This window comes from Stenotrophomonas sp. 21LCFQ19 (genome assembly GCF_056861425.1).
Window position 1 is genome coordinate 102,883 of record NZ_JBSPUF010000008.1, and the last position, 57,216, is coordinate 160,098.

Annotated in this window: 50 protein-coding genes (1 of these 50 only partly in view); 39 read left to right on the forward strand and 11 right to left on the reverse strand. The window is 64.9% G+C overall.

Translation table 11 applies throughout. From position 1 onward, the window contains the following. A partial coding sequence (locus AC13FW_RS10605) for a MurL-like N-terminal domain-containing (protein ID WP_482989029.1) occupies positions 1-540 on the reverse strand: 540 nt, incomplete at its 3' end. A gap of 76 nt (positions 541-616) precedes the next feature. Beyond that, on the reverse strand, positions 617-3,226 hold the full coding sequence (locus AC13FW_RS10610) for a bifunctional aspartate kinase/diaminopimelate decarboxylase (protein ID WP_482989030.1): 2,610 nt from the start codon (positions 3,224-3,226) through the stop codon (positions 617-619). Between the two features lie 456 nt (positions 3,227-3,682). On the opposite strand from AC13FW_RS10610, the gene AC13FW_RS10615 reads away from it, so the two are divergent. The 6 genes from AC13FW_RS10615 (at position 3,683) to AC13FW_RS10640 (ending at position 8,391) form a co-directional block, all read left to right on the forward strand. After that, positions 3,683-4,552, forward strand: coding sequence for a PhzF family phenazine biosynthesis protein (locus AC13FW_RS10615; RefSeq protein WP_482989031.1), 870 nt, complete (start codon positions 3,683-3,685; stop codon positions 4,550-4,552). 32 nt (positions 4,553-4,584) lie between these two features. Continuing rightward, complete coding sequence (locus AC13FW_RS10620) at positions 4,585-5,445, forward strand: PhzF family phenazine biosynthesis protein (RefSeq protein ID WP_296253147.1); 861 nt, start codon at positions 4,585-4,587, stop codon at positions 5,443-5,445. A gap of 338 nt (positions 5,446-5,783) precedes the next feature. Further along, on the forward strand, positions 5,784-6,659 hold the full coding sequence (locus AC13FW_RS10625; protein ID WP_482989032.1) for a PhzF family phenazine biosynthesis protein: 876 nt from the start codon (positions 5,784-5,786) through the stop codon (positions 6,657-6,659). 46 nt (positions 6,660-6,705) lie between these two features. Next, on the forward strand, positions 6,706-7,497 hold the full coding sequence (locus tag AC13FW_RS10630; protein ID WP_482989033.1) for a hypothetical protein: 792 nt from the start codon (positions 6,706-6,708) through the stop codon (positions 7,495-7,497). Positions 7,498-7,510: 13 nt separating this feature from the next. After that, positions 7,511-7,867, forward strand: coding sequence for a 5-carboxymethyl-2-hydroxymuconate Delta-isomerase (locus AC13FW_RS10635; RefSeq protein ID WP_482989034.1), 357 nt, complete (start codon positions 7,511-7,513; stop codon positions 7,865-7,867). A 131-nt stretch (positions 7,868-7,998) separates the two neighbouring features. Beyond that, positions 7,999-8,391 (forward strand): bleomycin resistance protein, encoded by a 393-nt coding sequence (locus AC13FW_RS10640; RefSeq protein ID WP_482989035.1) that lies wholly within the window; start codon positions 7,999-8,001, stop codon positions 8,389-8,391. A gap of 103 nt (positions 8,392-8,494) precedes the next feature. On the opposite strand, the gene AC13FW_RS10645 is transcribed toward AC13FW_RS10640, so the two are convergent. Then, a complete protein-coding gene (locus AC13FW_RS10645; protein WP_482989036.1) occupies positions 8,495-8,908 on the reverse strand; it encodes a hypothetical protein in 414 nt (137 codons plus the stop codon). An 82-nt stretch (positions 8,909-8,990) separates the two neighbouring features. On the opposite strand from AC13FW_RS10645, the gene AC13FW_RS10650 reads away from it, so the two are divergent. Beyond that, positions 8,991-9,353 carry a GFA family protein gene (locus tag AC13FW_RS10650; RefSeq protein WP_296253568.1) on the forward strand — a complete coding sequence of 121 codons (363 nt, stop codon included), beginning with the start codon at positions 8,991-8,993 and terminating at the stop codon, positions 9,351-9,353. A gap of 334 nt (positions 9,354-9,687) precedes the next feature. Here the strand turns inward: AC13FW_RS10650 and AC13FW_RS10655 are convergent, their stop codons facing one another. The 3 genes from AC13FW_RS10655 to AC13FW_RS10665 form a co-directional block, all read right to left on the reverse strand. Further along, positions 9,688-12,033, reverse strand: coding sequence for a TonB-dependent receptor (locus tag AC13FW_RS10655; protein ID WP_482989037.1), 2,346 nt, complete (start codon positions 12,031-12,033; stop codon positions 9,688-9,690). 207 nt (positions 12,034-12,240) lie between these two features. Beyond that, positions 12,241-13,242 carry an extracellular catalytic domain type 1 short-chain-length polyhydroxyalkanoate depolymerase gene (locus AC13FW_RS10660; protein ID WP_482989038.1) on the reverse strand — a complete coding sequence of 334 codons (1,002 nt, stop codon included), beginning with the start codon at positions 13,240-13,242 and terminating at the stop codon, positions 12,241-12,243. A gap of 84 nt (positions 13,243-13,326) precedes the next feature. Then, positions 13,327-14,730: a GntP family permease gene (locus AC13FW_RS10665; RefSeq protein ID WP_481539565.1), complete on the reverse strand. Its 1,404-nt coding sequence runs from the start codon at positions 14,728-14,730 to the stop codon at positions 13,327-13,329. A gap of 155 nt (positions 14,731-14,885) precedes the next feature. Here AC13FW_RS10665 and AC13FW_RS10670 point away from each other — a divergent pair, with 155 nt between their 5' ends. The 4 genes from AC13FW_RS10670 (at position 14,886) to AC13FW_RS10685 (ending at position 21,868) form a co-directional block, all read left to right on the forward strand. After that, positions 14,886-17,084: a TonB-dependent receptor gene (locus AC13FW_RS10670; protein WP_482989039.1), complete on the forward strand. Its 2,199-nt coding sequence runs from the start codon at positions 14,886-14,888 to the stop codon at positions 17,082-17,084. Between the two features lie 11 nt (positions 17,085-17,095). Then, complete coding sequence (locus tag AC13FW_RS10675; protein ID WP_482989040.1) at positions 17,096-17,974, forward strand: alpha/beta fold hydrolase; 879 nt, start codon at positions 17,096-17,098, stop codon at positions 17,972-17,974. After that, complete coding sequence (locus AC13FW_RS10680) at positions 17,971-18,456, forward strand: MaoC family dehydratase (RefSeq protein WP_482989041.1); 486 nt, start codon at positions 17,971-17,973, stop codon at positions 18,454-18,456. The genes AC13FW_RS10675 and AC13FW_RS10680 overlap by 4 nt, the downstream gene beginning before the upstream one ends. A gap of 70 nt (positions 18,457-18,526) precedes the next feature. Beyond that, complete coding sequence (locus tag AC13FW_RS10685) at positions 18,527-21,868, forward strand: hybrid sensor histidine kinase/response regulator (RefSeq protein ID WP_482989042.1); 3,342 nt, start codon at positions 18,527-18,529, stop codon at positions 21,866-21,868. A 52-nt stretch (positions 21,869-21,920) separates the two neighbouring features. On the opposite strand, the gene AC13FW_RS10690 is transcribed toward AC13FW_RS10685, so the two are convergent. Further along, a complete protein-coding gene (locus AC13FW_RS10690; RefSeq protein WP_296251694.1) occupies positions 21,921-22,595 on the reverse strand; it encodes a response regulator transcription factor in 675 nt (224 codons plus the stop codon). An 89-nt stretch (positions 22,596-22,684) separates the two neighbouring features. Here AC13FW_RS10690 and AC13FW_RS10695 point away from each other — a divergent pair, with 89 nt between their 5' ends. Both AC13FW_RS10695 and AC13FW_RS10700 read left to right on the forward strand, forming a co-directional pair. Next, the gene (locus AC13FW_RS10695; protein ID WP_482989043.1) at positions 22,685-24,526 is read left to right on the forward strand and encodes a 3-hydroxybutyrate oligomer hydrolase family protein; all 1,842 of its coding nucleotides are present in this window, start codon (positions 22,685-22,687) and stop codon (positions 24,524-24,526) included. 24 nt (positions 24,527-24,550) lie between these two features. Beyond that, on the forward strand, positions 24,551-26,212 hold the full coding sequence (locus AC13FW_RS10700) for a fatty acid--CoA ligase (protein WP_482989044.1): 1,662 nt from the start codon (positions 24,551-24,553) through the stop codon (positions 26,210-26,212). A 212-nt stretch (positions 26,213-26,424) separates the two neighbouring features. Here AC13FW_RS10700 and AC13FW_RS10705 read toward each other — a convergent pair whose 3' ends face one another. The 3 genes from AC13FW_RS10705 to AC13FW_RS10715 all read right to left on the reverse strand — a co-directional run bounded on the left by AC13FW_RS10705 (position 26,425) and on the right by AC13FW_RS10715 (position 29,503). Then, complete coding sequence (locus AC13FW_RS10705) at positions 26,425-28,107, reverse strand: amidohydrolase (RefSeq protein ID WP_482989045.1); 1,683 nt, start codon at positions 28,105-28,107, stop codon at positions 26,425-26,427. 99 nt (positions 28,108-28,206) lie between these two features. Continuing rightward, positions 28,207-28,950 carry a glycine zipper 2TM domain-containing protein gene (locus AC13FW_RS10710; RefSeq protein ID WP_482989046.1) on the reverse strand — a complete coding sequence of 248 codons (744 nt, stop codon included), beginning with the start codon at positions 28,948-28,950 and terminating at the stop codon, positions 28,207-28,209. A gap of 118 nt (positions 28,951-29,068) precedes the next feature. Beyond that, a complete protein-coding gene (locus tag AC13FW_RS10715) occupies positions 29,069-29,503 on the reverse strand; it encodes an OsmC family protein (protein WP_282272712.1) in 435 nt (144 codons plus the stop codon). Between the two features lie 302 nt (positions 29,504-29,805). On the opposite strand from AC13FW_RS10715, the gene AC13FW_RS10720 reads away from it, so the two are divergent. The 3 genes from AC13FW_RS10720 to AC13FW_RS10730 all read left to right on the forward strand — a co-directional run bounded on the left by AC13FW_RS10720 (position 29,806) and on the right by AC13FW_RS10730 (position 31,566). Next, a complete protein-coding gene (locus AC13FW_RS10720; RefSeq protein ID WP_282272710.1) occupies positions 29,806-30,216 on the forward strand; it encodes an HU family DNA-binding protein in 411 nt (136 codons plus the stop codon). Positions 30,217-30,351: 135 nt separating this feature from the next. Next, a complete protein-coding gene (locus tag AC13FW_RS10725; protein WP_296251708.1) occupies positions 30,352-30,735 on the forward strand; it encodes a DUF3861 family protein in 384 nt (127 codons plus the stop codon). Between the two features lie 246 nt (positions 30,736-30,981). Continuing rightward, positions 30,982-31,566 carry a YceB family lipoprotein gene (locus AC13FW_RS10730; protein WP_282272706.1) on the forward strand — a complete coding sequence of 195 codons (585 nt, stop codon included), beginning with the start codon at positions 30,982-30,984 and terminating at the stop codon, positions 31,564-31,566. Between the two features lie 211 nt (positions 31,567-31,777). Here the strand turns inward: AC13FW_RS10730 and AC13FW_RS10735 are convergent, their stop codons facing one another. Next, positions 31,778-32,245 (reverse strand): SET domain-containing protein, encoded by a 468-nt coding sequence (locus tag AC13FW_RS10735; RefSeq protein ID WP_482989047.1) that lies wholly within the window; start codon positions 32,243-32,245, stop codon positions 31,778-31,780. Between the two features lie 342 nt (positions 32,246-32,587). Here AC13FW_RS10735 and AC13FW_RS10740 point away from each other — a divergent pair, with 342 nt between their 5' ends. The 23 genes from AC13FW_RS10740 to AC13FW_RS10850 form a co-directional block, all read left to right on the forward strand. After that, positions 32,588-33,034, forward strand: a complete 447-nt coding sequence (locus AC13FW_RS10740) for an SUF system Fe-S cluster assembly regulator (protein ID WP_057627263.1) — start codon at positions 32,588-32,590, stop codon at positions 33,032-33,034. 19 nt (positions 33,035-33,053) lie between these two features. Further along, entirely contained in the window at positions 33,054-34,529 is a 1,476-nt protein-coding gene (gene sufB, locus AC13FW_RS10745; RefSeq protein WP_482989048.1) for a Fe-S cluster assembly protein SufB, read from the forward strand. Next, positions 34,526-34,936 (forward strand): lysozyme inhibitor LprI family protein, encoded by a 411-nt coding sequence (locus tag AC13FW_RS10750; RefSeq protein ID WP_481614961.1) that lies wholly within the window; start codon positions 34,526-34,528, stop codon positions 34,934-34,936. Before sufB ends, AC13FW_RS10750 begins: the two co-directional genes overlap by 4 nt. Positions 34,937-34,972: 36 nt before the next feature. Continuing rightward, positions 34,973-35,737 carry a Fe-S cluster assembly ATPase SufC gene (gene sufC, locus AC13FW_RS10755; RefSeq protein WP_282271346.1) on the forward strand — a complete coding sequence of 255 codons (765 nt, stop codon included), beginning with the start codon at positions 34,973-34,975 and terminating at the stop codon, positions 35,735-35,737. Beyond that, the gene (gene sufD, locus AC13FW_RS10760) at positions 35,737-36,999 is read left to right on the forward strand and encodes a Fe-S cluster assembly protein SufD (RefSeq protein ID WP_482989049.1); all 1,263 of its coding nucleotides are present in this window, start codon (positions 35,737-35,739) and stop codon (positions 36,997-36,999) included. The genes sufC and sufD overlap by 1 nt, the downstream gene beginning before the upstream one ends. After that, positions 36,996-38,252: a cysteine desulfurase gene (locus tag AC13FW_RS10765; RefSeq protein WP_482989050.1), complete on the forward strand. Its 1,257-nt coding sequence runs from the start codon at positions 36,996-36,998 to the stop codon at positions 38,250-38,252. The genes sufD and AC13FW_RS10765 overlap by 4 nt, the downstream gene beginning before the upstream one ends. 446 nt (positions 38,253-38,698) lie before the next feature. Beyond that, positions 38,699-39,217 (forward strand): sigma-70 family RNA polymerase sigma factor, encoded by a 519-nt coding sequence (locus AC13FW_RS10770; protein ID WP_296250674.1) that lies wholly within the window; start codon positions 38,699-38,701, stop codon positions 39,215-39,217. Continuing rightward, on the forward strand, positions 39,214-40,161 hold the full coding sequence (locus AC13FW_RS10775; protein WP_482989051.1) for a FecR family protein: 948 nt from the start codon (positions 39,214-39,216) through the stop codon (positions 40,159-40,161). Before AC13FW_RS10770 ends, AC13FW_RS10775 begins: the two co-directional genes overlap by 4 nt. 70 nt (positions 40,162-40,231) lie before the next feature. Then, complete coding sequence (locus tag AC13FW_RS10780) at positions 40,232-42,934, forward strand: TonB-dependent receptor (protein WP_482989052.1); 2,703 nt, start codon at positions 40,232-40,234, stop codon at positions 42,932-42,934. 10 nt (positions 42,935-42,944) lie between these two features. After that, positions 42,945-43,538, forward strand: coding sequence for a biliverdin-producing heme oxygenase (locus AC13FW_RS10785; RefSeq protein ID WP_482989053.1), 594 nt, complete (start codon positions 42,945-42,947; stop codon positions 43,536-43,538). 1 nt (position 43,539) lies between these two features. Beyond that, entirely contained in the window at positions 43,540-44,667 is a 1,128-nt protein-coding gene (locus AC13FW_RS10790; RefSeq protein WP_482989054.1) for a TonB family protein, read from the forward strand. 338 nt (positions 44,668-45,005) lie between these two features. Beyond that, on the forward strand, positions 45,006-45,542 hold the full coding sequence (locus tag AC13FW_RS10795; protein WP_482989055.1) for a GNAT family N-acetyltransferase: 537 nt from the start codon (positions 45,006-45,008) through the stop codon (positions 45,540-45,542). After that, a complete protein-coding gene (locus AC13FW_RS10800) occupies positions 45,539-45,871 on the forward strand; it encodes a non-heme iron oxygenase ferredoxin subunit (RefSeq protein ID WP_282272227.1) in 333 nt (110 codons plus the stop codon). Before AC13FW_RS10795 ends, AC13FW_RS10800 begins: the two co-directional genes overlap by 4 nt. 307 nt (positions 45,872-46,178) lie before the next feature. Next, positions 46,179-46,619: a hypothetical protein gene (locus tag AC13FW_RS10805; RefSeq protein WP_482989056.1), complete on the forward strand. Its 441-nt coding sequence runs from the start codon at positions 46,179-46,181 to the stop codon at positions 46,617-46,619. 125 nt (positions 46,620-46,744) lie between these two features. After that, positions 46,745-49,054, forward strand: coding sequence for a TonB-dependent receptor (locus AC13FW_RS10810; RefSeq protein WP_482989057.1), 2,310 nt, complete (start codon positions 46,745-46,747; stop codon positions 49,052-49,054). Between the two features lie 144 nt (positions 49,055-49,198). Beyond that, positions 49,199-49,906, forward strand: coding sequence for a tetratricopeptide repeat protein (locus AC13FW_RS10815; RefSeq protein ID WP_482989058.1), 708 nt, complete (start codon positions 49,199-49,201; stop codon positions 49,904-49,906). Positions 49,907-49,927: 21 nt separating this feature from the next. Next, complete coding sequence (locus tag AC13FW_RS10820; protein WP_482989059.1) at positions 49,928-50,605, forward strand: Fe2+-dependent dioxygenase; 678 nt, start codon at positions 49,928-49,930, stop codon at positions 50,603-50,605. 289 nt (positions 50,606-50,894) lie between these two features. Then, positions 50,895-51,308 carry a hypothetical protein gene (locus AC13FW_RS10825; RefSeq protein WP_482989060.1) on the forward strand — a complete coding sequence of 138 codons (414 nt, stop codon included), beginning with the start codon at positions 50,895-50,897 and terminating at the stop codon, positions 51,306-51,308. Between the two features lie 117 nt (positions 51,309-51,425). Next, the gene (locus AC13FW_RS10830; RefSeq protein WP_482989061.1) at positions 51,426-53,849 is read left to right on the forward strand and encodes a TonB-dependent receptor domain-containing protein; all 2,424 of its coding nucleotides are present in this window, start codon (positions 51,426-51,428) and stop codon (positions 53,847-53,849) included. A gap of 339 nt (positions 53,850-54,188) precedes the next feature. Continuing rightward, positions 54,189-54,833, forward strand: coding sequence for a PepSY-associated TM helix domain-containing protein (locus AC13FW_RS10835; protein WP_282272918.1), 645 nt, complete (start codon positions 54,189-54,191; stop codon positions 54,831-54,833). A gap of 25 nt (positions 54,834-54,858) precedes the next feature. After that, positions 54,859-55,380 carry a DUF2271 domain-containing protein gene (locus AC13FW_RS10840; RefSeq protein ID WP_282272916.1) on the forward strand — a complete coding sequence of 174 codons (522 nt, stop codon included), beginning with the start codon at positions 54,859-54,861 and terminating at the stop codon, positions 55,378-55,380. Between the two features lie 25 nt (positions 55,381-55,405). Next, entirely contained in the window at positions 55,406-56,212 is an 807-nt protein-coding gene (locus tag AC13FW_RS10845) for a DUF4198 domain-containing protein (RefSeq protein ID WP_482989062.1), read from the forward strand. Positions 56,213-56,384: 172 nt separating this feature from the next. Further along, positions 56,385-57,216: the 5' portion of an FAD:protein FMN transferase gene (locus AC13FW_RS10850; protein WP_482989100.1), read on the forward strand. It continues 149 nt past the right edge of the window; the window shows 832 of its 981 coding nt (coding positions 1-832); it begins with the start codon at positions 56,385-56,387; its stop codon lies beyond the right edge, outside the window.

The following is a 57,216-nucleotide window of genomic DNA, read 5'->3' on the forward strand; positions in this document are numbered from 1 at the left end:
GGGCGGCGGCGCGGCGCGGGCGCCGGCCCCCCCCCCCCCCCCCCCGCGCCCCCCCCCCCCCCCCCCCCCCCCCCCCCCCCCCCCCCCCCCCCCGGCTGCGGAGGAAGCTGCGTCGGCTGACGTACCCTCTCCCCAACCCCTCTCCCGGCGGGAGAGGGGCTCATTGACCGGCAGCTTGAACCTGTCGCGCAGGTTCAGGCCGTTGCGGTAGGCGAATTCGCCCAGGCCGTTGAAGTACACCGTTTCCACCAACGCGGCCGTGGCCGCATCGATGGCGTAGCTGTCGATGCTTACCTGTGCCGGCACCGCTGCCTTGTAGTAGCTGACACCTGCAATCAGGTGCAGCAGCTGCAGGGCGCGTTGCACCGCGGCCGTGCGTTCGTCGTCCAACTGGAACGGCGCGCCCGGCACGGTGACGGTCTCGGTCAACTCCGGACCGTCGTCGAAGGCGTATACCAGCCGTGCCACACCGGTGTCCGCGGCGAAATCACAGCGGACGAAGCGGAAACGGGAAACCTGGTCTTTATCAAAAGCTGTCATGGCGTATCCGGAAATCAAACTGGCCGTTGCGCGTCAGCGCGCAACGGACGACAAAGGTTTTCGCAGCAAACAGACGTCATTGCACTTCATCAATGACGTCCTCGCGCGGCAAGGCGCGTTGGTTATAGGTACTGGCCATGCTGAAACCATAGGCGCCAGCATCGGCGATGACCATCACATCGCCCGGTGCGGTCGCCGCCGGCAGCTTCACCCGCTCGGCAAACACATCGCTGGATTCGCAGATCGGGCCGACCACGCTGAAATCAACATCGCGCTCGGCATCCAGCCGCGACAGGTTGGCGATGTCGTGCCAGGCGTCGTACAGCGCCGGGCGCAGCAGGGCGTTCATGCCGGCATCCAGGCCAACGCGGCGCACGCCATCCTTCTCCACTACCTGCGAGGCGTGGGTCAGCAGCACGCCAGACTCGGCCACCATGAACCGGCCGGGCTCGATCGCCAGCTGGAAGGCCGGGTGCACGGCCTTGATGTCGGCCAGGCCAGCGGCCCAAGCGTCCAGATCGAAGGGCTCGTCATCATCGCTGTACGGCACCGGCAGACCGCCGCCGATATCGAGGATTTCAACGCTGCCGATACGGCGCGCGAAGCCGGCCATCTCATCGACCATCTGCTTCCAGTGCCCGCTGTTCTCGATGCCGCTGCCCAGGTGCGCGTGCACGCCGGTGATGCGGATATCCAGCGCGCGGGCGGCGGCGATGAACTCGTCGACGCGCTGCGCGGACAGACCAAACTTGGAATCCTTGCCGCCGGTGTTCACCTTCTTGTGGTGACCATCGCCGTGGCCCAGGTCGATGCGCAGCCAAAGCGAACGGCCACGGAACACTTCCGGCCAATGCTTCAGCAATTCGACGTTGTCGACGGTGACGTTGACGCCACGCGCCAGCACTGCCTGGTATTCGGTGATCGGTGCGAAGCTCGGGGTGAACAGCACGCGCTCCGGAGTGATGCCCGGCACCGAGGCGAACACCAGCTCCACTTCGCCCTGCGATACACATTCCAGGCCGAAACCTTCAGCAGCAAGCGTGCGCAGGATCTCAGGGTGCGAGTTGGCCTTGATCGCGTAGAAACGGCGGTCGATCGCCGGGATCGCCTTCAACTGGCGGGCGCGCTCACGCACCTTGTCCAGGTCATAGATATAGGCCGGCGTGCCCTGCACAGCCAGCTCCAGCAGCTTCTTTTGCTTGGCCGGCGCCTGCCACCACGGCGTCTGCCGCGGGCGGATGCTGCCGATGATTTCGCGCCAGCGCGGGCCGAATACCTGTTCTTCGTAGACCGGCATGGCGCCGCTGTCGATCAACTCGGCGTGCAGGATCGGCAACAAGCCATCCGCATCGGCCTCGTCGATCACGAAGGTCAGGTTCAGGTCGTTGGAGGACTGCGAAATCATGTGCACGCGCTCCTTGCCGAACGTGGCCCACACGTCGGAGAGCTTGTACAGCAGCGAGCGCATGCCGCGACCAACCAGGGTGATGGCCGCGCACGGCACGATCACCTTGACCTTGCAGATCTGCGACAGGTCGGCCGACAGCGCGGCCAGCACATCGGTGTTGACCAGATTTTCAGACGGGTCCAGCGACACAGTGACGTTGGTCTCGGCCGAACCGATCAGGTCCACCGACAGGCCGTGCTTCTTGAACAGGTTGAACACGTCGGCCAGGAAGCCGACCTGCTGCCACATGCCGATACCTTCCATCGAAATCAGCACGATGCCGTTGCGACGGCTGATTGCCTTCACGCCCGGCACCGGCTCAGCGGCGCCGTCGATGCTGGTACCCGGCATGTGCGGGCGCTCGGTGTCGAGGATGGCCATCGGCACGCCGGCATCGCGGCAGGGCTTGATCGAGCGCGGGTGCAGCACCTTGGCGCCGGTGGTGGCGATTTCCTGCGCCTCGTAATAGTCCAGGCGGGTCAGCAAACGCGCATCCGGCACGTCCTTCGGATTGGCGCTGAACATACCCGGCACGTCGGTCCAGATTTCAACGCGGCTGGCACCGAGCAGCGCACCGAAATAGGCGGCCGAGGTGTCCGAGCCGCCGCGGCCGAGGATGGCGGTGCCTCCGTCGCCGTGGCGGGCGATGAAGCCCTGGCTGATCAGCATGCGGGTCGGCTGCGCCGAGAAGCGCTGCTTGAAATCGCCGCCGCCCTGCCACTGGCAGTTCACCGACAGGCGCTGCGACCACTCGGTCTGGTTGGGCGCGGGCGGCAGTGCATCCAGCCACTCACGGGCGTCCATCCAGCCGAAGTCCAGGCCGTTGCTGCGCAGGTAGGCGGCACCGACGCTGGAGGACAGCAGCTCGCCCTGGCCCAGCACTTCGGCCTGCCAGTCCAGCGGACGGCTGGCCGCGCGCGGGTCGTCGAGCAGCGCCTGCAGCGCGGCCAGACGTTCAGCCAGCACTTCGCTGCCCAGCTCCAGCTCGGCGAGGAATTCATTGTGGCGGGTGACCAGCGCGGCCACGCGCTCGCGGCTGTCGGCGGCGCCGTCGGCAATCGCGGTCAACTCGTTGGTGACGCCCGACAAGGCCGACACCACCACCAGTACCCTGCCACCGGTCTCGTCCGCACGTTTTTTCGCCAACTGACCGATCGTGTTCCAGCGATGACGACGCGACACCGAGGTGCCACCGAACTTGAGGACGATCCAGCGATCAGCGATTGGGGAAGCAGACATTGGCTTTGTGGATTCACTAGTGGGAGAAAGACCCGGCAATGCGGGCGGAACTACCGATTCTATGCCAAGGCCGCTGTGCCGGGACGGCTGAGTTACCGGCGATACCATCACCGCCCGGCCTCCCTTCCCGGGGCGGAGAAAGTAGCATTTGCAACGTTTCGGGTCATCTTTGGGTGAATGGGGGCTGGACTGGAGGCTTTGGTTTTGGCTGTGGCCGTTGCCAACGCTTCCAAATGCCGTCATTCCCGCGCAGGCGGGAATCGCTCTAGCTCTAGCTCTAGCTCTGGCTCTCGCACCCAGCAAAGGGCAAAGGGCAAAGGGCAAAAGCCAGAGCAATTCCCGCCTACGCGGGATGACGGTTCATTATTTTGAGGAATGGCCCTGAAAGCCTTGCCGCCTCTGGCGCTTTTTCCCAACCTTCCTAAGCTGGGCACAGCCCGCCCGACCCGAAAATCCATGCGCCAACGCCGTTACCTGCAACTGGACGTCTTCGCCGCCCGCCCCGGCAGCGGCAACCCACTGGGTGTCATCCTCGACAGCGATGGCCTGGATACCGCCGCCATGCAGGCCCTCGCCGCCTGGCTGAATCTCTCCGAGACGGTCTTCTTCCTGTCGCCGGACGAGGGCGCCAGCTACCGCATCCGCATCTTCACCCCGAGCAGCGAACTGCCCTTTGCCGGCCATCCCAGCGTTGGCGCGGCGTGGGCGGCGATCACCTCGGGCCTGGCGACGCCAGGTGACAGCCAACTGCTGCAGCAATGCGCTGCCGGCCTGCTACCCGTGCAGGCAAGCGGCCCGCGTGATGCCCCAACCATCCTGTTGGCCAGCCCACCTGCCCGGCAGCGGCAGACCGCGCCGGGTGTCGTGCCGGAACAGCTACAGGCCTTGCTCGCGCCGGGATATGCCCCCGAACTCTGGGACAACGGACCTGGCTGGTGGCTGCTGCCGGCGCGTGACGCCGACAGCGTCCGTGCACTCGTTCCGGACATGCCTGCAATCGCCGACTGGAGCAATGCCACCGGCGCGACCGGTGTTGCGGTATTCGCCGCCGAACCCGGTGCGGACCACGCACTGGTGACACGGGCGTTCTGCCCGGCCGATGCCCCCGACGTACCCGAGGACCCCGTCACCGGCAGTGCCAATGCCTTGATCGCCGCATGGCTGCAGCAACACGGGCAACTACCCAACGCTGATGGCAACTACGTGGCCAGCCAGGGCCGCGAAGTGGGGCGCGATGGTCGCATCCAGCTATCAATCGACACGCAAGGCACGGTCTGGATCGGCGGCCAGGTCCAGCCGGTTATCGCCGGACAGGTGCACTGGTAAGCTGCCCAGCCGTCGTCTGGAACCGATCCGCAATGTCTGTTCGCCGTTATCTGCAGTTGGACGTGTTCGCCGCCCGCCCGGGCACCGGCAACCCGCTGGGTGTCATCGTCGACAGCGAAGGCCTGGATGATGCCGCCCTGCAGGCCATCGCCGCCTGGCTGAACCTGTCCGAGACCATTTTCTTCCTGCCGCCCGATGAAGGCGCCAGCTACCACATCCGCATCTTCACCCCGAAGGGCGAACTGCCCTTCGCCGGCCATCCCAGCGTTGGTGCCGCCTGGGCCGCGGTGGAACTGGGTCTGGCCACGCCCGATGACAACGGCCAGCTGATCCAGCAATGCAAAGCCGGTCTGCTGCCAGTACGGGTACAGGGCGGTCGTTGGTTCCGCCAGATCCATGTGCGCAGCCCGCAGGCGGAACGCCGTGATACCACCCTCGACGCCCTTCCTGAAGGTCTGGCAGCACTGGCCAAGCCCGGCCACAGCCCGGAACTCTGGAACAACGGCCCGGACTGGTGGCTGCTGGAGGCCGGCAGCGAGGCCGCCCTGCGCCGCTACAAGCCGGAGTTTGCCGCCATTGGCACCATGCCGGGCCGCGGCAAGCTGGCGGTGTATGCACCGGCTGACCGACCGGATGTGGGCTACCAGTACGTGGTGCGCGCCTTTGCGCCCGGCGTCGGTGTCAACGAAGACCCGGTCACCGGCAGCGCCAACGCGCTGGTTGCCGCACAGCTGTTGGCGCAGGGCCGGATCAAACCCTTCCAGCAGTACCTGGCCAGCCAGGGCCGTGAGCTCGGCCGCAATGGCGAGGTACGGGTGGAAGTGGATGCGGACTCCAACATCTGGATTGGTGGTGAAGTGCAACAGGTTATTGCTGGGCAGATTGAGTGGTGAGGGCGAAAGCCGTGCCCGCTTTTCCCTTCTCCCGTTAACGGGAGAAGGTGCCCGAAGGGCGGATGAGGGGAAGCGTGCGAAGCACGCATGCCTTTGATTTTTCCTTTGCAGACAGCAACAACCCAAAAGCACCAAGCAAGCGGACTTCGTCCGCCTCTCCTCACCCCAACCCCTCTCCCGCAAGCGGGAGAGGGGCTAAGGCAAAAGCCAACTGCAACGGCCCAAACCAGGGCAACAGCTACGGCCAAAGCAACAGCCACGGCCAAAGCAACAGCCAAAGCCAAAGCCAAAGCAACAACAACAGCAACAGAACAGCCTCACAGCACTCGGACTCTCCCATGACCACCCGCCGCTTCCTGCAACTCGACGTCTTCGCCCCGCGCCCCGGCACCGGCAACCCCTTGGCCGTGGTCCTCGATGCCGATGGCCTGGACGATGCCGCCATGCAGGCCATCGCCCGCTGGACCCGCCTGCCCGAAACCACCTTCATCTTCGCCCCGACCAAACCCGGCACCAGCTACGGCATCCGCATGTTCGCCCCGCAAAAGGAGGTGCCGTTCGCCGGCCATCCCAGCGTCGGCAGCGCGCATGCCGTGCTTGAAAGCGGAGTGGTGGCAGCCATCGACGGACAGCTGGTACAGGACGGCATCGCTGGCCAGTTGCCTTTGCAGATCAGCGAACACGACGGCATCCGCACCATCGCCATCCGCACCCCGCGCGCCTCGGTGGCCGAGATCGTCACTGCTGACGATCCACGCCTGCAGCCGGCCATCACCGGCTGGTCGCTGGGCACGCTACCCCCGGCCTTGATGGATGGCGGTCGCCGTTGGTGGGTTGTTGAAGTCGCTGATGAGCCCGCACTTCGCGCACTCAATCCGGATTGGGACGCGATCGCCACGCTCGCTGAATCCACCGGCGCAATGGGCGTGTTCGCCTATGCACGTACTGTTGGCGACAACTACCAACTGGTGGTCCGCGCCTTCGTAGGCAATGGCCGTCGTTTTGAAGACGCCGCCTCCGGCGCGGCCAACGCAGTACTGGCCGCCTGGCTGGACGAGCGCGATGCCCTGCCCGGCGTGGACAAGCGCTACACCGCCAGCCAGGGCCGCGAAGTCGGTCACGATGCCCTGCTGGAACTGCGCATCGACGAGCACGGCGATGTCTGGTCCGGTGGGCAGGTGCAGACGGTGATCCGCGGAACCATTGATTGGTGATGCGGTCAGAGTCTCACCTATAGCCGATCACGACACGGAGTTCGGAATGCGCAGATGGATCTCACTGCTGATGCTGTTGTTCGCCTTCACCGCGTGCGCTGCGCAACCTTCGGCGCAGCCGACAAAGGCGTTGTTCGTTGGCAACAGCCTCATCTACGTGGGCAACCTGCCAGCAACCTACGCTGCGCTCAGTGCCGCCAATGGCCATCCGCTGCAGAGCCAGATGATCGTCAAGGGTGGCGCGCTACTCGACGAACGGCTTGCAGATGGCTCGGTTCAACGTGCACTGGCCGAGCATCGTCCGCAACTGTTGGTTCTGCAGGAGCAAGGCGGTGCCCTGCTGTGCTGGCCCGACGAAGCCGCCTGTACAAGATCGCAGGCGGCGATCAGGGCACTGGCAAAGGCCGGCAGCGACGCCGGCGCGCGCGTCCTGCTGCTGGGCAGCTACCAGGCACACCCGGCGGCATCTGCCCGCCTGATCGCCAAGGAAGCAGCCGCCGCCGGACAGGCCGGCATTCCTTATGTGGCAATCTCCGAAGCCCTGCGTAGCGCCTCGGCCGCAGCCCCCGACCTGCAGTGGTATGACGCCGACGGCATGCACCCGGGCCCGGCGCTGACCCTGCTTGATGCCATCGAGCTTTATCGTGCCGTCCATGGCCACCTGCCTGAGCGCGGCTTCTCGGTGGCGGCACCGATCTATCTACCCAAAAGTGGCCTGGACGCCGACCTGCGCGATGCCGATGCCGCTGCACCGCTCGCCGATACACCCACCCAAATCCACTACCCGGGTGCGATGATCCAGCGCATCAACGCGCTGCTGCCATCCGCGCAGCCCTGACAACGAATTCGCCATGCCCCATCTGACCATCGAATACAGCAGCAACCTCGCCACCGCCATTACCCCGGCGGTGCTGCGCACCCTCAACCATGCGCTGCTCGGCACCGGCCAGTTCGAGGAAGCCGACATCAAATCGCGTGCGCTGGCGTTTGATTGCGTCGCGATCGGCACCACTGACAGCCCGCGTGGCTTTGTGGCCGCGCGCCTGGCGATACTCAGTGGTCGCAGCAGCGAGATCAAACGCGATGTTGCCAACGTACTGCTGGAAGCACTTGGATCACTCATTACCGCCGGTGGACTGGAGCTGCAGATCAGTGTCGAGATCGTGGATATCGATCGCGACAGCTACGCGAAAACGTTCACGGTCTGATCCTGCGGTCACCGCAGCGTCAACACATCATCGGCGATGCAACAACAAACCGTAAGCGATGCCAAGCACGGCGCGAATGCCGGACTGATTCCGCCAGGCTCCTGAACCCAAGCCCCAAACGGACACTTGCCATGACAACCACGCACTTCCATTCGGTGTCGCCATTTCTCGGTGTCGAAGACCTGTCCGCAGTCCTGGCGTTCTATCGCGACAAGCTTGGCTTCTCGCTGGCATGGGAATGGGGTGACCCCGCTGAAATGGCCTCTGTCTGCCGCGACGAGGTGGAGCTGACCCTGGTCACCCGTAGCGATGCCAGACCCGGTGGAATCAGCAGGTTGTACCTGCACATCGACGGCATCGACGACTATCACGCGCAGCTGCTGGCTGCCGGCGTTGCCATCACCGTTGCCATTGGCGACCGGCCGTATGGCATGCGCGATTTCAGCGTCACCGATCCTGCTGGCAACGTGCTGTGTTTCGGGCAGGCGCTGCCGCAGCCGGTGGGGGTTGTGGGAACGGCGTAAGCCGTGAAGCTCGTACCGGGACAGGCAGGTCAACAACTGCAATCGCAAATGAAGCGGTTGCAGTTGGATCATCAGCTTCGCGGCTCACGCCGCTCCCACAGTCCTAGCTGGCTTTTTTTGCGCTCTGATAACCCAACCAGGCAAATGGCAGGTAGGCCAGCAGTACGTCCAGCACCTCGAACCAGCGTGGTGCTGGCAGCATGAAGCAGCTGGCGATGCCGCCGGCCAGGAACAGCAAGCCGATCAGCAGTGCCGGCACTTTACTGACTCGGCCAACAATCCAGGTTGCCAGCAACGCACCCGCAAAGGTGCCCAATGCATGGGCGAGGAAGGGAAACAGGAAGTGGCGGGCTTCGAACATGGGCATTGCGGCTTGCAGGCCTTCCGTGGTGCTGGTATCCGCACCCGCTGGCGGTGGTATCAACTGGCCACCGAGCAGGATCAGCCCCATGTTCACCGCGCTGCCAGCGATCAAGCCCAGCACCACCGCCAGCAAGCCTCTCAGGAATGCGCGCATCACCCTCTCCCCACCCGTCCGATGATGGGCTGAGTATGATCCAAGCCTTGCCTAGGCGCTCATTTTGTTTTTGGAGATACGCGTGTCCCACCGCCCCCTGCAGACTTACCAGGGCAGCTGCCATTGCGGCGCTGTCAGCTTCCGCATTCAGACCGACTTCCCGGAACTCACCACCTGCGATTGCTCGATCTGCCGGCGCAAGAACGCCTTGATGGTGAAGGTGCATGAATCCGCGTTCGAGCTGCTGTCCGGGCAGGAGGCGCTGGTGGAGTATCAGTTCCACACGATGACCGCGCACCACTATTTCTGCGGCACCTGCGGTATCTATCCGTTCCACCGCAAGCGGGTCACCCCGGACTACTACGGGGTGAATGTGTTCTGCCTGGAGGAGTTTGATCCGGCCGGGATTCCGGTTAGGGCGACCGTGGGTGCGGGTATGGTCTGATCGGGGATCTGGAATTCGCGCTCGCTTTGGCTTTGGCTTTGGCTTTGGTTTTTTGCTCCGATGCCGTCATTCCCGCGAAGGCGGGAATCGCTCTGCTCCTGGCTCCTGGCTCTAGTGCTTTGGCTTTGGCTTTGGCCCTTTCCCTTCTCCCGTTTACGGGAGAAGGTGCTCCGAAGGGGCGGATGAGGGCTGCTTCTGGCTTCTGGCTTCTGGCTTCTGGCTTCCAGCCCCTGCTTTGCCCGCAGCACTACCAAAGCAGAGCGCAACTGCAGGTTGCTTGCACGCACCCTCACCCCAACCCCTCTCCCGGAGGGAGAGGGGCTTCAAGCAAAACTCAACGCCAGTTGTAGTTGAACGAAACACCAATGATGCGCGGGTCGTTGTAGACCGCTGCCATGTAGTTTTCGATCACGCCCTTGAGGTTCTTCTCGTTTGTGATGTTGCGGGCGAACGCCGCCACTTCCCAGGCGCCGTAGCCGCCGGTATAGCCAACACGCAGGCCACCTTCGAAATTGCCCTTGGAGTAGAACTCCTTGCTGTCGTACAGCACGAACTGGGTTTCGCCCTGCTTGTTCCAATCGGTGGCGAAGAACACCGCGCCATCATCACCAACCGGAATGTCGTAACGCGCGGCCAGGTTCAAGTTGTACTTGGGTGCGTTCGGCAGCGGGTTGCCGTCGATCTGGGCGTAGACATTGCTGCCGATCTTGATGGTCGGGTCGTTGACCGTGCACACCACCACGCCATTCAACGCGCAGACCTGCGCATAGACGCGCTTGTCCTGGATCTCGCTGTGCAGCAGGCTCAAGCCGGCAGTCAGCGACAGGTTCGGGATCGGGCGCCAATCCATGTCGGCTTCCAGACCGTAGGCGCGCGCCTTGTCGGCATTGAACAACACGCCGTTGCCGTTGGAGTCATTGCCGTTGAGCTGGATGTCGTTGACGGTATAGGTGAAGCCACTGACGTTCAGACGCAGGCGGTTGTCGAACAGGCTGCTCTTGATGCCGGCTTCCCAGGACAGGATGGTTTCCGAATCGGCAGTGGTGAAGTCGGCATTGAATACCGCCGAGCGGCCCTGGATGGTCGGCCCACGGAAGCCACGTGCCACGCGTGCGTAAAGGCTCAGCTCCGGGCTGACTTCATACATCGCGCTCAGGTCCCAGCTCGGCTGGGTGTCCGACATCTCGACGTTGTGGCGGCCCTTGTAGGTGACCAGACCGGCAGCGGTGTCGGCGGTCTTCAGCAGGCGCGTGCTCTTCTCGTCCTTGGTCGCACGGATACCAGCGGTCAGCGTCAACGCATCGGTGGCCTTCCAGCTCACCTGGCCGAAGCCTGCCCACGACGTATTGATGTTGCGCAGGCGCACCCAGTTGTTGGGATTGCGTGCCGGTGCGTTGAGGAACCAGGCGCGCTGGTAGAAATCGGTGGTGTCGCGGCCATCGAAGTAGAACGCGCCAACCTGCCATGACAGCGGATCGGTGGCATTGGAAGCCAGGCGCAGCTCCTGGGTGAACTGGTCCAGGTCCTGCACCTGGCCCATCGATTGGCCGTAACCATTGGGCAGGCCATTGACCGGATAGTTCGCTGCGGCACCGCCGTCGGTATCACCACGGCTATAGCCGGAGGTAGTCTCATAGGCGCTGATCGAGGTCAGCGTGGTGTTGCCGAAGTCATAGGTGGCCTTCAGCGAGCCACCGTGGGTCTTGTAGGCCTGCGGGTTGTTGTCGGCTTCATCGAAGGCGACCTTGTCGCGCGGCACATCGACGCGGTTGCTGCCCTTCACCAGCGCATTGCGCAGGAACAGGGTGGAGGTGCCTTCATAGTCGCGGGTATGCACGGAGCCGAGCAACGAGAACTGCTCGTTCGGCTTGTACAGCAGCTGCAGGCGCAGGTTGCGGTCGTCGTAGCCGCCCATCGTGTCGTTCTTCGGCGTCACCGTGCCGTCGGCGCTGGGGCCGCGATAGGTGTTGTCCACCCAATCGTCGCGGTGCTGGTACAGGGTCGACACACGGTAGGACAGCACGTCATTGATCGCGCCGCCCATACCACCGTCGATGGCGACCGTGTTGTAGCTGCCGTAGCTGACATTCACCCGGCCGCTCGGGTCCTGGCTGGGTTTGGCGGTATCGAACTTGACGATGCCGGCGGTGGTGTTGCGGCCGAACAAGGAGCCCTGCGGGCCCCGCAGCACTTCCACCTGGTCCACGTCGTAGACCGGGTTGGACTTGAGCACCACGTGTTCCAGCACCACGTCGTCCTGGATGATGGAGACCGGCTGCGAGGCGCCGAGGTAGAAATCGATGTTGCCGAGGCCGCGGATGTAGAAGCGCGGGAAGATGCGCCCGGTGGTGGTCTCGGCATAGAAGCTGGGAACGCGGCCAGACAGCGCCAGCAGCGTATCGTCGGCACCTTCGGTATAGCTGCGCAGGGCCTCGCCCTGCACCACGCCCACCGACACCGGCACGTCCTGCAGGTTCTGTTCACGACGCTCGGCGGTGACGGTAATGGTGTCCAGCGCCGCGGCGGCGCTGCGCGCCTCGGCCGGCGCGGCATCCTGGGCCAGCGCGGTCTGTGCGGCCAGCGGCAGGATCAACAACGCGCAGGCCTGGGCCAGCAGCGAGCGACGCGGAAAATGATGGGTGGTACGGGTGACTGCAGAAGTGGTGCGGTGACGCTGCATGGAATGGCCTTGGTTGGCAGTTGATGATTGCGCCGAGCCCGGACAGGGCCAATGACGCGGCATGAGGCGCGCAGATCATCACCGCACAAGGTTGCAATTCGATGGCATTACCAGCGGACAAACCCGGAAAACCAAACGCCAGCGCAGGAGCGGATTGCTCCCACGCTGGCAATGACACGCTTCAATCAATTCCCGCGTTCCAAGCACTCAGCGCAGCTGGTCTTTCAGGAACAACCAGGTGATCAGGGTTGCATCCGGCCCCTGCGGATCGGTGAACGGCAAGCCGGAGGTGCTGCCGCTCCACGCATGGCCCATGCCATGCACCAGATAGTCCTGGACCAGGGTCTTGCCGCCGTAGGTGTAGTTTTTGACCGTGTACGCGCGACCACCCGGTACCTGCCCCGCAACGGTGCTGGTCGGCACGTACTTGACCGAATCATTGTCCACGCCGTCATCGGCCAGATCGTTGGTCTGCAGGAACTGCCGCACTGCCTGCTGGCCGTTGACCGGATTGACCGTGGCATCGGCGCTGCCATGGAACACCAGCACCGGCAACGGGCGCGGCGACGGTGAACCCGAGCACTGCCAGGCAAGCTTGCCATTGCTTTCCGGCGAATAGATGCTGCCCGCCAACAACGCATAGGCACTGCCGGATACGGTGGTCGCGCCCTTGTACATGCCGCCGGAATGGATGGCACCGGCAGCGAACACATCCGAGTAGCAGGCCAGCATGATCGAGGTCATCGCGCCGCCGGCAGAGATGCCGGTGACGTAGACCCGGCGCGGATCAACCGCGTAGCCGGCCTTCACCGCATCGACGATCCCAGCCAGGATCGAGGCCTCACCACTGCCACGTGCCTGGTTGATCGGCAACTGCCAATTCCAGCAGCGCGTCGGGTTGGAGGTAACGTTCTGCCGCGGATAGACCACGATGAAGCCCTCGACATCGGCGACATCATTGAAGCCGGAGGCCTCGCCCATCAGGTTGGGCCCGTTGACGCAGCCGTGCAGCACCAGCAGCACCGGCAATGGCTTGCTTGCCTCATAGCCCGCCGGCACCCACACCTGGTACTCGCGGGCGCCGAAAAGGTTGCCGTACACACCGAAATCCCAATGGCCTGCAGTGCTTTGCGCGAACGCACTGCCCGCCGCCAGCCAGCTGCACAGCAGCAATAGAACAGCCTTGATTGAAACGATTCCAGGTTTCATAGCCAGATCCTCATGCGTGAGTCGTGGATGAAGTCGTACCGGAAATCCTCGCGGGCCAGCCGCCAGGGTGTTGCGACGCCACCGTCAAACCCAGCCGGTGGCGTAATAGATGCCGATCACCACGAACACTGCGAGGGTCTTGATGATGGTCACGGCGAAAATGTCCTTGTAGGCCTGGCGATGGGTCAGCCCGGTCACCATCAGCAAGGTGATGACGGCACCGTTATGCGGCAGGCTGTCCATGCCGCCGGAGGCCATCGAGGCAACCCGGTGCAGCACTTCCATCGGAATGCCGGCTGCCTGCGCGTTCTCGATGAAGGTCTCCGACATCGCCGCCAGGGCGATGCTCATGCCGCCGGAGGCAGAGCCGGTGACACCTGCCAGGCCGGTGACCGTCACGGCTTCATGCAGCAGCGGATCCTTGATCGAACCCAAGGCATTGGCCACCACCATGAAACCGGGCAGCGCCGCGATCACTGCGCCAAAGCCGTACTCCGAAGCAGTGTTCATCGCTGCCAGCAAAGCGCCACTGATCGCGGTCTTGGTGCCATCGGCAAACTGGGTGACGACCGGGCGCCAGGCCAGCAGCATCACCGACAGGATGCCCACCAGCAGCGCCCCCTCCACTGCCCAGATCGCGGCGATCTTCGGCACTTCCTGCACTACCGGCGCCGACTTGCCGAGGATGGACGGCACGAAGCTGTGCTCGGCGCCATACCAATGCGGAATGCCCAGGGTGAACAACTTGTTCGATACGAACACCAGCAGCAGCGGCAACACCGCAATACCCGCATGCGCCAGGTTGGTGCCGGTAAACGGCACCGGCTCGTTGACCAACGTCGCCGGATCGCCATAGCCCTCACCGTTTCGCACGGCAACGCGACGGCGCCACTCCAGGTAGGCCATGCCTACCGCCAGCACAAAGATGCTGCCAAGCACGCCGAGCACCGGCGCAGCCCAGGTGTCGGTGCCGAAGAAGGTGGTCGGGATGATGTTCTGGATCTGCGGCGTACCCGGCAGCGCATCCATGGTGAAGCTGAAACCGCCCACCGCCAGCGTCGCCGGGATCAGCCGCTTGGGGATATTGCTCTGGCGGAACATCTCGGCAGCAAACGGATAGACCGCGAACACCACCACGAACAACGACACGCCACCGTAAGTGAGCAGGCCCGACACCAGCACGATCGACAGCATCGCCCGCTGCGGGCCGAACAACCGGATCGCCGCCCCGACTATCGATTTGGAGAAGCCGGACAACTCGATCAGCTTGCCGAACACCGCACCCAGCAGGAACACCGGGAAGTACAGCTTCAGGAAGCCGACCATCTTGTCCATGAACAAGCCGGTGAACATCGGTGCCACCAGCGACGGGTCGGTCAGCAGCACCGCGCCGAGTGCGGCAATGGGCGCGAACAGGATCACGCTGTAACCGCGGTAGGCCACCAGCATGAGGAAGCCCAGCGCTGCAAGTACGATCAGTAACGACATACGGCGCTTCCGAGTGGAGAGGCGCCCAGTATCCTGATCTGATGGCCGCTGCCGACTGGACCTAGGTCCACTCGCTGGTGCACACCCGCGCCGCTAGCCTTGGCTCCGAGGGTGGCATGCGGCCATCTACAACGCACTTGCCTGGGGAGGACCGAATGAAGCGGAATTGTTTGAGCCTGATGATCGGCGCGCTGTTGGCCTCCGGGCCGGTATTGGCACAGGAAGCACAACCGGCTGCGGCGACGGAGGGCAAGGCCGCTTCGGCCACCAACCTGGACAGCATTACCGTCACCGCGCGCAAGCGCGAGGAAACCCTGCAGGAAGTACCGGTCGCGGTCACCGCCTTCACCTCCGAAGCGCTGGACAAGTTGAACGTGCAGGACATCGCCGATCTCGACTCGCAGGTACCCAACCTGACCATCTACGCGGCGCGCGGCGCCAGCAGCACGGTCACCGCCTACATCCGCGGCGTCGGCCAGTCCGATCCCACCTGGGGTGCCGACCCGGGCGTGGGCATCTACCTGGACGACGTCTACATCGCGCGCCCGCAGGGTGCGTTGCTGGACGTGTTCGACGTCTCGCGCATCGAAGTACTGCGCGGCCCGCAGGGCACGCTGTACGGCAAGAACACCATTGGTGGCGCGATCAAGTACATCTCGCGCGGCCTGCCCACGCAGGTCGAGGGCTACGCCCAGGTCACCGCAGGCAACTACAACCAGCTTGATGCCAAGGCGGCCATCGGCGGCCCGCTGGGCGGCGCCGACAGCGGCCTGCGCGGACGCATCGCCGTGGCCAGCATGAACCGCGATGGCTTCGGCGAGAACACGCTGACCGGCCAGCCGATCAGCGACAAACAGATCAATGCCGCACGCCTGAACCTCGGCGCCTATGCAGGCGACGACTTCGACGTGCAGTTCGCGCTGGACTGGATTGATGACCAGTCCGGCATGCGTGGCTCGAAGATGCTGGCACCTAACCCGTTCACCCCGGCCTACCCGCCGATGGATGACCGCTACGACATCCGCTCGGGCATGCAGAACCTCAACAGCGTCGAGACCAAGGGCGCCTCGGCTACGGTCAATTGGCGCCCCAACGACGACATTGCACTGAAGTATGTGGTCGCCAAGCGCGAATCCGACAGCCACTCCAACATCGACTTCGACACCACGCCGGTCAAGCTGGCCGACGTCGGCGGCTTCTACGAGGACAGCCAGGTCAGCAACGAACTGCAGTTGAACTACGACGCCGGCGGCCGCGTGCGCGGCGTGGTTGGCCTGTACCAGTTCAGTGGTGAAGCAGGCGGACAGATCCGCAACAACTTCTTCAACCTGCAGTTCGGCGATACCCGCGGCAAGGTGCTGACCGACAGCATCGCGCTGTATGCGGACTGGACCTTCGACCTGACCAACAAGCTCAAGCTCGACGTCGGCGCCCGCTACACCGACGAGGACAAGCGTGCGGTCGTGCTGAACCGCTTCTACTCCGACGCGACCTTCAGCCGCCCGATCGCAGTCGCTGCGGACTTCGACAAGACCACCAATTTCAAGAACGTTTCGCCGAAGGTGTCGCTGGATTACCAGATCACCCCGGACATCATGGTGTATGGCCTGGCCACGCGTGGCTTCAAGTCCGGCGGCTACAACATCCGCGCCAACGCCGTAGCGGTGCCGCGCTCGGCCGAGCCGTTCGATGACGAGACCGTCGACAGCTTTGAAATTGGCAGCAAAATGGGCTTCCTCGACTCGCGCCTGTTCCTGAACCTGTCGGCCTTCCACAACAAGTACAAGGACATCCAGCTGTCGGTGTTCACCGGCATCGACACCAATGGCGACGGCGTCAACGATGCCTTCTTCGGCGACTTCACCAATGCCGGCAAGGGCACCGTCAACGGCCTGGAAATCGAATACCAGTACCTGCCCACCGCGCACTGGCTGATCTCCGGCAACCTGGCCTGGCTGGACACCAAGTACGACGAGTACATGGACCGTGGCGTCAACGTCGCCAAGCAGATGAAGTTCACCAACGCGCCGGATTTCTCGGGTGCACTGAACGTGGAATACCGCACCGAGCTGGCCAATGGCAGCAACCTGTCCGCACGCGTGGGTTACAGCTACCAGAGCGAAGTGTGGCCGACCACCGACCTGAGCCCGGTGATCCGCCAGGATGGCTACGGGCTGGTCAATGCCGGCGTGATCTGGAAGCTCAATGACGCCTGGACCTTCTCGCTGCAGGGCACCAACCTGGCCGACAAGGAATACCGCACCACCGGTTACAACATCCCGGCAGTCGGCACCCTGATCGGCTTCTATGGCCCGCCGCGCCAGTACAGCCTCAGCGTCCGCTACGATTTCTAGGAAACACCTGCATGACCCAGTCTTACGATGATCTGTACTGGAGCAGCAATGATGGCCTGCGCCTGCACGCGCGCGACCATGCACCGGCCGCGGGGCTATCGCCCCGCGGCACGGTGGTCTGCATTCCCGGCCTGACTCGCAATGCCGCTGACTTCGACGCACTGGCCGAAACGCTGACCGCGGTCGGCTGGCGCGTGCTTGCGGTCGACCTGCGTGGCCGTGCGGGTTCGCCACGTGCGCCCGACCCAAGCAGCTACAACCCGCGCACCTACGCCGACGACATGGTGGCGCTGCTGCGTTCGCAGAACATCGCCAAGGCAGTGTTCGTCGGCACCTCGCTGGGTGTGCTGGTCACCATCACTCTCGCCTCGCGCGCACCGGAGCTGATCGCAGCGGCGGTGCTCAACGACGCCGGCCCCAAGGTGCCACGCGAAGCCCTGGCGCGGATCGGCAAGTATGCCGGCAAGCCGCTGCCACCGATGGATCTGGACCAGGCAGCTGCCTACGCCGAATCCATCGGCAAGGCATCCTTCCCGCGCTTCACCGCCGAAGACTGGCGGGCGATGGCCTCGCGCAGCTTCCGCCAGCGCGACGACGGCCTGCTGGAACTGGACTATGACCCGGCCATCATCCGCACCACCCGACCGTGGGTGCTGTGGCTGTTGCGGCCGGTGTTGTGGCGCGCGGTGCGCGGACTGACCTCACGGGTGCCGGTGCTGGTGGTGCGTGGTGCACTGTCCGATATCCTGCCTGCCGATGTTGCCCAGCAGATGGCGGCTACGTCGCCGAACGCCAGCCTGGTCGTCGTGCCGGATGTTGGTCACGCACCGACCTTGTCCGAGCCCGAGGCGCGTGATGCGATCCTGGCCCTGCTTGGACGCCTGCAATGAGCGCCGGTGACACGACCAGCGAATTGCCGGAAGCCCTGCAGGCACTGCAGCAATGGGCCGCAGCCGAACGCCTTGGCAAGCCCACCCACATCGCGCAGGCGCGCATCGATGCCTTCGCCGAGGCCACCGGTGACCACAACTGGATCCACGTCGATCCGGCCCGTGCGCAGGCAGGTTTGCCGGGCGGGACGACCATCGCGCATGGCTTCCTGCTGCTCTCGCTCACCGTCGAGGAGGACGTTGCGGCGCTGGTCGGCTTTCCCGGCATCGCCCACGTACTGAACTACGGTTTGAACAAGGTGCGCTTTCTGGCGCCGGTGCCCAGCGGCGCCGATATCCGGGTGCGCTCACGCCTGGTCTCACTGGAGCCGCGCCAGCCTGGGCAATGGCTGCTGACCCAGCACAAGAGCGTGGAACTTCAGCCCGGCGGCGAGGTGGCACTGGCCGCCGAGCAGCTGTCACTGATCGTGATCGCGTCCTGACGCCTACCTGCATGGCAAGCAGCCGGCCGGCATCCAGCACGCCGGCCACGGTTCTCTCTACACTGGAGCGATGTTGACGCCCTCCATCGTCCTGTTCGCCTGCATCGCGTGGACCGTGCTGCTGTTCGGCGTTGCCCTGTGGGGCGAGCGCCAGGGTCACCGCCTTGGCAGGATCTGGCCAGCCATCTATGCGCTGTCACTGGCCGTGCACTGCACTGCGTGGACGTATTACGGAGCTGCTTCGCAGGGCGTGCAATGGGGCTTCCCGATCCCGCCCACCTTGATCGGCATGGCGCTGATCTTCGCCTTCGGCCTGCCCTTCCTCGCGCGCCTGGGCAGGCTGGCCAAACAGCACAACAGCGCCACCATCGCCGACCTGGTGGTTGCACGGCTGCGCACCGACCAGGGCCTTGGTGTGACCATCACCCTGGTCGCGCTGTTCGGCATCATTCCCTATATCGCGCTGCAGCTTAAGGCGGTGAGCCAGGGACTCAGTGCACTGCTCGGTAACCAGTTCGCCGCCAACGGCTGGCAACTGGACATGTCGTTCTGGTTCGCACTGACGATGGCGGCATTCACCATGCTGTTCGGCGCGCGCAAGGCCTCGGCCACCGAACACAACCGCGGCATCGTGGTCGCGCTGGGGCTGGAGTCGCTGCTGAAGTTGGCGGCGCTGCTGGCGATTGGCCTGTATGCGGCAATCTCGGTGCATCGCACCGGCACGCCCTTGCTGGAAAAGATGGCGCACCTGCCACCGCCGGCGGTGATCCCCGACTTCCTGACCATGGTCGCGCTGGGCGCGATGGCGGCGTTCACCTTGCCCCATCAGTTCCATGTCGGCGTGGTCGAGCTGCGCCAGTCCTCGGACCTGAAGACCGCACGCTGGCTGTTCCCGCTCTACCTGCTGTTGATCGGCCTGCCGTCGGTGCCGATGGCCTTGTCCGGCGCCGCGCAACTGCCAGCGTCGGTATCGCCGGACCTCTACGTACTGGCCTTGCCGCAGGAACGCGGCCACCACGTGCTGGCGCTGCTCGCCTACCTGGGCAGCCTGAGCGCGGCCACCGGGATGATGATCCTGTCCGGCCTGACCCTGTCGATCATGCTCGGCAACCATGGCTTTGGCTCGCACCTGCTGGGCGGCATGACGAGCGGCGGCAACGATGCCGGCGCCGACCTGCGCCCGCGCGTGCTGGCATTCCGCCGCGCCGGCATCCTCGCCGTATTCCTGATGTCGTGGCTGTACAGCCGCGCCATGAGCGGCACCGAGGCGCTCAGCGATTTCGGCCTGATGTCATTCACCGCCCTGTCGCAGCTGGCGCCGGCGGTGCTGCTGGCGGTGTACCGGCCGCGCACGCCCTCGCCTGCGATCATGGCCGGCATCGTGCTGGGCTCGCTGGTCTGGCTGTGGCTGGTGTTGCTGCCGATGGTGATCCCGGCACCCGATCCAACAACCGGCGGCGAAGGATTGCACTGGCTGGCGCTGTTCTCGCTGCGCATGCAGCCCGGCCATATCGCCATCAGCATGGGCGCCAGCCTGGCGGTCAACCTGGTCACCGTTGCACTGGTGTCACGCGCGATCCGCCCATCGTTGCCACTGCAGAAGGACGCCGTGGCCGCGGCATCCATGCGCAAGACCGCCGGCCGCTTCCTCGGGCCGGAACGGGCGCGGCAATTGATGGATGGGCATGCCGGACAGATGCTGGATGACGACCGCGTCACCGCGATCGAGCGCGAGCTGACCGCCGTGGTCGGCGCAGGCATGGCGCGGCTGTTGGTCGAGGCAGCACGTGACGGCGGCGCCGCGCCACTGGATGCGGTCACCCGCGCCGTCGGTGAAGCGACGCAGGCACTGCGTTTCAACCAGCGGCTGCTGGAAGCCGCGTTGGAAAACATGAGCCAGGGCATCAGCGTGGTCGATGCCCAGCTGCAGCTGGTGGCGTGGAACAGCCGTTATGCCGCGCTGTTCAAATTTCCGCCCGAACTGCTGCAGGTCGGGCAGCCGGTCGCCAATCTCACTGCTTGGGCCTTGGGCGAACTGAAGATCGGCGAGGCCCCGGGTGACAACGTCGGCAAGGCGCTGAACCGTCGCATCGCGCATATGCGCCGTGGCACGCCGCATCTGTCCGAACGCATCTTCCCTGACAACACCATCGTCGAAATCCGCGGCAACCCGATGCCCGGCGGCGGCTACGTCGCCACTTTCACCGATGTCACCGCCTTCCGCATGGCCGAGGACGCGCTCAAGCGCAGCAATGAGACCCTGGAGCTGCGCGTGCAGGACCGCACCGCTCGCCTGGAACAGGCCGTGCACGAAGCCGAGCGTGCGAACGTGGCCAAGACGCGCTTCCTGACCGCGGTCGGCCACGACCTGATCCAGCCGTTGCACGCCGCGCAGCTGCTCACCGATGCGATGTCACAGCACATCGAATCGGAGTTCCTGGACAGCTTCCTGCGCCAGATCCGCGGCGCATTGGACTCGACCGACGACCTGCTGTCGGGCTTGCTGGATATATCGCGACTGGAAGCGGGTGGACTGGTCGCCGATCCACGGCCGTTCGCCTTGTCGACCGTACTTGATCCCTTGGCTCAGGAATTCGCCGTGCTGGCAGCCGCGCGCGGCCTGCAGTTCCGCTACGTGCGCAGCCGGGTATGGGTGCACAGCGATCCGCTGCTGCTGCGCCGCGTGCTGCAGAATTTCCTCGCCAACGCCATCCGTTATACGCGTAGCGGCGGCGTGCTGCTCGGCGTGCGTCGCCACGGCGACACGCTGACCATCGGCGTCCACGACAGCGGCCCCGGCATCACCCCGGAGCAGCAGAGCGTCGTTTTCGAGGAATTCCATCGCGGTGATCGCAGCAATGGCCAAGGGCTCGGCCTTGGCCTCGCGATCGCGCACCGCATCGCCGACCTGCTGCATGCACCGCTGGGCCTGCACAGCCTGGTCAATCGCGGCTCGGCGTTCTCCATCACGGTGGAGCGCGCAAGCCCGCCGCCGGCCACACGCAACGACGCGCCCTCAGGCGGCACCAGCACCATCAAGGGCACCCGCGTGCTGGTGGTCGACAACGATACGGACGCGCTGCAGGCGATGCGGCAGCTGCTGCTGTCGTGGGGCTGCGAGGTAAGTGCGTACAGCGACGCCAGCGGGATCGGTGCATCCGCGCAGGAGGCGGACCTGTGGTTGTTCGACTACCACCTCGACGACGGTGACACCGGCGTCCAGCTGTGGAAGCGTTTGGACGGCGCACGCAGGCAGCGGCCGACCGTGATCCTCAGCGCAGACACCGGCAGCGATACCCGCGAAGCAGTGCGCGAAGTTGGGCTGTCACTATTGAACAAGCCGTTCAAGCCGCTGGCGCTGCGCTGGGCCATCAATCATCTACTGGCTACGCGCAGCACAGTTGCGACCTGACCCGAAGCAGACAACGCCGGGACCGCTGTTCGACCAGCAACCACGTCGTGGATCAGGCGTCCTGCGTCTCTTCAATCTGCCGCGACGGATCGTTCAGACCCATCTCGTGCAGTACACGGATCGCCTGCGCGCGGTTGCGCACGCCGAGCCGGCCCATGATGCGGGTCATATGCGCCTTGATCGTGCGCAGCTGCACGCCGAGGCGATCGGCAATCTGTTTGTTGAGCAGGCCTTCGGCCACCAGACTCAGTACCTTGTACTGGTGCGCGGACAGGCTGGCCAAACGCGCGGCCAGATCGGCGTCCTTGCTGAACGGCGCAACCCGCGCCACGGTTTCGCGCAGCATCGCCGGTATCCAGCGCTCGCCATCGAGAACGGTCTGCAAGGCCTGCTGCAGGTCCACCAGCCCCGAGCTCTTGGGCAGGTAACCGGCAGCGCCAAGATCGATGGCGCGGCGGATCACATGCGGCTCTTCATTGGCCGAGACGATGATGATCGCCAGCCCCGGCTGCAAGGCGCGGATCGTCGCCAGACCAGCAAGACCGTGGTTGCCCGGCATGTGCAGGTCCAGCAGCATCAGGTCGATCTGCTGGCTCTCGATCGCCTCCAGCACGCTGTCCAGCGAATCGGCCTCGCTGATCTGCAGGTCATCAACCGCCTCTTCGGCCGCGCGATGCAAGGCTGCGCGGAACAAGGGGTGATCATCGGCGATAAGCAGGGTCGGCATGTCCTGGCGAGGTTAGCAAATTAAGCTTGGGCCGGGCACGGGTACCTAGGTACGCTGGCATGTAACCATTGGCTTGCTAGTGTGGGGCAATGAACATCCCCCGCCCCGTTACCCTGCTTTGCGCCGCGCTGCCGCTGTTGGGCTGCGTTTCCGTCGCCCAGGCCGCCACGCCCGGCCCTGCCGCTGCCGCGCCCGTGTTCGAACAATGGCGCGAAACCGAGCACCGCGGCAGCGATGATCTACTGACGGCTGGCCTGGGCCTCGATGGCCTGCGCGCCGCTGCCGCACCGGCATTCGCCAGTCCGGCCCAGCCGACCGCAGTGGAAGCACGCCGCCGCGCAATCTGGAGCAGCTGGCGCGGCATCGCCGACCTCACCCCTGGCGGCGGCTTCGGCGATGTCTACGGCAATCTGCAGGCAGCGCCGGGCCGGGAGTTCTCGGCCTATGCCCACATCCCCGGTGCCCGCCAGCCGCATCGCGTGCTGGTGCAGATTCCGGACAGCTTCGATCCGGCACGGCGCTGCCTGGTAGCCGCGGCCTCCTCCGGCTCGCGCGGCATCTACGGCGCGATCTCGGTCGCCGGCAGCTGGGGCCTGGCCCACGGCTGCGCCGTCGCCTATACCGACAAGGGCACCGGCAGCGACTATTACGACCTGGACGCCAGCAGCGGCTTCCAGGCCGACGGCACGCCTGCGACGCAGGGCGCACTTGCCTTCGCTCCAACCGATAGCAAAGCGGCGCATGGCATCGCCTTCAAGCACGCCCATTCCGGTGACAACCCGGAAGCCGACTGGGGCCGGCATCTGCTGCAGGCACTGCAGTTCGGCTTGCAGGCACTGGACCGCGCCTACCCGCAATCGGCACCGTTCACGCCCGCCAATACCCGCACGCTGGGCGCAGGTGTCTCCAACGGTGGCGGCGCGGTGCTGCGCGCAGCGGAGATCGAGGGCGACTGGTTCGATGCGATGGTCGCGGGCGAGCCGAATGTCTCGGTGGCTGGCGCGCCGCCGCTCTACGACTTCGTCACCCAATCCGCGCTGCTGATGCCCTGCGCCCTGCTTGCGCTGGATGATCTGCCGCAGCCGCCGATGCAGGCACAGGCAGCACCAGCATGGACGCAGCGGTGTGCCATCCTGAAATCGGCCGGACTGGTGCAAGGCGATGACACCGCCGCACAAGCACAGTCGGCACGCCAGCAACTCGCCGACGCCGGGCTCAGCGATGGCGCGCTACGCGCCGGTGCGTTCTCGACCGGCTTCGACCTGTGGCGCGCAATCGCGGTGACCTATGCATCGGCATATGGCCGCTACGGCGCGGGCGAACACCCCTGCGCCTACAGCTACTCTGCTGTCGGTGCGGACGGCAAACCCATTGCTGCGACCGCCGAGCTGCGCGCAAGCTGGTGGAGCGAAGGCAGCGGCATTCCGCCCGGCAGTGGTGTGGCGCTGGTGGACGGCAATGCCGCCCAGTCGGCGGAGGATCCGCTGCGTGGCTTGAACTGTCTGCGTGCACTCGGCATGGATGACAGCGCGGATGCCAAGCACGTGCGCGCTGGCATCGCCGACGCTGCCGCCAAGGCGCCGCGTCGCGGCCTGCCAATCGTGGTCATCCACGGTACCGACGACGGATTGGTGCCGATCAGCATGACCAGTGACCGCTATGTACCGCTCGCACGCAAGGCTGGTGCGCAGATCGCCTATTGGCGGGTAAGCAACGGCCAGCACTTCGACTCGCTGCTGGCCTTCCCGGATTACCGCAAGCGCTATGTACCGCTGCTGCCCTACATGTTTGCGGCAATGGATCAGGTGTGGGATCACCTTGAGAATCCAGCACACGCCCTGCCGCAGGATGCCTTGATCCAGCCAACGCCGCGTGCGGAAGCACCGTTGCAGCGCTCACAGCTGTCCATTCCCGCAACTTCCGGCCGCTGACCCGCTGCCAACCAGGATATACAGATGTCATTCGCAGCCGACGCAAATTCCGCCGAATCCAGCGCCTACGCCTATCCGCTGCTGATCAAGCAGCTGCTGCACACACCGCTGGCGATCAATCCCGATCAGGAAATCGTCTACGGCGACAGGGTCCGCTTCGACTACCGCACGCTGCAGGCGCGTATCGGCCAAATGGCTGGCCTGCTGACGTCACTGGGCGTGAAGCCCGGCGACACCGTGGCAGTGATGGACTGGGACAGCAACCGCTACCTGGAAAGCTACTTCGCGGTTCCGATGATCGGCGCGGTGCTGATGACGGTGAACATCCGCCTGGCCCCGGAGCAGATCGCCTATACGCTGAATCACAGCAGCGCACGGGTGATCCTGGCCAACCGCGAGTTCCTGCCGGTGCTGGAGAGCATTGAAGAGCAGCTGCCGGACCTGCGCACGCGGGTGCTGCTGGACGATGAAGCAGGCCCGCTGCCGGCTGGCTTCGCCACCGAGTACGAAGCAGGTCTGCGCAGCGCCGAGCCGGTCCGCGACTTCCCGGACTTCGACGAGAACACCCGCGCCACCATGTTCTATACGACCGGCACCACCGGTCTGCCCAAGGGTGTCTATTTCAGCCATCGGCAACTGGTGCTGCATTCGCTGGCGGCGATGGCGGCGCTGGGCAGCGCGCCCAGCCAGGGCCGGCTGCATCGCGGTGATGTCTACATGCCGATCACGCCGATGTTCCATGTGCACGCCTGGGGCATGCCGTACGTGGCCACGCTGCTGGGCATCAAACAGGTGTATCCGGGCCGCTACCTGCCGGGCAAGCTGCTGGACCTGATCGCGCGCGAGAAAGTGACGTTCTCGCATTGCGTACCAACCATCCTGCATATGCTGCTGGGCGATCCTGCCGCAGCGGACACTGATCTGCGCAACTGGAAAGTCATCATCGGCGGCGCCGCACTGCCGCGTGCCTTGGCGCAGCAGGCCTTGGCGCGCGGCATCGACATCTTCGGCGGCTACGGCATGTCCGAAACCTGCCCGCTGCTCACCCTCGCCCAGATCGATGTGGATGCCCTGGCTGGTACCGATGAGGAGCTGTCGCTGCGTACCAAGGCCGGTATTCCGGTACCGCTGGTGGAGTTGCGCATCGTCGATGAAGAGATGAACGAAGCCGCCCACGACGGCATCGCTACCGGCGAAGTGGTGGTGCGCGCGCCGTGGCTGACCCAAGGCTATCTGCACAACCCAGAGGCCTCGGAAACCCTGTGGGCCGGCGGCTACCTGCATACCGGCGACATCGGCAATATCGACAGCGGCGGCTACCTGCGCGTTACCGACCGCATCAAGGACGTGATCAAGACCGGCGGCGAATGGATTTCCTCACTCGCGCTGGAAGACATCATCGCCATGCACCCGGCGGTCAACGAGGTCGCGGTGATCGGTATTGCCGATGCCAAATGGGGCGAGCGGCCACTGCCGTTGGTGGTCAGGCACGCAGGCAGCACGGTTACCGAAGCCGAGATCATCGAGCTGGTCGCCGCCCGCAGCCGCGCCGGCGACATCTCCCGCTACGCCATCCCCGACCGCGTCAGCTTCGTGGATTCGATAGAGCGCACCAGCGTCGGCAAGATCAACAAGAAGAAGCTGCGCAGCCTGCATGACCTGGCGGCGAACCCAGCCGGCGGCTGAAGTCGAGCTCGCGACAGGGGGGTTTGTAGGAGCGGCGTAAGCCGCGAAGCTGGCAGCAATGAAGTTACCAACAAGCCCGCAATCGCATGGATCGCGAGCTTCGCGGCTGACGCCGCTCCCACAAAAAGAAGAAAACCGATGCCAAGGGTTTGGCATCGGTTTTCAGGTGACTCAACGATCAAGTGGAAAGCACTACCGAAGCCGCAAGGGCTTCATCCCTCCGGCGTAACCGCCCTGTAAACCGGCTCGCCATCCACCCACGTCGACAGCACCTTCAGGTCATCAAGCTGGTCGGCAGCGACTTTCAACGGGTCACGATCCAGCACCACGAAGTCGGCTCGCAGGCCACGCTGCAGCGTGCCGACCTGGGCTTCGTCATGGCCAGCCCATGCCGCATCGCTGGTGAAGCCGCGCAGCGCTTCGGCGGCAGTCAGGCGCTGCTCGGGCTGCCAGCCACCTGGCGGCTGGCCGTCGCGGTCCTGACGGGTCACCGCTGCGTACAGGCCCAGACGCGGGTCAACCTGCTCCACCGGGAAATCAGAGCCCAGGGCCACACGCGCGCCGCTGTGCAGGAAGCGCTGCCAGGCATAGGCACCGAGGATGCGTTCCGGCCCAACCCGCTGCTCGGCCCAGCCCATGTCCGAGGTGGCGTGGGTCGGCTGCATCGAGGCGATCACGCCGAGCTTGGCGAAACGCGGGATGTCCTGCAGCGACACAACCTGCGAGTGTTCGATGCGCCAGCGGTGATCGGCGTCCTTGTGGGTGCCCAGCACCTTCTCGTAGGTATCCAGCACGATGCGATTGCCGCGATCACCGATCGCATGGGTGGCGACCTGCACCTTGCAGCCGTCGGCCTTGCGCACGGCGACTTCGAACTCCTCCGGCGAGGTCATCAGCAGGCCGTGGTTATGCGGGTCGTCACTGTAAGCGGTCAGCAGGGCCGCACCGCGGCTGCCCAACGCGCCATCCATGTACAGCTTGACCCCGCGCATCTGCAGGCGACCGCCGGGATGGGCGTACAGGCCGGTCTTGCACAGGTCCTCCAGCGCTTCGTTGTTGCCATCGGCATAGGCGTCGATGCGCAACGGCAGCTTGCCCTGGTCGGCCAGACGCTTCATCAGCGCCAGATCCTCGCGCGACACGCCCATGTCATGCACACCGGTCAGACCATTGCTGACCGCCGCCTGCAGCGCAGCCTGCAGGCGCTTTTCACGCGAAGCGTCATCCAGTGCCGGAATCTGCGAATAGACCAGCGACGCCGCACCATCGACCAGCACGCCACTCGGCTTGCCAGCAGCATCGCGCAGGATGCGCCCGCCCTCCGGCTGCCAGTCTCCGGATAGCGATTTCCCAGCTTTCTCGGCAAGGTGGATGGCGGCGCTGTTGACCCAGCCGGCATGGCCGTCGATACGCTCCAGATAGACCGGCCGCTGCGGGAATGCTGCATCCAGATCGGCGGTGGTTGGGAAATCGGTGTTGTCCCAGCGGTTCTGGTCCCAGCCTCGGCCCAGCAGCCACTCGCCGGGCGCCAGCGTCTTCTCGAAGGCCTGCAGCCGTTCCAGCACTTCGCCGCGATTGCCTGCGCCGGTGAGATCGGCCTGCATCAGGGTATTGCCCAGGCCCATGATGTGCGCATGGGCATCGATCAGGCCCGGCACCACGGTCGCGTCGCCCACGTCAATGCGCGGTGCCTGCGGGTACAACTGCAGCAGTGCATCGGCGCTGCCCACGTCCAGTACCTTGCCGCTGTCACTTTCCCAGGCGATGGCACCGACCACCGGCTGTGCCGGGTCGCCGGTGCGGATGGTATCGGCGACCAGCAGCTTGACCTCGGCCTGGGCCGGGAGCGCATGCAGACAGGGAAGCAACAGGGCGACACAGGCAAGACGACGCATCAGGCACGCTCCACAACGGAATGCGTGGACTATGCCGTCATCGGCCCAGCCTGACAAACCGTGCCCTGCACCTCAGCCGGGCAGAAACGCCCGCTGCGCTCAGTCGGCGCTTACATCGACGCGGACGCGGATCTGTTCGCCGGGGTGGTAGTCGCGATGGGTGCGGTATTGGCGGCCAGCGTATTCGTAGGTGACGTCGTAGCCATCCACCCGCTCGCTCTCGCTGCCATAGCCACTGGGCTCACAGACCCGCACGTCACCGCGCTGGTAGGTCGGCCGGTTGCTGGCTTCGTAGATCGCGCGACCGGCAGCGCCGCCGGCAATGGTGCCGACCGCGGTGCCCAGGTAGCGGCCATCGCCACCACCGATGCGGCTGCCGATCACCGCACCGGCCAGGCCACCGATCACCGTCGCCCACTGGCGACCGCTTTCGTTGCCCTGCCGGTACTGGCCGTTGTCGTAGCCACGCTGGTCGTAGCCATCATTCCGATAGCCGTTGTTGCCGTAGCTGTTGTTGCCGTAGCCACCGGCCTGATAACCATTGTTGTTATCCACATAACCGCCATCGTTGCGCTGATAGCAGCGCTCACTGCGTCCCTGATCGCCGTTGACGATGACCGGATCCACCCGCACCACCCGCGCGTAGTCGTACACCGGGCCATTGGTGTCGCTGCTCCCGCTGCGATACCGGCCGTCGTCATAGCGCGGGTCCGGCCGGTACTGGCCATCATCGTAAGAAGCGTTGGGGCGGTATTGACCGTCGTCGTAGCGCTGTGCGGACGCCTGGAAGGCGACCAGACCACCGGCAACAAGGACAGCGGCAACAGCTAGCGAGCGACTCATGGCAGCAACCACTCCGGCAGGAATGAGGAACAAGGGATGAGCGATGCTCAGGCGCGACGGGTGAAACGACCCTGAACCGGCCCGGCCAGCGCTGAACGCTCGCCGGGCCAGCGCCAGGTCAGGCCGAAAACTCGGTATCCAGGCTGATCGGAACCGCACTCAGTGCCTTGGATACCGGACAGTTCTGCTTGGCGTCATCGGCAATTGCGCGGAACCGGGTCTCGTCCAGGCCCGGCACCACCGCTTTTACCTTCAGCCGGATCTGCGACAGCTGCGGGCCTCCCTCCATCGACAGGTCGACATCGGCACGGGTGTCCAACGAGGTCGGCGGGAAGCCGGCCTCGCTGAGCTTGGCCGACAGCGCCATGGTGAAGCAGCCGGCATGCGCGGCGGCGATCAACTCCTCGGGGTTGGTGCCCTTCTCATCGCCGAAGCGGCTGTTGAAGGCGTAGCGCGTGTTCTCCATCAAGCCGCTCTGCGGCGTGCTCAAGCGGCCCTGCCCAGTCTTCAGATCACCTTCCCAGCGTGCGGTGGCGTGACGCGAAATACCCATGGTCGAACTCCTCGTGGTGGATGACGCAGCCAGCCTAGCCCACATCGCGTTAGCAGTTTGTGCGGTGCAGCTGCAGGCGCAACGGCGTGCCCGAAGACCTGGGGCAACACCGTGGCTGATCGCAGCCCCGCCCTGTTTTTGCGTGCCTTGCGGCACTGATTTGTTGTCCAAATACGCCCGGAAGCAATTTTTATGGGCTTTTTCTTCGATTACCTATTGGCGTCACGCAATTCATGCCCTACATTTCGCTTGCCGACGGGGTCGGCACGACCAACAACCAACCGTTCACGGAACAGGAAATCATGGCAAAGACCGCTAAAAAGGCTGCCCCGAAGAAGGCAGTGAAGAAAGTAGCCACGAAGGCTGCAACCAAGGCTGCCGCCAAGCCGGCCGCACCGAAGCCGATCAAGGAAGCACTGACCAAGTCCGGTCTGGTCGCCCACATCGCTGAAGCCACCTCGGTTGCTGCCAAGGACGTGCGCGCTGTGTTCGCCGCCCTGGAAGGCGCCGTCGCCGCCTCGGTCAACAAGAAGGGCGCTGGCTCCTTCACCCTGCCGGGCCTGCTGAAGATCTCCACCGTGAGCGTTGCTGCCAAGCCGAAGCGCAAGGGCATCAACCCGTTCACCAAGGAAGAGCAGTGGTTTGCCGCCAAGCCGGCCACCACCAAGCTCAAGGTGCGTCCGCTCAAGAAGCTCAAGGACGCTGCGCTGTAATCAGCGCGCCCCTTGGCGAAGAAACGGGACGGCCCTGCCGTCCCGTTTTTTTTGGGCTTTTGGTGTGGTGGAAAACGTTCCCATGGCCCGCAGCGTTCTGCCGGTGGCATCGGGAAAACGCTGGAACACAGCGTCATGGTCCAACGCCTCGTACCTGCGCCAGCACCGGCCTATGGTGGCCACTCCCACCGCTTCCCCACGCAGTCCACCATGTCCATCAGCAAGCATCGCTACCGAATCTCCGTCACTCCGATCGAGACCGACGGCCAGCAGTGCAGCGGCCGCTGCTCGATCGAGTTCGAACAGCGCAGCCAATACAACTGGATGCGCCAGCTGGAATCCGCGCAAGGCCAGCGTCGACTGTCCTGCAATGAGGACGCCGGCGTCGTTGTTGTCACCGGCCTGCTGGAAACACTGGCCGAATCGGCAGGCAAGCCCGACAGCCTGTTGAGCGCCCTGCAGCCGGAGCTCGGCCAGTTGCTGCACAAGCTCAAGCAGCTGCAGAAACCGCTGGAATAAGTCGCTGGCCGTAAAGCTTGCACCCGGCAGTTCCCAGCATCGTCGCCGCAGCGGCGTCCGGCTGATCAACGGGACCGCACAGCAGTGCTCCGCGCGCTGACATCGAAACAGCCCGCTCATCGGTCTCAATGACAGGGAGATCAACCGGCGATACGTGCGCCCGATTGAATCCGGTCTGCTAACTGACCGTTCACCCGATCCGGTTATCTTGCTAGTCCAACCAGCCGCCATCACCGAGTGCGCCCGATGAACCTGCGTTCCCTGCTCCTCCCCTGCATCGCCTTGATCGCCATCGCCGGCAGCGCCCATGCCGCACCGCAGGTCAACGGCAAGCAATTGACTGTGGGTGCCGCCGACGTGCAGCAGTACCTGGACGGCAGCTTCCCGCGCACGCAGAAGGCGCTTGGCGGTCTGCTGGCACTGACCGTCAGCCAGCCGCGACTGACCTTGCCGCAGGGCAGCCGCCTGGATCTGGGCTTCAACCTGGCCATGGCCGCAGGCGGTTCGTCGATGCCGGTGGGCGATGTACAGATCAGCAGCGGCCTGCGCTACGACGCACAGACCCAGGGCTTCCATCTGGACCAGCCCACCGTTGATGGCTTCCGCCCCAGCGCCGGTGGCGGCGAGCTGGATTCAAGCACCCGCAGCCTGCTCAATAGCTGGCTGGCCGACTACGCCCGCCGCGAGCCGATCTACAAGATCGACCCGGCCATCGCCAAGGTCATGGGCGTACTGCAGGTGAAGTCGGTAGGCATCCAGAACGGCCGCATCGCCGTGGACTTCAACCAGAACCTGGGCAGCTTCGTGCCGCAGGGATTGCTGGGCAACTGAGCCGGACAGCTGTAGAAACGAAAGAGGCCGCGATTGCGGCCTCTTTCATTTTGATCTGCTTGTGGGAGCGGCGTAAGCCGCGAAGCCGGCGATGCATCCGCTTCGAAGCCGAGCCCTCCCCCAACAGAGCCGTTTCGACAATTAGTGCCAGCAACTGAACTGGCAGTAGCTTCGCGGCTTACGCCGCTCCCACAAAACCAGCGGGCGCTCTTCAGCGCTTCGGCTGCAGCATCGTGCCGGTGCACTTGGGCGAGCCGCAACGGCATTCCCAGATTTTCTTCAGGCGCAGGGTGTGGCGCTCGGCCAGGGTGATGCCGTAGTTGTAGGTCAGCTCTTCGCCCGGCTTGATATCGCGGATGGCTTCGATGAACACCTTGTCGGCGGTGCGGTCATCACCTTCTGCTTCTTCGATCATCGCCTCGCAGTTGGGATCGCAGCTGTGGTTGATCCAGCGTGCGTCGTTGCCCTTGTAGTTGGCATCGATGACGTAATCGTCGTTCAGGGTGAACAGGAACGTGTGGCCGGATTCCACATCGCCGGCATCATCCGCATCCACTTCGGCATGGGTACGATGCTTGCCCTTGTACTCGATGACGCGCTCGCCCTTCTTGAGATCGGCCACGGCGAACACGCCATTGCCGTGGATGGAGGATTTGCGTGCCTGGATCTTCTTGGGCATGTACATGGCCGGAACTTGAGTGAGGCGGTGATTCTCGCCCATCGGGCTTTACAACCCAAGGGCTGGGATTGGGGATTGGGGATTGGGGATTGGGGATTGGGGATTGGCAAGAGTGTGGCGCTGCGTGGTCTCTGGCCTGCTGTTGCTTCCCGGCAAAGCGAAAGCACGAAGCAGCGGCTGCGCCGCCCCCTCTCCTGCCTTCGGCATCCTCTCCCACAAGGGGAGAGGAAACAGCTGCAGTCCCCTGATTGGCCGGGGGCTTCTGGGAGCTGAACGGCAAAACTTGGCCCCTCGGACCAGAAAGCGTACAATTTTGGTCCACATTGATACCCCGCTCCCGCAATGCTCCGCGTCACCAAGCTCACCGATTACGCCACCGTCGTCCTGACCGTGCTTGCCGCACGGCCGGCCGAAGTGTTGAGCGCGACCGATCTGGCTGAAGCCGCCGGACTGGAGCCGCCCACCGTCAGCAAGCTGCTCAAGCCACTGGCCCAGGCCGGTCTGGTCGAAGGCCTGCGCGGCGTGCATGGCGGTTACCGGCTGACCCGCCCAGCCTCCGAGATCACCCTGATCGAGATCCTGGAAGCAATGGAAGGTCCGCTGGCCATCACCGAATGCAGCCAGGAGCAGAGCCAGTGCGGCCTTGCCGGGCAGTGCGGTGTGCGCTCGAACTGGCGGCTGATCAATGACGTGGTTTCCGATGCCCTGCGCGGCGTCACCCTCGCGCAGATGCTGCACCCCTTACCGCTTGCCGACCGTCGACGCATCAGCGCCGACGTCGTCTCCTGAACAACCGTAGGCAGCCCTGATGGCCACCGAGATCATCGAAAAGGTCGACACCGTCGACAGTCCGAACCGTGAAATCCACGAACAGCTGGGGCGCAAGTACGACGCCGGCTTCGTCACCCTGATCGAGTCCGAATCGTTCCCGCCGGGCCTGGACGAGGACGTCATCCGCGCCCTCTCGGCCAAGAAGGACGAGCCCGAGTGGATGACGCAATGGCGCCTGGACGCCTACCGCCACTTCCTGACCATGCGCCAGCCGGACTGGGCCAAGCTGCAGATCGGCCCGATCGACCTGCAGGCGCTGAGCTACTTCTCCGCGCCCAAGGGCCCGAAGTACCAGTCGCTGGACGAAGTGCCCAAGGAGCTGCTGGACACCTACGAAAAGCTCGGCGTGCCGCTGCATGAGCGCGCAAAGCTGGCCGGCGTGGCGGTGGATGCGGTGTTCGACTCGGTTTCGGTCGGCACCACCTTCCGCAAGGAGCTGGCCGAGAAGGGCGTGGTGTTCTGCTCCATCTCCGAAGCCATCCGCGAATACCCGGAGTTGGTGCGCAAGTACCTGGGCTCGGTGGTGCCGGTGGGCGACAACTATTTCGCCGCATTGAACTCGGCGGTGTTCTCCGACGGCAGCTTTGTCTTCATCCCGGCCGGCGTGCGCTGCCCGATGGAGCTGAGCACCTATTTCCGCATCAACGCCAGCAATACCGGGCAGTTCGAGCGCACCTTGATCGTCTGCGAGGACAAGGCCTACGTCTCCTACCTGGAAGGCTGCACCGCGCCGATGCGCGACGAAAACCAGCTGCACGCCGCGGTGGTCGAGCTGGTGGCGCTGGAAGATGCCGAGATCAAGTATTCGACCGTGCAGAACTGGTACCCGGGCGACGAGAACGGCGTCGGCGGCATCTACAACTTCGTCACCAAGCGTGCCGAATGCCGTGGCGCGCGCTCCAAGGTGACCTGGACCCAGGTGGAAACCGGCTCGGCCATCACCTGGAAGTACCCGTCCTGCGTGCTGCTGGGCGACGACTCGGTGGGTGAATTCCACTCGGTCGCGCTGACCCACCATCGCCAGCAGGCCGATACCGGCACCAAGATGATCCACGTCGGCAAGCGCACCAAGAGCAAGATCATCTCCAAGGGCATCAGCGCCGGCCGTGGCCAGAACACCTACCGCGGCCTGGTGCGGGTTGACCGTGGTGCCGAAGGCGCGCGCAACTACACCCAGTGCGACTCGCTGCTGATCGGCAAGAAGTGTGGCGCCCACACCTTCCCCTATATCGAGGTGAAGAACCCCAGCGCCACCGTCGAGCACGAGGCCACCACCTCCAAGATCTCCGACGACCAGCTGTTCTATTGCCGCGCCCGCGGCATCGACCAGGAAAACGCGGTGTCGATGATCGTCGACGGTTTCTGCAAGCAGGTCTTCAAGGAACTGCCGATGGAGTTCGCGGTGGAAGCCAAGAAGCTGCTGGAAGTCTCACTGGAAGGATCGGTCGGATGAGCCGCCTGCCACTGCTACTGCTGGCCGTGCTGCCGTTCGCAGCCTCCGCCGCGGCGCCGGGCAAGGCCTGCGATGACGCCCGCACCCAGTTCGAACTCAACGAGTGTGCGGCGGCAGAAGCCACCGCCGCCGACGCCGAACTCAACGCCGTGTACCGGCAGGTGATGCAGAAACTGCAGGGCCAGCAGGTCGCCATCGACAAGCTGCGCGCAGCCCAGCGCCTGTGGATCCCGCTGCGCGACGCTGATATCGAAGCGCGCTATCCGGTGGGCAAGGACGAGAATCCGCGTGTCCTGTACGGCTCGATGTACCCGATGCTGTACTCGGCCAACAAGGCCGAGCTGACCCGCAAGCGCACCCAGTGGCTGCGCGCCACCTTCCTCGATCGCGCCGAAGGCGAGCTCTGATCGCCCCGCTCCCTACATATTGAAGAACGCACCCTCATGCTGAAGATCGAAAACCTCCACGCAAGCATCGGCGACAAGGAAATCCTCAAGGGCCTGTCGCTGGAAGTGAAGCCGGGCGAAGTGCACGCCATCATGGGCCCGAACGGCGCCGGCAAGTCCACCCTCGGCAATGTCCTGTCCGGCCGCGACGGCTACGACGTCACCGCTGGCAGCGTGCAGTTCGAAGATGGCGATCTGCTGGAGCTGGAACCGGAAGCACGCGCAGCCGCCGGCTTGTTCCTGGCCTTCCAATACCCGGTGGAAATCCCCGGCGTCAACAACACCTACTTCCTGCGTGCCGCGCTCAATGCGCAGCGCAAGGCACGTGGCGAGGAAGAACTGGACTCGATGCAGTTCCTCAAGCTGGTCCGGCAGAAGCTGGCCGTGCTGCACCTGAAGGACGAGCTGCTGCATCGCGGTGTCAACGAAGGTTTCTCCGGTGGCGAGAAGAAGCGCAACGAGATCTTCCAGCTGGCCGTGCTCGAACCGAAGCTGGCGATCCTCGACGAAACCGACTCCGGTCTGGACATCGATGCGCTGAAGAGCGTGGCCGATGGTGTCAACGCGCTGCGTTCGCCGGAGCGTTCGTTCCTGGTCATCACCCACTACCAGCGCCTGCTCGATTACATCAAGCCGGACGTGGTGCACGTATTGGCCGACGGCCGCATCGTCAAGACCGGTGGCCCGGAACTGGCGCTGGAGCTGGAAGCCCACGGTTATGACTTCCTGAAGGACCGCGTGGTCCGCGAGGCCGCCAAGTAATGAATGCCCTGCTCGATTCACTGGCCGGCACCTTCTGCGGCAGCAAGGAGCGCGCCGAGCTGCTTGAAGCCGCACTGAAAACCGGCCTGCCCGCCGCCCGCAACGAGGCCTGGAAGTACACCTCGCTGCGCCAGCTGGAGCGCCGCAGCTTCACCGCCGCGCCGCTGCGGGCCCCGGACATCGATGCCGCGCTGCTGGCTGACATCCCGTCGCCGCGCCTGGTCTTCGTCAACGGTCGCCACAGCGCTGCGTTGAGCGATCTGTCGTCGCTGGATGCCGGTGTGCAGGTGCGCACCTTGTCTACCGTGCAGGCCGAAGAACCCGAAGCGCTGCGTTTCCTCGGGCGTCGCTTCGAGCGCGCCGAGGAAGTGTTCGCCCAGCTCAATGCCGCACTCGCCGATGAAGGCGTGCTGGTGCAGGTCGCCGACGGCATCGTCAGCGAAACGCCGCTGCATCTGGTATTTGTCAGCGCGGCGGATTCCAGCGACCACGCCTGGCATCACCGTCACCTGATCGAGCTGCGCCGTGGCGCCGTATTCGGTCTGGTCGAGCACCACCTGCAGGCTGGCGACAGCGCACACCTGGACAACACCCTGGTCCACGTCCACATCGCCCAGGACGCCGTGCTGTCGCACGCCCGCGTGCAGGCCGACAGTGCGCGGGCCACCTCGCTGCTGCGCACCGACGCGGTATTGGCACGCGATGCGGAATACCGCCGCATCGACCTGGAGCTGGGTGCTGCGCTGAGCCGCCATGAGCTCAACGTGCGCCTGGAAGGCGACAACGCCAAGCTGACCGCCAATGGCGTGCTGCTGGGTACCGGCCGCCGCCATATTGATACCCGCCTTGGCATCGAGCACATCGCCAAGGACACCAGCGCCGAGCTGGTCTGGCGCGGCGTGGCGGCCAACCGCAGCCGCGTAGTGTTCCATGGCGGCATCGGTATCCGCGAAGGCGCCGATGGCACCGATGCCAACCTGTCCAACAAGAACCTGCTGCTGTCGGCCGATGCCGAGATCGATACCCAGCCGACGCTGGTGATCGACGCCGAAGAGGTCAAGGCGGCGCACGGTGCAACCGTCGGCCAGCTCGACGCAAACGCGTTGTTCTACCTGCGCTCGCGCGGCCTGCCGGCGGAAACCGCGCGCGCGATGCTCAGCGCTGCGTTCTGCCACGAGCCGCTGTCCGCGGTGGAAGGCGTCCTTACCGAAAAGCTGGCCCGCCACCTGGACCAGGCACTGCAACAGGCAGGCATGGCATGAATCTCAGTTCCCCGCGTCCGATCCACACTTCAGCTACCGCCCCCGATTGGGAGCGCGTGCGCGCCGATTTCCCGCTGCTGATGCGCGAAGTCAACGGCAAGCCGCTGGTGTATTTCGACAATGCCAACACCGCGCAGAAGCCGCTGTCGGTGATCGGCGCGGTGGACGAGTTCTACCGCCGTTACAACGCCAACGTCAGCCGCGCGGTGCATGCGCTCGGCACCGAAGCTACTGATGCCTACGAAGGCGCACGCACCAAGCTGGCGCGCTTCCTCAACGTGCGCAGCGATGAGCTGGTGCTGTGCAGCGGCACCACCTTCGCGATCAACCTGGTCGCGTACTCGTGGGCCTTGCCGCGCTTGAAGGCCGGCGATGTGATCGTGGTGTCGCGCATGGAGCACCACGCCAACATCGTGCCGTGGCAGCTGGTCGCCGAGCGCACTGGCGCGACCATCCGCGTGGCCGAGATCACGCCCGATGGCAGCCTCGACCTGGACGCGCTGCATGCAGCGATGACCCCGGAAGTGAAGCTGCTGGCGCTCACCCACGTGTCCAACGTGCTGGGCACCATCAATCCCGTGCGCGAGATCTGCCGCGAGGCGCGCAAGCGCGGCATCGTCACCGTGATCGACGGCTCACAGGCCGCACCGCACCTGAGCGTGGACGTTGCCGCCATCGGCTGCGATTTCTACGTGGTGACCGGCCACAAGATGTGCGGCCCGACCGGCACCGGCGCGTTGTGGGCACGCCGTGAGCATCTGCAGGACATGCCGCCTTTCCTTGGCGGCGGCGAGATGATCAAGGAAGTCAGCTTCGAAGGCACCGTGTTCAACGATGCCCCGCACAAGTTCGAAGCCGGCACGCCGAACATCGCCGGTTTCATCGGTCTGGGTGTGGCGGTGGATTACCTGGAAGCGCTGGGTCGCGAACACATCGAAGCCCGCGAACAGGAACTACTGGCCCACTTCACCGAAGAACTGCAGCGCGTTGAAGGCCTGCGCATCTTTGGCACCGCGCCGAACAAGGCGGCGGTGGTGTCGTTCCAGATCGAAGGCGCGCATGCGCACGACCTGGCGACCCTGCTCGACCTGCAAGGCGTCGCCGTGCGCTCTGGCCAGCACTGCGCACACCCGCTGCTGCAGTACTACGGTGTAGCGGCCACTTGCCGCGCTTCGCTGGCGTTCTACAACACGCATGAAGAGATCGAGTGCTTCATGGCGGCGTTGAAGAAAGTGCGCACCCTGTTGGGTTGAGCAGTCGCATTGTGTTTATGTGAGCCGCGAAGCCGATAGCACTACAGGCCGAAATTCAAGCAGCGAAAGCGCCCTCACCCCAACCCCTCTCCCGTAAACGGGAGAGGGGCTAAGACGCAGCGCTGCGTACTTGTAGGAGCGGCGTCAGCCGCGAAGCCACAAATCCAACAGCACAAAGCTCTACCCCTCCCCACCCCTCCCCTTGCCTTCGGCAAAGGGAGGGAGCGCATTGCTGGCTTCGGCGGCATCCTCGGCACTGCATTCGTTCTGGCTGTGGGAGCGCCGTAAGCCGCGAAGCAGGCGTCGCTGCAGCGCTCGTCGATACCGCGATCTGACAATCTGCCAGCTTCGCGGCTTACACCGCTCCCACAATCCACCAGAACCTCCCCGCTGCACAGCGCCCGTCACACATGCCATAATGCGAACAATTCGCATTTGCACGAACGATGAGCCCCGCGTCGTCTTCCCTCCTCGCCACCCTGTTCCGCGACCACCACCACTGGTTGCTGGCACGGCTGTGCCGTCAGCTGCGTTGCCGCTGGGATGCCGAAGACCTCACCGCCGAGACCTTCAGCCAGGTTGCGGCCTCGCGCACGCCACTGACCAGCATCGACGAACCGCGCGCGTTCCTGACCACCATTGCCAAGCGCCTGCTGTTCCATCTGCGTCGGCGCCGTGATCTGGAACAGGCCTGGCTGGAGCAGTTGCGGCACAGCCCTGAAGCGTTTTCACCCTCGCCGGAGGAACGTGCACTGCTGCTGGAGACCGTGCTGCTGGTCGATCGCAGCATGCAGTCGCTGCCGGCACCGGCGCGCGCCGCCTTCCTCTACAGCCAGCTCGATGGCATGGGCCACGAGCAGATCGCACAACAGCTTGGCGTATCGGTACGCACGGTCGGTCGCTACCTGCGCCAGGCCTGGAGCTGCTGCCTGCAGGACCTGCAGCACACGGATCTGGCTCCATGAGCGGGCAAGCGGCAAGGGACGCTGCCATCGACTGGATGGTGCTGCTGCAATCCGGCAGCGCCGATGCGGACAGCGAACAGCAGCTGCAGCGCTGGCTCGACGCCTCGGCCGAACATCGCCAGGCCTGGCAGCAGTTGCAGGAGATCCAGGGACGCTTCCAGCGCCTGCGCGAGGTTGCCCAGCGTCATCCCGGCCAGGATCAACAGGCGCGCGAACTGCTGCTGCGCCCGTCGCGGCGTGTCGCACTGCGCTCGCTGGCGGCCTTTGCACTCACCGCTGGCGGCGCCGCGTTGCTGGCCGACCACAAGTTCCCGCTGCGCGAACTCAGCGCCGACCTGCGCACCGCAACCGGGCAACGCCGCCGCTTTGCACTGGATGACGGCAGCACGCTCACCCTCGACGCGCGCAGCGCGATGGACCTGGATTTCGGTGCCAACCAGCGCCAACTGTGGCTGCGGCGCGGTCGCGCCTTGCTCGATATCGCCGCCGATCCTCGCCCCCTGCTGCTGCACAGCCTGCACACCAAGCTCAGCCTGCTGCGCGGCAAACTCATGGTCGAACGCTACGAGGCATCTACCCAGGTTGCCGTGCTCAGCGATCACGTCTTGATCGAAGACCAGCACGGCCATAGCCAGCGCCTGCTCGCTGGGGAAAGCGCACGCGTCGATGCCAGCGGCATCACCGCACTCGGCAGCAATCCGCTGCAGCTGACCGATTGGCTGCACGGGCGGGTCAGCCTCGACAATGCGCCGCTGCTCGATCTGGTCGAGCGCCTGCGCGCTTACCGCAGCGGCTTCCTGCGGGTGTCGCCAGAGGCCGCCGCATTGCGCGTGCAAGGCGTGTTCGCGCTGGATGACAGCGATCGCACGCTCGCCGCCCTGGCCGAAACCCTGCCCCTGCTGATCCGTTCCTACGGCCCGGTCACCCTGATCGAAAAAAAATAGCGTGAGCGTGTCCGGTTTCTCGCCTTCGATACACATCCCTATCCGAAACCCTCTTTCGGAAGCCGTATCGATGTCCGCCTCCCCCCTGCTTCGCCCTTCCTGCCTTGCCCTGGCCTTGTCGCTGGCCTGTGCCGTTCCGCTGGCCCACGCGCAAGCCGCAGCCGCCGATGCTGCAGTGCTCGACTACCAGATCGCCGCCGGCCCGCTAGGCACCAGCCTCAACCGCATCGCCGCCAGCGCCGGCCGCACCTTGTCGGTGGACCCCGCCCTGCTGCAGGGCAAGCAGGCCAAGGCCGTGCATGGCCAGTACTCGGTCGAACAGGCCGCCACCCAGGCGCTGCAGGGCAGCGGCCTGCAGCTGGTCACCACCGCCAGCGGCGCGCTGACCGTACAGCGCGCGCCGGCCAACGGCGTGGAACGCATCGGCACGCTGCGGGTGCAGGGTGACCAGGGAAACCGAACCCAGCTGGGCGATGACAGCCGCAATTCGGCCGACACGCCTTACACCTCCGCGCAGTCCGGCGCGCACCTGTCGCTGCAGCAGATCGAGCGTTCGCGCGGCACCCAGGCCGGTGACATCTTCAAGAGCGTGGCCGGCGTCATCAACGGCGACAACCGCAATTCCGGTGCGCTCGATCTGAACATCCGCGGCATGCAGGGCTTCAACCGCGTGCCGGTGCTGATCGACGGCAGCCAGCAGCAGGTCACCGTCTACCGCGGCTATGCCGGCGTGGCCGGGCGCAGCTATATCGACCCGGACATGATTGGCGGCATCGATATCCAGAAGGGCCCGACCGGCGGTGCCGAAGGCGTCGGCGCGATCGGCGGCGTGGTCAGCATGCGCACCTTGAACGCCGAGGACATCATCACCGGCGACAAGGATTGGGGCATCCGCCTCAAAGGCAGCTTCAGCGACAATTCGACTTCGCCGCCGCCGGCCTTCACCACTGGCGGCCTGCGCAATGGCGGTCGCTTCGTCACCGACTGCGGTGGCGGTGAGATCTGCAGCCCCAAACCCCTGCCGACCGAATTTGCCGACGACACCGGCATGGACCGCCCATCCACCGGCAAGCCGACCGGCGGCAGTGGCAGCATCGCCGCCGCCAAACGCTGGGAGCACTTTGAAGTGGTGGGCGTGTTCGCACGCCGCAAGACCGGCAACTACTTCGCCGGCGAAGGCGGTCCGGACGCCCCCCAGCCGATCTTCAGCAACGAGCGCGTCACCAACATCTTCGGCTGGTGGACCGACTACACCAACGTCAGCTTCAGCGGCCTCAACCGCTTCCGTGCCGGCGAAGAAGTACTCAACACCTCGGTCGACAACCAGTCGTGGCTGTTCAAGGCAACCTGGAAACCCAGCCCCGACCAGGCGCTGGAAGTGGGCCGCATGAAGTACCAGAGCCGCTACGGCGAGCTGATGCCGTCGGCCATCCTGCGTGGCGAGGGCGCGCTGCAATCGGCGCTCAGCGATGTCGATGCCGACACCTGGACCGCACGCTACCGCTGGCAGCCGGCCAACGATCTGATCGACTTCAAGGCCAATGCCTGGCGCACCGCCCTGGACAACACCATCCGCAACGTCTACTCGTTCCCGACGCTGCCGCCCGAGTACACCTATATCGAGACCACCTACCGCCAGGCCGAGCGCTGGGGCATCGATGCCACCAATACCTCGCGCTTCATCACCGCCTGGGGCGACGTCGCCCTGCAGTACGGCTTCACCCACGGCAAGGAAGACGTGCATCCGATCAGCGCCAAGCAGAGCTTCAGCAGCAACAACGCCAAGCGTGAGGAAAGCAGCCTGTTCGCCAGCGCCGAGTGGGTGCCGACCGATTGGCTGAAATTCGATGCAGCGGTACGCCACACCCGCTACAAGAGCTATGACCGCGAGATCACCCGCCTGCCATCGCAGACCCGTCCCATCACCTATACCGACGTCCACCTGCAGGGCAAGGCCAGCGGCAATGCGCCGATCGCGGCGATCACCTTCACCCCGTTCGAGGGCGTGCAGGTCTATGCCCGCTATGCCGAAGCACTGCGCATGCCCGGTCTGTTCGAGACCAGCTCCGGCCCGGTGCCCACGACGTTCGCAATGGACCTGCGCCCGGAACACGCCAAGAACCGCGAGTACGGCATCAACCTGCTGCGCGACGGCCTGTTCGCCGAAGGCGACCAGGCTCGCCTGAAGCTGGCCTACTTCGACAACCACGTGAAGGATTACCTGACCCGCACCACCGTGCAATTGGAGGGTTGGGTGTCGTCACCGGTAATCGAGAACATCGACAACGCCGACTTCAAGGGCTACGAGATCACCGCCGAGTACCGCACGCCGCGCTTCTTCAGTGAGCTGTCCGGCAGCTATTACACCTATACCAACTTCTGCCACAGCGAGCGCGCCTATCCGACCAAGTCGGAGCGCTGCCATCCGGGCGGCGTCACCGACAGTTATGCCAGCAACCATGTCCCGCCGCGCGCCTCCGGTGCGCTGACGCTGGGCACGCATCAACTGGACCAGCGGCTGACTGCCGGTGGCCGGCTCAGCTACACCGGCAACCGGCCGACCCTGCCGCGTGCAAGCAGCATCATCCCGGTAGTGGATTGGGGTTCCTACGTGCTGGTCGATCTGTTCGCCAACTACCGCATCAACGAGCACGTCGCGCTCGACCTGAGCGTGGACAACCTCACCGACCGCTACTACATGGACGCGATGACGCTGGGCCTGATGCCCTCGCCGGGCCGCACGGTGCGCATGGGCTTCACCGTCAACTTCTGAGGAACCGTATATGTCCGCTTCCCCAATGCTGCTGGAACTCAGCCGCAGCCAACGTTTGAAGGCCGCCACCCACGGCACCCACGAGCGGCTGGACCAACGCATCATGCGCGGCGAACCGTTCGCCTCGCTTGAGAACTACCGGCGCTTCCTGCGCGTGCAGTACCGCTTCCACCGTGACCTGGCGGTGCTGTATTCGCTGCCTGCGCTGCAAGGCCTGTTGCCGGACCTGGCCGAACGCCAGCGCCTGCAGCAGCTGCAGCAGGATCTGCTCGATCTGGGTGAAGCCCTGCCCGCCGATGACAATGCCGCCTTGAGCAGCGACATCGACCCGGCCACCGCGCTGGGTTGGCTGTACGTGGTCGAAGGCTCCAACCTCGGCGCTGCCATCCTGTTCAAGCTGGCAGCGAAGATCGGCCTGGATGCCAACCACGGCGCGCGCCACCTGGCCGGGCATCTGGACGGCCGCGCGCGTCATTGGCGGCGCTTCACCGAAGCACTGGATGGCAACGCGCTGGATGCCGAGCAGGAGCAGCGCATGGTGGCCGGTGCCACCGCGGCGTTCCAGCGCGTGCATGGCTACGTCGAGCAGGCCTTTGCCGACTGAAATGGAAGCAACGCTGAGCACCGCTCCAGCCCAGCCACGGCGCAACCGCGCCGTGCGCGTGGGCTATCTGCTGCTGGGCGTGTTGATGGTGGCACTGGGCATCATCGGCGCATTGCTGCCGGTGATGCCCACCACCATCTTCATGATCCTGGCGGCTGCCTGCTTCGGCCGTTCCTCGCCGCGCTTCGAACGCTGGTTGCTGCAGCACCCGCAGTTCGGCCCGCCATTGCGGCTGTGGCGTGAGCAGGGTGCGATGTCCAAGCGCGCCAAGGCGTTTGCCTGCGGCGGCATGGCGCTTGGCTTTGCCATGTTCTGGTACTTCGCGCATCCATCGCTGCTGCTGTGGCTGGCGGTTGCGGTTGGCATGGGTGGCTGCGCGCTGTATCTGTTGACCCGGCCGCTGCCGCGCGGCGTGGCCGACGTTCCATCCCCGGAGTCGGAAGAGCGCGGTATCCGCTCGATCGCCGCAACCGTCACCGTGCTGCTGCACGTCGGTCTGTTCGCGCTGCTGCTGTGGAGCCGGGCGCCATCAATCGATCCTCCATTGATGGAACCGGCCGAGCGCACGCAACTGGTGATGCTGCCGCCACGTGCACCGGAGCAACCACTGGAGGAAGTGATTGCACCCACGCCCTCTGCCGCGGCTTCGGCGACGAAACAGAAGCCCGAACCGCCACGCCCAGTGCCGCCATCGCCACCGCGCGCCGCCGCCAATTGGATCGTTCCGCCGCCGACGCCGCCGCAGCCCGTGCAGCAGGCGCTTGCCCCGCAGCAACAGGAGGCCTCGATAGCGGCCGCCCCGGTCACGCCACCGCTGCCCACCGGCCCCAGCGTGGCCAACCCCGGCAAGGACAGTTGGGAAGGCCGGGTCATGGCCAAGCTTGAACGGCATCGCCGCTATCCCAATGCCGCCCGCGCGCGCCGCGAACAAGGCGTCGCCCACATCCGGGTCAGCCTCGCCCGTGATGGCTCGGTGCTGTCGTTGGCGTTGGAGCAGACCTCCGGTTCGGCCATGCTCGATCAGGCCGCATTGGATACCTTCCGCCGCGCCGCGCCATTGCCGGCGGTGCCTGAAGCACGCAAGGCACCGCTGGAGCTGTCGTTCCCGGTCGAGTTCTTCATGCGCTGAGGGCAAGGCAAACGACGCACTTGTAGGAGCGGCGTAAGCCGCGAAGCTGAAAGTCCAACAGCAAAAGCGCTACCCCTCCCCAACCCTCCCCTTGCCTGCGGCAAAGGGAGGGAGCAAAGCCCGGCAAACGCTTCACCTGTAGTGCCGACCCATGCTCGGCAAGGGCTTCACCGGTAACGCCTCAGCCGAACATGGCTCGGCTCTACACAAGTGACGCCCCTGCTGCATCAACTTGCGAAGAGCCCCCCCAGCCCTCCCCTTGCCTGCGGCAAAGGGAGGGAGCACAGCACAGGACTCCTCCCATCGTCCGTTCCAGCTCCCGGCGCTAGAATGGCCGCATGAACACGCTGACTTTCCGCCCCGCTACCGCCGCCGATATCCCGGCCCTGATCGACCTAGTCACCTCCGCCTACCGTGGCGACGCCTCCCGCGTTGGCTGGACCACCGAAGCCGACCTGCTGGATGGCCAGCGCATCGACGCCGCCGGTATCCAGGCGGATCTGGACCGCCCGCGCAGCGTCATCCTGGTCGTCGAACAAGGCGGCCAACTGCAGGCCTGCTGCCATATCGCCGATGAAAACGGCCACGGTTACTTCGGCATGTTCTCGGTCAGCCCCCGCGCCCAGGGCGGCGGCATCGGCAAGCAGTTGATGCAGCGCGCCGAACAGCACGCCGCCGAGCAGTGGCAGCTGCCCACCATGCAGATGACGGTGATCGATTGCCGCGATGAGCTGATCGCCTTCTACGAACGCCGCGGCTACGTGCGCACCGGCATCAAGAAGCCGTTCCCGTATGGCGACGAACGCTTCGGCATTCCCAAGCGCGACGACCTGCAGTTCGAGATCCTGGAAAAGCCGCTCGGGGCCGCCGCATGAGCGAGACCTGGACCTTCATCTGTGCCAGCGAAGAACTGCTGCCGGGCGAACTGAAGACCGGCTTCGACGAGGTCACCGGCTCACCGATCGTCGTGTTCAACCTGGACGGCGAACTGTATGCGTTGGAAGACCAGTGCACGCACGAGGAGTTCGAGCTGTCCTCCGGCACCTTGGACCCGGATGAAGGCAGCATCGAGTGCATCCTGCATGGCGCCCGTTTCGACATCCGCGACGGCCGCGCCCTGTGCGCACCGGCCTATACGGCGGTGCCCAAGTTCCCGGTCAAGCGCGAACACGGCGGCATCTGGTCGCGTGACGACCGCGACTGAGCTGGTCACCAACGGGGGCAACAAAGACGCGATCGCGTCCTCTCCAGGAAGCCGGGACAAAGCGCGGTATCTGCCCCCCTTCCCTCCAGAGCAGCCCAAGCCCGCATTGGCGTGATCCGACCTGACGGATAGCGGGCTGCGGCGTGGACAGCCGATTCATCCATCGCGGCCGCCCCGTCCCCGGAAGAACCGTACCCGGAAGATAGCTGAGGTATACCCAGTACCTAAGAATTGAAAACGCAAACAATTCTCAATAAGATGCGCATCTGTCGCGATAACGCGAAATTAACGGTCTGCGCTTTTCCCCATGTCCTCCCCATCCGCCAAGGCTCAACTGCTGACTGTCGCCACCGTGCGGCGGCGCCTGCCTTGGCTGATGCTGGTGTTCGGCATGTTGCTGGTCTGGGCCGTGGCGTTGCAGGCCAAGGCGGTGGTCACCGCCCCGCCGACAATGGAAGCGTTCGACCAGGTACTGGTTTCGCCTGAACCCGGTCATCCGCAGCACCCGCTGGAAATGGCCGCCATCAGCGAATCCGGCGGCGAGTCCTCCCGCCTGACCCGGCCGCGCCCGGCAGCCATGCTGTCCAGCCCGGTTCCACTGGTTCCGTTTACCCCCAGCCGCGTCTTCATGACTGCCGCCAGCGACACGCTGCTGCAGCACGCGGTTGAACGCGCCCAACGCTATCCGTTGGCGCCCTACCTGCTGCTCAATCCCGGCCACGCCCCGCCGCGCGCCCACGCCGCCTAAGCAGCATCAGGCGAACCTGCGCGTTCAGCGCGCGCCGCCTTCGATACCTTCGCTTTCCACTTCCGCCCGCGGCGCCATCGGCCCGCCAGGCCAACCTGTTCCTTTTCCCCCGGATATACCCATCCATGACCCATATCAAGACCCGCAAGTACGCCCCGCGCGCCACCATGCTCGCCACCGCCACTCTGGCTGCCGGCTTCTCGCCGCTGACCGCCTTTGCCGCCGAAGGCGACGCCGACTCTGCCAAGAACAAAGCCACCGATCTGGACAAGGTGCAGGTCCGCGGCAGCTGGTTCGCGCCGTCCTCACCCAAGTTCACCGCTGAACTGCTGGATACGCCGAAGTCGGTGTCCGTGGTCACCGAGAAGACCATCCAGGAAATCGGCGCAACCAACCTGGTCGACGCACTGCGCATGGTTCCGGGTATCACCTTCGGTGCCGGCGAAGGCGGCAACTCCACCGGCGATCGTCCGTTCCTGCGCGGCTTCGATGGCCAGAGCAACATGTTCGTCGATGGCCTGCGCGACGTTGGTACGCAGACCCGCGAAGTGTTCGACCTGGAGCAGCTGGAAGTGGTCAAGGGCCCGAGCTCGGCCTACGGTGGCCGTGATTCAGGCGGCGGCAGCATCAACCTGGTCAGCAAGACGCCGAAGCTGAAGAACGAAACCAGCGCCAGCATGGGCATCGGTACCGACAGCTATGCGCGCGGCACCGTCGATGCCAACTACGTGCTGGGCGATGGCATCGCCGCACGTTTGAACCTGCTCAAGCACGAATCTGACATCGCCGGCCGTGATGCCGCCAATGTCAGCCGCTGGGGTATCGCACCCTCCATCGCCTTCGGCCTGAACGGCCCGCTGCAGCTGATCGCCAGCCACTACCACCTGGAAACCGACGACCTGCCCGACGCAGGTGGCTTCCCGTACGGCGACCCGGCGACCAAGACCACCGTTGGCGCACCGCTGGTTCCGAACCGCAACAACTACTACGGTCTGATCGACCGTGACTTCCAGCGCACCCGTGCCGACATCAGCACCCTGGACGCCAGCTACTCGTTCGGTGAACACAAGCTGCGCAACATCGCGCGCCTGGGCAACACCAGCAATGACTACCTGTGGACCCAGCCGGATGACAGCAAGAACAACCCGAACCTGTATGGCACCCTGTGGCGTCGTACCAACAACCGCGCGATCGACACCAAGACCTTCGCCGACCAGCTGAGCCTGACCGGTGCATTCCAGACCGGTAGCCTGAAGCACAGCTACAGCGCCGGCGTTGAGTACAGCGAAGAAAAGAGCAGCAAGGGCAGCTACGTGATCGGCGGTGCCGGCACCAACAATCCGGTGGCTCCGACCAACACGCCCCAAGCCTGCAACCCGGCGTTGGGTACCGGTGCCGCCACCGGCTACAACTGCACCGATTTCTACAACCCGAACCCGAATGATCCGTGGTCGGCCACCCATCCGGTGACCCGCAGCAACAAGGCGCTGGATATCGAGCAGACCACCAAGACCAAGTCGGTGTATGCGTTCGATACCATCGAACTGAGCGAAAAATGGCTCGTCAACCTCGGCCTGCGCTGGGACGACTACGACACCGAGCAGGTCACCCCGGTCCTGAACAAGGCCCCGACCGTGCTGCGCAACAGCGACGGCTTCCTGAACTACCAGGCTGGCGTGGTATTCAAGCCAACCGCCAATGGCAGCATCTACCTGTCCTACGGCACCTCCTCGACCCCGCCGGGCATGGACAGCGGTGAAGGCAATGACTCGATCAGCGCCGCCATCCAGAACCTGAAGCCGCAGGAAACCAAGAACTTCGAAATCGGCAGCAAGTGGGACCTGTTCGACAAGCGCTTGAACCTGACCGCCGCCATCTTCCACACCGAGATGAGCAATGCGCGTGTCACCGTCGACTCCGGCGCTACCGAAAATGCCGGCAAGAAGGCGATCAATGGTCTTGAACTGGGCGTCAGCGGCCAGATCACCGACAGCTGGAACGTCTCCGGCGGCTACACCTACATGGACTCGGAGCTGAAGGACAACGGCTTTGTCTGCGGCGTCACCGTGCCGCGCGGCCAGCCTTGCCCGGCAGGCAAGTACATCGTCTCGCCGAACAACGGCAACATGTTCCCGAACACCCCGAAGCATGCCGCGACCTTGTGGACCACCTATGCACTGCCGTTCGGCCTGACCATCGGTGGTGGCGCCAGCTACGTCGACAAGCAGTACGGCGATGCGGCCAACACCAAGTGGATCCCGAGCTACACCCGTTGGGACGCCATGATCGGTTACGCCATCCAGGACAACATCAGCCTGCAGTTGAACGTGCAGAACCTGACCGACAAGATCTACTTCACCAAGGCCTATGCCTCGCACTACGCGAGCATCGCCCCGGGCCGCGCGGCCACCCTGGCGCTGAACGTCAAGTTCTGATCCAGGCATGACCAGCAACGGCGGCAGGTGCAAAACCTGCCTCCGTTGTGCTTTTCGTCGCTGCCGCGACAGGCGACGGCAATCCCCAGCAATGGCTACCATCAGCGATCAAACGCCGATCAACGCCGGTCACAGGCAAAACTGATGTCCAACTCCTTTCCAAGCGATGCCGCCGCACTGGCGCAGCAACTGCGGGACGACCCGCAAGGCACGTTCGCGCAGATCCGGGAGGCAGCACTGAGCGGCCAGCTGGATGCACAACTGCTGCTGGCCCAGCTCTACATCGAAGGCAAAGGCGTGACACGCGATGAACACGCCGCCCTGCTCTGGTACGAAACCGCCGCCAACAACGGCAGCGCACTGGCAATGAACATGCTGGGCCGCTGCCATGAGCTGGGCCAGGGCTGTGCACCTGACGCCACGCTGGCAGCGGTCTGGTATCGCAATGCCGCCGAAGCCGGTCTGGACTGGGGCATGTACAACCACGCCAACCTGCTCGCCACCGGCCGTGGCGTCGCGCAAGACCGGGCCAAGGCGCTGGCGCTGTATACGCAGGCCGCCCACATGGGCCATGCCAAATCAATGAACCTGCTGGCCCGGCATCTGGAAGACGGGCTGGATATCGAACGCGACCCACAAGCGGCACTGGCCTGGTATCAGCGTTCGGCCGAAGCCGGTGATTTCCGCGGCCAGGCCAACCTCGCCTCCATCCTGCTGCAGCAGGGCCAGATCGAGCAGGCCGTGCATTGGCTGCGGCTGGCACTTGCCAATGGCAGCCCAGCGTTCATGGCGCATATCGTGCCGGAACTGGCCGCTTCTCCCCATCCGCAGATCCGCGCACTGGTCGCCTGAGCCAGGCGCCGAGGAACTTCCATGCTGCTGCATATCCCCAACGTACTCAGCCCCGAACAAGTCGCCCTGTTCCGCCAGAAACTGGATGCGGCCGACTGGACCGACGGTCGCGAAACCGTGGGCCATCTCGGCACCCACGCCAAGCGCAACGAGCAGCTGCCGGAGAACTCCGCGCTGCGCCGCGAACTGGGCGAGACCGTGCTGCTGGCACTGGCCAGCAATCCCTCCTTCTTCAGCGCGGCGCTGCCGTTGAAGTACCTGCCGCCGCGCTTCAACCGCTACAGCGGCGGCGGCACCTACGGCTTCCATGTCGATGGCTCGGTGATGAACCTGGGCCAGGGCGAGCAGCTGCGCTCGGATGTGTCCTGCACCCTGTTCCTGTGCGAGCCGGAAGAGTACGAAGGCGGCGAGCTGATCATCGCCGACACCTATGGCGAGCACGAAGTGAAGCTGCCGGCCGGTGACCTGGTGGTGTACCCGTCCAGCAGCCTGCACAAAGTGCAGCCGGTAACACGCGGCGCGCGGCTGGCCTCGTTCTTCTGGGTGCAGAGCATGGTCCGCGACGATGCGCACCGGCGCCTGCTGTGGGAAATGGATACCTCCATCCAGCAGCTGACCCAGGATTGCCCGCAGCACCCTTCCTTGGTCAGTCTGACCGGGATCTATCACAACCTGCTGCGGCAATGGGCCGAGACCTGAACTCCTTCACCCCGGCCTCAACGCGAAGCGGCAACAAGACCGTAGCCCGGGTAAGCGCAGCGCACCCGGGGCGCTTGGCGGAAGCCTGAAAGACCGGGCAATTCGTACCCCCGTGTGCGCTGCGCTTACCCGGGCTACAGAACCTCGGCTATTGAAGCGCTGGCAGTACGACGATTGACATTCGTCATGTTGATAGCAATTCTCATTTGCAAAAGTTAACGAATCGTATCTACAATGCCGCACCGCGAACGCCGGCCCCTGTCGCCGCGTCCGCAATCCGGGGATACGAATGCAGCAACCACGGCGCCAGCACGCACAGCACAACGCCGTTTCCGGCGCTGTCAGCCTGCGTCCGCTGGCTTTGTGCATGCTGTTGCTGGTGTCGCTGCTGGCTGCCCTGTGCCAGAGCGGTACCCAGCTGTCCCGGCTCGGCCTGGCCCAGAGCGGTCATGCCTCGGCGCCGGCCGAAGAACGTCAGGGCGGCGAACGCCACCTGGAAGAAGAAAGCCCGGCCAAGCTGCGCCGGGTCGCACAGCTGCGCGCACCCCGCGCCGCCCTGCCCCTGCCAAGCGTCCAGCAGCTGCTGTCTGCAGCGGACGACTTCAGCCCCATCCGCACGGTCATCCCGGCATCCGCGCCGGTCATTGCCCATGCGCTGGCCAGTCCGCGCCAGCAACGCGGGCAGGCGCCACCGTTGAGCTGACGCTCCGCGCGTAGTCGTTTCCGCTTCCCCCCGCTCTTCTTCCCAGCTCGCCCCTGCACGCGTCCGCGCCTGCGGTGGTGGCGGCTGCAACCTGCATTCCTTGATCGAGGTATTCCCATGGCCCTGCGCCAGCGTCACCGTGTGTCCGTTTCCCGCCACCTGCTCAGCCTCGCCGTGCTCGGCGCCATCAGCGCCAGCGCCCATGCCAACGGCAGCGGCGCGCCAACCACGCTGGACAAGGTCGTCGTCACCGCCAGCGGCTTCGAGCAGAAGATCACCGATGCCCCGGCCAGCATCTCGGTCATCACCCAGGAAGAACTGGCCAAGCGCCCATACATCACCCTGCTCGATGCCGTGCGTGACCTGGAAGGCGTGGACGTGGGCGAAACCCGCGACAAGACCGGCCAGGGCAGCATCTCGATGCGCGGCATGGGCTCGGACTACACCCTGATCTTGATCAACGGCCGCCGCCAGAACAACCACGGCGACATCTACCCGAACAACTTCGGCGGCAACCAGTTCAACCACATCCCGCCGCTGGATGCGATCGAGCGCATCGAAGTGATCCGCGGCCCCGCCTCCACCCTGTACGGCGCAGATGCAATGGGCGGCGTGATCAATGTCATCACCAAGCGCACCCTGGACAGCTGGCACGGCTCGGCCACCCTGGCCGGCAGCTTTGAAACCGATGACCAGTTCGGCGACGACCGTACCGCCGACCTGTTCATCACCGGCCCGCTGCTGCCGGGCAAGCTCAACCTCAGCGCGCGCGCCAGCTGGTATGACCGCGATGCCTCAAATCCGACCTACTCCCCGGTGACCGATCCGGCCGGTGTCGAGCACACCCCTCCGTTGGGCTTTGGTGGTGGCGGCAAGACCGTGGACAACACCAACAAGGCCGGCGGCATCACCTTGTCGTGGACCCCGACCGAGGCGCAGACCATCACCCTGGACTACGACACCTCGCGTCAGGAATACGACAATTCGATCAAGATCAACGACAGTGGTGTTGAGGAGTATCCGGTCGGTACGGTCGACAACATCAACAGCATCTGGCGTAGCAGCAATTTCTGCCGCAACGGCGTTGGCAACACTGCCGACCGCTGCAGCGCCAGTGGTGGCACCTGGGCACGGCGCGCCGATCCGCGCGTTGGCTATAGCGCGAATCAGGAGTTTACGCGCGACGCCTGGGCGCTGACCCACGAAGGCAAGTGGGGCTTCGGCAACAGCTTCGTCTCGCTGGCGCATGTGGCTACCAACAATGACGGCCGCACCATGCCGTTCACCGTTGCCGAGCGCGAGCACCTGCTGCAGATGATCGACGGCACCGGTGCCTACGCCGGCATGAGTCTGGCCGATCGTCGTGCGCTGGCCGCTTCCACCTTCCTGCCGCGGCCCAAGCGCGTACTGGAAAGCGCGCAGTACACCTTCGACGCCAAGGTCGACATGCCGTTCCAGGCTGCCGGCGAACACGTTGCGGTGTTCGGCACCCAGGTGATCCGTGGCGAACTGACCGACGGCGTATTCGGTACCGAAGCCGGCGATCCGGGCCGCAAGCAGGAACACAACATGTACTCGCTGTTCGCCGAGGACACCTGGACCGTGATCGAGCCGCTGGCCATCACCTACGGCCTGCGCTTCGACGACCATGAAGTGTTCGGCGACCACCTGAGCCCGCGCCTGTACGGCGTGTACACCGTCAATCCGCAGTGGACGGTCAAGGGCGGTGTCAGCACCGGCTTCAAGACCCCCAAGACCACCCAGCTGTATGACGGCGTCACCGGCTTTGGCGGCCAGGGCACCTCGCCGATGTTCGGCAACCCGGACCTGAAGCCTGAGACCAGCACCAGCACCGAACTGGCGGTGTACTGGCAGCACCCGGATGGCCATAACTTCAACGCCACCCTGTTCCACAACAAGTTCGACGACAAGATATCCACCACCCAACCCTGCGGCGCCGGCCTGACCCTGGCCTGCACCAGCACCGGCGAGTACGCCGATCTGGGCTATGCGACCAGCACCAAGACGGTGAACATCGACGAAGTAGTGATCCAAGGTGCGGAAGTGGCCGGCCGCTGGGAGATCAGCGACCGCTTCGGCCTGCGCGCCAACTACACCTATACCGACAGCGAGCAGAAGAGCGGCGCACAGAAGGGCCTGCCGCTGGGCAACAGTGCCAAACACATGGCCAATGCCACCTTCGACTGGCAGGTAAGCGACCGCTTCAGCCTGTTCGTGAGCAGCGAAGCCCGCTCCAAGCGCTTCAGCGGTGTCAGCGCGGTGACCCGCGAAGAGCTCTACTTCAAGGACTACACCGTATTCCATCTGGGCGCATCGTTCCAGGCGACCCAGTGGATGAAGATCAACGCCCGCATCAACAACCTGCTGGACCGCGACTTCACCACGTACCAGGCCACCTTCACCGACCTCGACGGTGACGATGCCTACGCCGACAACACCAATGAAGTACTGTTCAAGGACGACTACAACAACAAGGACAAGGCACGCAGCTTCTGGCTGAGCGTGAACCTGAGCTTCTAACGGTTGCGCCCCTCCCTTGTGCGCAGCACAGGGGAGGGTTGCGGAGGGGTAGCTCCCAGCTTCTGCTTCCCCGTGTCAACGCAGCACGTCCTCAAGCGTTACCAGCACTAGCAGAACCGCCCCCTCCCTTTCACGCAGTAAAGGGAAGGGCTGGGGAGGGGTAGCTTTTGATCTTGCTTCTGACTTGAAGCAAAGAACCCAAGCAACAGCCAGATCAAAAGCTACCCCTCCCCGGCCCTCCCCTTGCCTACGGCAAAGGGAGGGGGCGAAGCACCTTTACAAATTGCGAATCATTCTCATTAGTGCTCTAATCGTCGTCCTTTCATAATCCCGATTCCCGTGTCCGCAGACCGCAGCACCGCCACCACCGTGCAACAACAGGCCAGCCGTGGTTTCTGGTTGCGCACCCTGCATCAGTGGCACTGGATCAGCTCGGCGGTCTGCCTGATCGGCATGCTGTTGTTCTCCCTGACCGGCATCACCTTGAACCACGCGTCCAAGATCGAAGCCAAGCCGCAGGTGCAGAACCAGCAACTGGAGCTGCCCGCCCCGGTGCTCAAGGCCCTGGGTGATCGCGAAGACGGCAATGCGCCGCTGCCAGCGCGCGTCGCCGACTGGTTGTCCAATCGTCTGGAAGTGTCGATCGGCAGCCGCGAGGCCGAGTGGTCGCCGGAAGAAATCTACCTGTCCATGCCTGGCCCCGGCAGTGATGCCTGGTTGAGCATCGACCGCGAAACCGGCGCGGTGGAGTTCGAAAAGACTCGCCGCGGCTGGGTTTCCTACTTCAATGACCTGCACAAGGGCCGCAATGCGGGCCCGGGCTGGGGCTGGTTCCTCGACGTGTTCGCGGTGGCCTGCCTGGTGTTCTGCATCACTGGCCTGTTCCTGTTGCACCTGCATGCGCGGCAGCGGCGCATGACCTGGCCGCTGGTCGGCCTGGGCCTGCTGATCCCGCTGCTGATCGCCCTGCTCCTCATCCATTGACCGTCTTTCTCTCCGGAGTCGCACCATGCGCGTCACCCTGACCATCGCCCTGAGTGGCCTGATCGCCACTGCTCCTGCCGCCTACGCCGCCAGCCTCGACGTCAACGTCGAAGTGCCCAAGCTCAACGTGGCCGAATACCACCGCCCCTATGTCGCGGTGTGGATCGAAGGTGCCGACCAGCAGGTCGCCGCCAACCTGTCGGTCTGGTACCAGCTCCGGGACACCGCCGAAGGCCATGGCACCAAGTGGTTGCCGGACCTGCGCCAGTGGTGGCGCAAGAGCGGCCGTACCCTGCAGGTGCCGGTCGATGGCGTGACCGGCCCGACCCGCCCGGTCGGCAAGCACCAGCTCAGCTTCAGCGACCGCCAGCCGCAGCTGCGCGCCCTGCCCGCCGGCCAGTACTCGCTGGTGGTGGAAGCCGCGCGCGAAGTCGGTGGCCGCGAACTGGTCAAGATTCCCTTCACCTGGCCGGCCCGTGCGGCGCAGAACGGCAGTGCCCAAGGCACCTCCGAACTCGGCGCCGTCACCCTTGCCGTCAAGCCCTGATCCCCATTACCAACGGAGCCAACCGATGAAGCGTTCCCTCCTGCTTGCTGCCACCATCGCCGCCGTGCTGCCCTTCTCCGCCGCCGCCCACAAGGCCTGGCTGCAGCCGTCGCAGACCGTGATTGCCGGTACCAACCCGTGGATCACCGTGGACGCCGCCGTGTCCAACGACCTGTTCTACTTCAACCATGTGCCGCTGCGCCTGGACAACCTGGTGATCACCGCACCGGACGGCAGCACCGTGCAGCCGCAGAATGCCGCCACCGGCAAGTACCGCAGCGTGTTCGACGTCGAACTGACCCAGCAGGGCACCTACCGCCTGGCCACCGTCAATGCCGGGCTGTCGGCCAACTGGCAGGAAGACGGCAAGCCCAAGCGCTGGCGCGGTAACGCTGCCACCTTCGCCACCGAAGTACCGAAGGACGCCACGGACCTGAAGGTCTCCGAGACCGCCGGCCGTATCGAAACCTTCGTCACCAACGGCAAGCCGAACGACACCGCGCTGCAGCCGACCGGCAAGGGCATGGAACTGGTTGCCCTGGGCCACCCGAACGACCTGTTCGCCGGTGAGCAGGCCAAGTTCAAGCTGCTGGTCGATGGCAAGCCGCACGCTGGGCTGGAAGTCGAGATCACCCGTGGCGGCACCCGTTACCGCAACGCCCAGGAAGAGATCAAGGTCACCACCGACGCCAACGGCGAGTTCTCGGTGACCTGGCCGCAGGCTGGCATGTACTGGCTGGAAACCGGCACCGAGGACAACAAGACCTCGATCCCGCAGGCCAGCGTCCGCCGCCTGAGCTACGTAGGCACGCTGGAAGTGCTGCCGCAGTAAGGCTCTAAAAGCCCCTCTCCCGCCGGGAGAGGGGTTGGGGTGAGGGCAAGGCGAAGCCGGGCTCCTGAAGCCGCGGCAGACCCACAAAAGCAAAAGCTCCCCTCATCCGCCCCTTCGGGGCACCTTCTCCCGCCTGCGGGAGAAGGGACCAACTGCACCCAGACAGTTTCCGATACCGATGTCTTCCAACTCCGACATCGCCGCCCTTGGCGGCCACACCATGGGCACCAGCTGGAGCGTCAAGCTGGTGGCTGCACGCAGCCGTGACCTGCATCCGCTGCATGCCGGCATCCAGGCCGAGCTCGATCGCGTGGTCGCGCAGATGAGCACCTGGGAATCGGATTCGGACATCAGCCGCTACAACCGTGCCGCCGCCAACAGCTGGCATGCACTGCCCGATGATTTCTGGACCGTGCTCAGTACTGCGCACGACATCGCCGAACGCAGCGCTGGCGCCTTCGATCCCAGCATCGGGCCCTTGGTCGCGCTGTGGGGCTTTGGCGCCGATGCGGGCGCGCAGGCGGTGCCTGATCCGGCGCGCCTGGCCGAGGTTGCAGCAGGCTGCGGCTGGAACAAACTGCAGTTGGATCCGCAGGCACAGAGCGCGCTGCAACCCGGCGGCCTGCAGCTGGACCTGTCGGCCATCGCCAAGGGCTACGGCGTGGATCTGGTCAGCGCCTGGCTGCGCCGTATCGGCATCAGCGCCGCGCTGGTCGAAGTCGGCGGCGAACTGCATGGCTATGGTTTGAAGCCGGACGGCCAGCCCTGGCGCGTGCTGGTCGAATCCGCACCGGAAGAAGACGCCGGCGCAGAGTATCCGCCACGCGTGCTGGCGCTCGATGATCTGGCGGTTGCCACCTCCGGCGACCGCTGGCACCAGTTCGAACGCGATGGCGTTTCCTACAGCCACACCCTGGACCCACGCAGCCATGCGCCGGTCAGCAGGGCCGCTGCAGCGGTCACCGTGATCGCCCGTGAGGCCATGCACGCCGATGCCTGGGCAA

Excerpts from the sequence above, each read along its gene's own strand:
- AC13FW_RS10845 (WP_482989062.1), top strand. The coding sequence starts at position 55,406 with ATGAAGCGTTCCCTCCTGCTTGCTGCCACCATCGCCGCCGTGCTGCCC.
- AC13FW_RS10675 (WP_482989040.1), top strand. The coding sequence starts at position 17,096 with ATGACCCAGTCTTACGATGATCTGTACTGGAGCAGCAATGATGGCCTG.
- AC13FW_RS10700 (WP_482989044.1), top strand. The coding sequence starts at position 24,551 with ATGTCATTCGCAGCCGACGCAAATTCCGCCGAATCCAGCGCCTACGCC.
- AC13FW_RS10735 (WP_482989047.1), bottom strand. The coding sequence starts at position 32,245 with ATGCCCAAGAAGATCCAGGCACGCAAATCCTCCATCCACGGCAATGGC.
- AC13FW_RS10805 (WP_482989056.1), top strand. The coding sequence starts at position 46,179 with ATGTCCTCCCCATCCGCCAAGGCTCAACTGCTGACTGTCGCCACCGTG.
- AC13FW_RS10730 (WP_282272706.1), top strand. The coding sequence starts at position 30,982 with ATGAACCTGCGTTCCCTGCTCCTCCCCTGCATCGCCTTGATCGCCATC.
- sufC (WP_282271346.1), top strand. The coding sequence starts at position 34,973 with ATGCTGAAGATCGAAAACCTCCACGCAAGCATCGGCGACAAGGAAATC.
- AC13FW_RS10660 (WP_482989038.1), bottom strand. The coding sequence starts at position 13,242 with ATGAAACCTGGAATCGTTTCAATCAAGGCTGTTCTATTGCTGCTGTGC.
- AC13FW_RS10620 (WP_296253147.1), top strand. The coding sequence starts at position 4,585 with ATGTCTGTTCGCCGTTATCTGCAGTTGGACGTGTTCGCCGCCCGCCCG.
- sufD (WP_482989049.1), top strand. The coding sequence starts at position 35,737 with ATGAATGCCCTGCTCGATTCACTGGCCGGCACCTTCTGCGGCAGCAAG.
- AC13FW_RS10800 (WP_282272227.1), top strand. The coding sequence starts at position 45,539 with ATGAGCGAGACCTGGACCTTCATCTGTGCCAGCGAAGAACTGCTGCCG.
- AC13FW_RS10680 (WP_482989041.1), top strand. The coding sequence starts at position 17,971 with ATGAGCGCCGGTGACACGACCAGCGAATTGCCGGAAGCCCTGCAGGCA.
- AC13FW_RS10770 (WP_296250674.1), top strand. The coding sequence starts at position 38,699 with ATGAGCCCCGCGTCGTCTTCCCTCCTCGCCACCCTGTTCCGCGACCAC.
- AC13FW_RS10795 (WP_482989055.1), top strand. The coding sequence starts at position 45,006 with ATGAACACGCTGACTTTCCGCCCCGCTACCGCCGCCGATATCCCGGCC.
- AC13FW_RS10765 (WP_482989050.1), top strand. The coding sequence starts at position 36,996 with ATGAATCTCAGTTCCCCGCGTCCGATCCACACTTCAGCTACCGCCCCC.
- AC13FW_RS10750 (WP_481614961.1), top strand. The coding sequence starts at position 34,526 with ATGAGCCGCCTGCCACTGCTACTGCTGGCCGTGCTGCCGTTCGCAGCC.
- AC13FW_RS10710 (WP_482989046.1), bottom strand. The coding sequence starts at position 28,950 with ATGAGTCGCTCGCTAGCTGTTGCCGCTGTCCTTGTTGCCGGTGGTCTG.
- AC13FW_RS10615 (WP_482989031.1), top strand. The coding sequence starts at position 3,683 with ATGCGCCAACGCCGTTACCTGCAACTGGACGTCTTCGCCGCCCGCCCC.
- AC13FW_RS10655 (WP_482989037.1), bottom strand. The coding sequence starts at position 12,033 with ATGCAGCGTCACCGCACCACTTCTGCAGTCACCCGTACCACCCATCAT.
- AC13FW_RS10775 (WP_482989051.1), top strand. The coding sequence starts at position 39,214 with ATGAGCGGGCAAGCGGCAAGGGACGCTGCCATCGACTGGATGGTGCTG.
- AC13FW_RS10645 (WP_482989036.1), bottom strand. The coding sequence starts at position 8,908 with ATGCGCGCATTCCTGAGAGGCTTGCTGGCGGTGGTGCTGGGCTTGATC.
- AC13FW_RS10790 (WP_482989054.1), top strand. The coding sequence starts at position 43,540 with ATGGAAGCAACGCTGAGCACCGCTCCAGCCCAGCCACGGCGCAACCGC.
- AC13FW_RS10810 (WP_482989057.1), top strand. The coding sequence starts at position 46,745 with ATGACCCATATCAAGACCCGCAAGTACGCCCCGCGCGCCACCATGCTC.
- AC13FW_RS10670 (WP_482989039.1), top strand. The coding sequence starts at position 14,886 with ATGAAGCGGAATTGTTTGAGCCTGATGATCGGCGCGCTGTTGGCCTCC.
- AC13FW_RS10630 (WP_482989033.1), top strand. The coding sequence starts at position 6,706 with ATGCGCAGATGGATCTCACTGCTGATGCTGTTGTTCGCCTTCACCGCG.
- AC13FW_RS10820 (WP_482989059.1), top strand. The coding sequence starts at position 49,928 with ATGCTGCTGCATATCCCCAACGTACTCAGCCCCGAACAAGTCGCCCTG.
- AC13FW_RS10640 (WP_482989035.1), top strand. The coding sequence starts at position 7,999 with ATGACAACCACGCACTTCCATTCGGTGTCGCCATTTCTCGGTGTCGAA.
- AC13FW_RS10610 (WP_482989030.1), bottom strand. The coding sequence starts at position 3,226 with ATGTCTGCTTCCCCAATCGCTGATCGCTGGATCGTCCTCAAGTTCGGT.
- AC13FW_RS10635 (WP_482989034.1), top strand. The coding sequence starts at position 7,511 with ATGCCCCATCTGACCATCGAATACAGCAGCAACCTCGCCACCGCCATT.
- AC13FW_RS10785 (WP_482989053.1), top strand. The coding sequence starts at position 42,945 with ATGTCCGCTTCCCCAATGCTGCTGGAACTCAGCCGCAGCCAACGTTTG.
- sufB (WP_482989048.1), top strand. The coding sequence starts at position 33,054 with ATGGCCACCGAGATCATCGAAAAGGTCGACACCGTCGACAGTCCGAAC.
- AC13FW_RS10685 (WP_482989042.1), top strand. The coding sequence starts at position 18,527 with ATGTTGACGCCCTCCATCGTCCTGTTCGCCTGCATCGCGTGGACCGTG.
- AC13FW_RS10840 (WP_282272916.1), top strand. The coding sequence starts at position 54,859 with ATGCGCGTCACCCTGACCATCGCCCTGAGTGGCCTGATCGCCACTGCT.
- AC13FW_RS10830 (WP_482989061.1), top strand. The coding sequence starts at position 51,426 with ATGGCCCTGCGCCAGCGTCACCGTGTGTCCGTTTCCCGCCACCTGCTC.
- AC13FW_RS10780 (WP_482989052.1), top strand. The coding sequence starts at position 40,232 with ATGTCCGCCTCCCCCCTGCTTCGCCCTTCCTGCCTTGCCCTGGCCTTG.
- AC13FW_RS10725 (WP_296251708.1), top strand. The coding sequence starts at position 30,352 with ATGGTCCAACGCCTCGTACCTGCGCCAGCACCGGCCTATGGTGGCCAC.
- AC13FW_RS10695 (WP_482989043.1), top strand. The coding sequence starts at position 22,685 with ATGAACATCCCCCGCCCCGTTACCCTGCTTTGCGCCGCGCTGCCGCTG.
- AC13FW_RS10690 (WP_296251694.1), bottom strand. The coding sequence starts at position 22,595 with ATGCCGACCCTGCTTATCGCCGATGATCACCCCTTGTTCCGCGCAGCC.
- AC13FW_RS10705 (WP_482989045.1), bottom strand. The coding sequence starts at position 28,107 with ATGCGTCGTCTTGCCTGTGTCGCCCTGTTGCTTCCCTGTCTGCATGCG.
- AC13FW_RS10625 (WP_482989032.1), top strand. The coding sequence starts at position 5,784 with ATGACCACCCGCCGCTTCCTGCAACTCGACGTCTTCGCCCCGCGCCCC.
- AC13FW_RS10825 (WP_482989060.1), top strand. The coding sequence starts at position 50,895 with ATGCAGCAACCACGGCGCCAGCACGCACAGCACAACGCCGTTTCCGGC.
- AC13FW_RS10740 (WP_057627263.1), top strand. The coding sequence starts at position 32,588 with ATGCTCCGCGTCACCAAGCTCACCGATTACGCCACCGTCGTCCTGACC.
- AC13FW_RS10720 (WP_282272710.1), top strand. The coding sequence starts at position 29,806 with ATGGCAAAGACCGCTAAAAAGGCTGCCCCGAAGAAGGCAGTGAAGAAA.
- AC13FW_RS10815 (WP_482989058.1), top strand. The coding sequence starts at position 49,199 with ATGTCCAACTCCTTTCCAAGCGATGCCGCCGCACTGGCGCAGCAACTG.
- AC13FW_RS10665 (WP_481539565.1), bottom strand. The coding sequence starts at position 14,730 with ATGTCGTTACTGATCGTACTTGCAGCGCTGGGCTTCCTCATGCTGGTG.
- AC13FW_RS10715 (WP_282272712.1), bottom strand. The coding sequence starts at position 29,503 with ATGGGTATTTCGCGTCACGCCACCGCACGCTGGGAAGGTGATCTGAAG.